Annotated in this window: 56 protein-coding genes (1 of these 56 running past the window's edge); 43 read left to right on the top strand and 13 right to left on the bottom strand. The window is 39.8% G+C overall.

Going from position 1 to position 57,671, the window contains the following annotated elements; translation table 11 throughout:
* Together AB8M93_RS14035 and AB8M93_RS14030 are read right to left on the bottom strand one after the other, a co-directional pair.
* Positions 1–26, bottom strand: partial view of a threonine aldolase family protein gene (locus tag AB8M93_RS14035; protein ID WP_373058753.1) — the beginning only. 1,003 nt of this gene lie to the left of the window's left edge; 26 of the gene's 1,029 nt are visible here — the first part of the coding sequence; it begins with the start codon at positions 24–26; its stop codon lies beyond the left edge, outside the window.
* Between the two features lie 85 nt (positions 27–111).
* Positions 112–2,508 carry a zinc-dependent metalloprotease gene (locus tag AB8M93_RS14030; RefSeq protein WP_373058751.1) on the bottom strand — a complete coding sequence of 799 codons (2,397 nt, stop codon included), beginning with the start codon at positions 2,506–2,508 and terminating at the stop codon, positions 112–114.
* 182 nt (positions 2,509–2,690) lie between these two features.
* Here AB8M93_RS14030 and AB8M93_RS14025 point away from each other — a divergent pair, with 182 nt between their 5' ends.
* From AB8M93_RS14025 to AB8M93_RS13995, 7 genes are all read left to right on the top strand, one after another.
* A complete protein-coding gene (locus AB8M93_RS14025) occupies positions 2,691–4,157 on the top strand; it encodes a circularly permuted type 2 ATP-grasp protein (RefSeq protein ID WP_373058749.1) in 1,467 nt (488 codons plus the stop codon).
* Positions 4,158–4,164: 7 nt separating this feature from the next.
* Positions 4,165–5,109 (top strand): alpha-E domain-containing protein, encoded by a 945-nt coding sequence (locus AB8M93_RS14020; RefSeq protein ID WP_373058747.1) that lies wholly within the window; start codon positions 4,165–4,167, stop codon positions 5,107–5,109.
* A 45-nt stretch (positions 5,110–5,154) separates the two neighbouring features.
* Positions 5,155–6,015 carry a transglutaminase-like domain-containing protein gene (locus tag AB8M93_RS14015; protein WP_373058745.1) on the top strand — a complete coding sequence of 287 codons (861 nt, stop codon included), beginning with the start codon at positions 5,155–5,157 and terminating at the stop codon, positions 6,013–6,015.
* A gap of 80 nt (positions 6,016–6,095) precedes the next feature.
* On the top strand, positions 6,096–7,193 hold the full coding sequence (gene prfB, locus AB8M93_RS14010; RefSeq protein WP_373058743.1) for a peptide chain release factor 2: 1,098 nt from the start codon (positions 6,096–6,098) through the stop codon (positions 7,191–7,193).
* Positions 7,194–7,261: 68 nt separating this feature from the next.
* The gene (arsC, locus tag AB8M93_RS14005; protein ID WP_373058741.1) at positions 7,262–7,603 is read left to right on the top strand and encodes an arsenate reductase (glutaredoxin); all 342 of its coding nucleotides are present in this window, start codon (positions 7,262–7,264) and stop codon (positions 7,601–7,603) included.
* 29 nt (positions 7,604–7,632) lie between these two features.
* A complete protein-coding gene (locus AB8M93_RS14000; protein ID WP_373058739.1) occupies positions 7,633–8,001 on the top strand; it encodes a hypothetical protein in 369 nt (122 codons plus the stop codon).
* Positions 8,002–8,115: 114 nt separating this feature from the next.
* Positions 8,116–10,695, top strand: coding sequence for a TonB-dependent receptor (locus tag AB8M93_RS13995; protein WP_373058737.1), 2,580 nt, complete (start codon positions 8,116–8,118; stop codon positions 10,693–10,695).
* Positions 10,696–10,750: 55 nt separating this feature from the next.
* Here AB8M93_RS13995 and AB8M93_RS13990 read toward each other — a convergent pair whose 3' ends face one another.
* Positions 10,751–10,921, bottom strand: a complete 171-nt coding sequence (locus AB8M93_RS13990) for a hypothetical protein (protein ID WP_373058735.1) — start codon at positions 10,919–10,921, stop codon at positions 10,751–10,753.
* Between the two features lie 202 nt (positions 10,922–11,123).
* Here AB8M93_RS13990 and fumC point away from each other — a divergent pair, with 202 nt between their 5' ends.
* Entirely contained in the window at positions 11,124–12,521 is a 1,398-nt protein-coding gene (fumC, locus tag AB8M93_RS13985) for a class II fumarate hydratase (RefSeq protein WP_373058733.1), read from the top strand.
* A gap of 80 nt (positions 12,522–12,601) precedes the next feature.
* Here the strand turns inward: fumC and AB8M93_RS13980 are convergent, their stop codons facing one another.
* A complete protein-coding gene (locus tag AB8M93_RS13980; protein WP_373058731.1) occupies positions 12,602–15,802 on the bottom strand; it encodes a cytochrome c biogenesis protein CcsA in 3,201 nt (1,066 codons plus the stop codon).
* A 127-nt stretch (positions 15,803–15,929) separates the two neighbouring features.
* On the opposite strand from AB8M93_RS13980, the gene AB8M93_RS13975 reads away from it, so the two are divergent.
* From AB8M93_RS13975 to AB8M93_RS13935, 9 genes are all read left to right on the top strand, one after another.
* The gene (locus tag AB8M93_RS13975) at positions 15,930–16,688 is read left to right on the top strand and encodes a Rossmann-like and DUF2520 domain-containing protein (RefSeq protein WP_373058729.1); all 759 of its coding nucleotides are present in this window, start codon (positions 15,930–15,932) and stop codon (positions 16,686–16,688) included.
* Positions 16,672–17,184 carry a KdsC family phosphatase gene (locus AB8M93_RS13970; RefSeq protein ID WP_373058727.1) on the top strand — a complete coding sequence of 171 codons (513 nt, stop codon included), beginning with the start codon at positions 16,672–16,674 and terminating at the stop codon, positions 17,182–17,184. Before AB8M93_RS13975 ends, AB8M93_RS13970 begins: the two co-directional genes overlap by 17 nt.
* Positions 17,181–17,507, top strand: coding sequence for a DMT family transporter (locus AB8M93_RS13965; RefSeq protein WP_373058902.1), 327 nt, complete (start codon positions 17,181–17,183; stop codon positions 17,505–17,507). Before AB8M93_RS13970 ends, AB8M93_RS13965 begins: the two co-directional genes overlap by 4 nt.
* 4 nt (positions 17,508–17,511) lie before the next feature.
* Positions 17,512–18,423: a geranylgeranylglycerol-phosphate geranylgeranyltransferase gene (locus AB8M93_RS13960; protein WP_373058725.1), complete on the top strand. Its 912-nt coding sequence runs from the start codon at positions 17,512–17,514 to the stop codon at positions 18,421–18,423.
* Positions 18,424–18,428: 5 nt separating this feature from the next.
* A complete protein-coding gene (locus AB8M93_RS13955) occupies positions 18,429–19,016 on the top strand; it encodes a Maf family nucleotide pyrophosphatase (RefSeq protein WP_373058723.1) in 588 nt (195 codons plus the stop codon).
* A 59-nt stretch (positions 19,017–19,075) separates the two neighbouring features.
* Entirely contained in the window at positions 19,076–19,615 is a 540-nt protein-coding gene (locus AB8M93_RS13950; RefSeq protein WP_373058721.1) for a mechanosensitive ion channel domain-containing protein, read from the top strand.
* Between the two features lie 78 nt (positions 19,616–19,693).
* The gene (locus tag AB8M93_RS13945) at positions 19,694–22,183 is read left to right on the top strand and encodes a PIG-L family deacetylase (protein ID WP_373058719.1); all 2,490 of its coding nucleotides are present in this window, start codon (positions 19,694–19,696) and stop codon (positions 22,181–22,183) included.
* Positions 22,184–22,291: 108 nt separating this feature from the next.
* A complete protein-coding gene (locus AB8M93_RS13940; protein WP_373058717.1) occupies positions 22,292–23,989 on the top strand; it encodes a sodium:solute symporter family protein in 1,698 nt (565 codons plus the stop codon).
* Positions 23,986–24,960 (top strand): Gfo/Idh/MocA family protein, encoded by a 975-nt coding sequence (locus tag AB8M93_RS13935; RefSeq protein WP_373058715.1) that lies wholly within the window; start codon positions 23,986–23,988, stop codon positions 24,958–24,960. The genes AB8M93_RS13940 and AB8M93_RS13935 overlap by 4 nt, the downstream gene beginning before the upstream one ends.
* 94 nt (positions 24,961–25,054) lie before the next feature.
* Here AB8M93_RS13935 and AB8M93_RS13930 read toward each other — a convergent pair whose 3' ends face one another.
* A complete protein-coding gene (locus AB8M93_RS13930; protein ID WP_373058713.1) occupies positions 25,055–25,354 on the bottom strand; it encodes a hypothetical protein in 300 nt (99 codons plus the stop codon).
* A gap of 217 nt (positions 25,355–25,571) precedes the next feature.
* Positions 25,572–26,417, bottom strand: coding sequence for a DUF2911 domain-containing protein (locus tag AB8M93_RS13925; RefSeq protein WP_373058711.1), 846 nt, complete (start codon positions 26,415–26,417; stop codon positions 25,572–25,574).
* A gap of 165 nt (positions 26,418–26,582) precedes the next feature.
* Between AB8M93_RS13925 and AB8M93_RS13920 the strand changes: the two genes are divergently transcribed.
* The 3 genes from AB8M93_RS13920 to AB8M93_RS13910 are packed head-to-tail and all read left to right on the top strand — an operon-like array spanning position 26,583 to position 29,124.
* Entirely contained in the window at positions 26,583–27,062 is a 480-nt protein-coding gene (locus tag AB8M93_RS13920; RefSeq protein WP_373058709.1) for an SRPBCC family protein, read from the top strand.
* A gap of 55 nt (positions 27,063–27,117) precedes the next feature.
* Positions 27,118–27,816, top strand: a complete 699-nt coding sequence (locus tag AB8M93_RS13915; RefSeq protein WP_373058707.1) for an SDR family NAD(P)-dependent oxidoreductase — start codon at positions 27,118–27,120, stop codon at positions 27,814–27,816.
* Positions 27,817–29,124 (top strand): cryptochrome/photolyase family protein, encoded by a 1,308-nt coding sequence (locus AB8M93_RS13910; RefSeq protein ID WP_373058705.1) that lies wholly within the window; start codon positions 27,817–27,819, stop codon positions 29,122–29,124. It abuts the gene before it with no gap.
* On the opposite strand, the gene kdsB is transcribed toward AB8M93_RS13910, so the two are convergent.
* Entirely contained in the window at positions 29,121–29,840 is a 720-nt protein-coding gene (kdsB, locus tag AB8M93_RS13905; protein WP_373058900.1) for a 3-deoxy-manno-octulosonate cytidylyltransferase, read from the bottom strand. The genes AB8M93_RS13910 and kdsB overlap by 4 nt on opposite strands.
* A gap of 146 nt (positions 29,841–29,986) precedes the next feature.
* On the bottom strand, positions 29,987–30,472 hold the full coding sequence (locus AB8M93_RS13900; protein ID WP_373058703.1) for a GNAT family N-acetyltransferase: 486 nt from the start codon (positions 30,470–30,472) through the stop codon (positions 29,987–29,989).
* 28 nt (positions 30,473–30,500) lie between these two features.
* Between AB8M93_RS13900 and ribD the strand changes: the two genes are divergently transcribed.
* From ribD to AB8M93_RS13880, 4 genes are read left to right on the top strand one after another with little or no spacing between them, the layout of a single operon-like run.
* The gene (gene ribD / locus AB8M93_RS13895) at positions 30,501–31,556 is read left to right on the top strand and encodes a bifunctional diaminohydroxyphosphoribosylaminopyrimidine deaminase/5-amino-6-(5-phosphoribosylamino)uracil reductase RibD (protein ID WP_373058701.1); all 1,056 of its coding nucleotides are present in this window, start codon (positions 30,501–30,503) and stop codon (positions 31,554–31,556) included.
* Positions 31,549–32,157, top strand: a complete 609-nt coding sequence (locus tag AB8M93_RS13890) for an HAD family hydrolase (protein ID WP_373058699.1) — start codon at positions 31,549–31,551, stop codon at positions 32,155–32,157. Before ribD ends, AB8M93_RS13890 begins: the two co-directional genes overlap by 8 nt.
* The gene (locus AB8M93_RS13885) at positions 32,154–33,020 is read left to right on the top strand and encodes an EamA/RhaT family transporter (RefSeq protein ID WP_373058697.1); all 867 of its coding nucleotides are present in this window, start codon (positions 32,154–32,156) and stop codon (positions 33,018–33,020) included. Before AB8M93_RS13890 ends, AB8M93_RS13885 begins: the two co-directional genes overlap by 4 nt.
* 51 nt (positions 33,021–33,071) lie before the next feature.
* A complete protein-coding gene (locus AB8M93_RS13880) occupies positions 33,072–33,680 on the top strand; it encodes an IMPACT family protein (protein ID WP_373058695.1) in 609 nt (202 codons plus the stop codon).
* Here AB8M93_RS13880 and AB8M93_RS13875 read toward each other — a convergent pair.
* Entirely contained in the window at positions 33,677–34,075 is a 399-nt protein-coding gene (locus tag AB8M93_RS13875) for an acyl-CoA thioesterase (protein ID WP_373058693.1), read from the bottom strand. The two genes, AB8M93_RS13880 and AB8M93_RS13875, sit on opposite strands and share 4 nt — an antisense overlap.
* A 207-nt stretch (positions 34,076–34,282) precedes the next feature.
* On the opposite strand from AB8M93_RS13875, the gene dnaA reads away from it, so the two are divergent.
* From dnaA to AB8M93_RS13860, 3 genes are all read left to right on the top strand, one after another.
* The gene (dnaA, locus tag AB8M93_RS13870; protein ID WP_373058691.1) at positions 34,283–35,710 is read left to right on the top strand and encodes a chromosomal replication initiator protein DnaA; all 1,428 of its coding nucleotides are present in this window, start codon (positions 34,283–34,285) and stop codon (positions 35,708–35,710) included.
* Positions 35,711–35,805: 95 nt separating this feature from the next.
* Positions 35,806–36,267 carry a low molecular weight protein-tyrosine-phosphatase gene (locus AB8M93_RS13865; RefSeq protein WP_373058689.1) on the top strand — a complete coding sequence of 154 codons (462 nt, stop codon included), beginning with the start codon at positions 35,806–35,808 and terminating at the stop codon, positions 36,265–36,267.
* A 4-nt stretch (positions 36,268–36,271) separates the two neighbouring features.
* Positions 36,272–37,003, top strand: coding sequence for an SAM-dependent methyltransferase (locus AB8M93_RS13860; protein ID WP_373058687.1), 732 nt, complete (start codon positions 36,272–36,274; stop codon positions 37,001–37,003).
* On the opposite strand, the gene AB8M93_RS13855 is transcribed toward AB8M93_RS13860, so the two are convergent.
* From AB8M93_RS13855 to dapF, 4 genes are all read right to left on the bottom strand, one after another.
* On the bottom strand, positions 37,000–37,668 hold the full coding sequence (locus AB8M93_RS13855; protein ID WP_373058685.1) for a peptidoglycan-binding protein LysM: 669 nt from the start codon (positions 37,666–37,668) through the stop codon (positions 37,000–37,002). The genes AB8M93_RS13860 and AB8M93_RS13855 overlap by 4 nt on opposite strands.
* Positions 37,669–37,879: 211 nt before the next feature.
* Positions 37,880–38,923, bottom strand: coding sequence for an endolytic transglycosylase MltG (gene mltG / locus AB8M93_RS13850; RefSeq protein ID WP_373058683.1), 1,044 nt, complete (start codon positions 38,921–38,923; stop codon positions 37,880–37,882).
* Positions 38,913–39,446: a GNAT family N-acetyltransferase gene (locus AB8M93_RS13845; protein WP_373058681.1), complete on the bottom strand. Its 534-nt coding sequence runs from the start codon at positions 39,444–39,446 to the stop codon at positions 38,913–38,915. The genes mltG and AB8M93_RS13845 overlap by 11 nt, the downstream gene beginning before the upstream one ends.
* Complete coding sequence (gene dapF, locus AB8M93_RS13840) at positions 39,440–40,231, bottom strand: diaminopimelate epimerase (RefSeq protein WP_373058679.1); 792 nt, start codon at positions 40,229–40,231, stop codon at positions 39,440–39,442. The genes AB8M93_RS13845 and dapF overlap by 7 nt, the downstream gene beginning before the upstream one ends.
* Positions 40,232–40,365: 134 nt before the next feature.
* On the opposite strand from dapF, the gene AB8M93_RS13835 reads away from it, so the two are divergent.
* The 16 genes from AB8M93_RS13835 to AB8M93_RS13760 all read left to right on the top strand — a co-directional run bounded on the left by AB8M93_RS13835 (position 40,366) and on the right by AB8M93_RS13760 (position 57,562).
* The gene (locus tag AB8M93_RS13835; RefSeq protein ID WP_373058677.1) at positions 40,366–41,772 is read left to right on the top strand and encodes a S1C family serine protease; all 1,407 of its coding nucleotides are present in this window, start codon (positions 40,366–40,368) and stop codon (positions 41,770–41,772) included.
* 141 nt (positions 41,773–41,913) lie between these two features.
* Positions 41,914–42,810, top strand: a complete 897-nt coding sequence (locus tag AB8M93_RS13830) for a DUF748 domain-containing protein (protein ID WP_373058675.1) — start codon at positions 41,914–41,916, stop codon at positions 42,808–42,810.
* A gap of 59 nt (positions 42,811–42,869) precedes the next feature.
* Positions 42,870–43,010 (top strand): hypothetical protein, encoded by a 141-nt coding sequence (locus tag AB8M93_RS13825; protein WP_373058673.1) that lies wholly within the window; start codon positions 42,870–42,872, stop codon positions 43,008–43,010.
* Between the two features lie 131 nt (positions 43,011–43,141).
* Positions 43,142–43,729: a hypothetical protein gene (locus AB8M93_RS13820; RefSeq protein WP_373058671.1), complete on the top strand. Its 588-nt coding sequence runs from the start codon at positions 43,142–43,144 to the stop codon at positions 43,727–43,729.
* Positions 43,730–43,777: 48 nt separating this feature from the next.
* The gene (trmD, locus tag AB8M93_RS13815) at positions 43,778–44,458 is read left to right on the top strand and encodes a tRNA (guanosine(37)-N1)-methyltransferase TrmD (RefSeq protein WP_373058669.1); all 681 of its coding nucleotides are present in this window, start codon (positions 43,778–43,780) and stop codon (positions 44,456–44,458) included.
* A gap of 118 nt (positions 44,459–44,576) precedes the next feature.
* Positions 44,577–44,927 (top strand): 50S ribosomal protein L19, encoded by a 351-nt coding sequence (rplS, locus tag AB8M93_RS13810; protein ID WP_373058667.1) that lies wholly within the window; start codon positions 44,577–44,579, stop codon positions 44,925–44,927.
* Between the two features lie 195 nt (positions 44,928–45,122).
* On the top strand, positions 45,123–46,523 hold the full coding sequence (locus AB8M93_RS13805; protein ID WP_373058665.1) for a S8 family peptidase: 1,401 nt from the start codon (positions 45,123–45,125) through the stop codon (positions 46,521–46,523).
* Positions 46,524–47,134: 611 nt separating this feature from the next.
* Entirely contained in the window at positions 47,135–49,354 is a 2,220-nt protein-coding gene (locus AB8M93_RS13800; RefSeq protein WP_373058663.1) for an NADP-dependent isocitrate dehydrogenase, read from the top strand.
* Between the two features lie 109 nt (positions 49,355–49,463).
* Complete coding sequence (locus tag AB8M93_RS13795) at positions 49,464–50,384, top strand: glycosyltransferase family 2 protein (RefSeq protein ID WP_373058661.1); 921 nt, start codon at positions 49,464–49,466, stop codon at positions 50,382–50,384.
* Positions 50,381–51,322 (top strand): glycosyltransferase family 2 protein, encoded by a 942-nt coding sequence (locus AB8M93_RS13790; RefSeq protein WP_373058659.1) that lies wholly within the window; start codon positions 50,381–50,383, stop codon positions 51,320–51,322. Before AB8M93_RS13795 ends, AB8M93_RS13790 begins: the two co-directional genes overlap by 4 nt.
* Positions 51,323–51,517: 195 nt before the next feature.
* The gene (locus AB8M93_RS13785; RefSeq protein WP_373058657.1) at positions 51,518–52,744 is read left to right on the top strand and encodes a multidrug effflux MFS transporter; all 1,227 of its coding nucleotides are present in this window, start codon (positions 51,518–51,520) and stop codon (positions 52,742–52,744) included.
* Between the two features lie 63 nt (positions 52,745–52,807).
* Positions 52,808–55,183 carry a TonB-dependent receptor gene (locus AB8M93_RS13780; protein WP_373058655.1) on the top strand — a complete coding sequence of 792 codons (2,376 nt, stop codon included), beginning with the start codon at positions 52,808–52,810 and terminating at the stop codon, positions 55,181–55,183.
* Positions 55,184–55,996: a DUF4249 family protein gene (locus AB8M93_RS13775; protein WP_373058653.1), complete on the top strand. Its 813-nt coding sequence runs from the start codon at positions 55,184–55,186 to the stop codon at positions 55,994–55,996.
* A 14-nt stretch (positions 55,997–56,010) separates the two neighbouring features.
* Positions 56,011–56,229, top strand: a complete 219-nt coding sequence (locus AB8M93_RS13770; protein WP_373058651.1) for a DUF6095 family protein — start codon at positions 56,011–56,013, stop codon at positions 56,227–56,229.
* Positions 56,230–56,446: 217 nt separating this feature from the next.
* Positions 56,447–56,809, top strand: coding sequence for an ISAon1 family transposase N-terminal region protein (locus AB8M93_RS13765; protein WP_373058649.1), 363 nt, complete (start codon positions 56,447–56,449; stop codon positions 56,807–56,809).
* 315 nt (positions 56,810–57,124) lie between these two features.
* Positions 57,125–57,562, top strand: a complete 438-nt coding sequence (locus AB8M93_RS13760; protein ID WP_373058647.1) for a transposase — start codon at positions 57,125–57,127, stop codon at positions 57,560–57,562.
* Positions 57,563–57,671 lie beyond the last annotated feature (109 nt).

The raw sequence follows: 57,671 nt of genomic DNA, 5'->3' as shown, positions 1-57,671 counted from the left end.
TCGCTTCTTAAATCTATTTCTTTCATTTTAATCTTTAATCCTGTACTAATTAGTTAACTCTCTATTTTATATTTAATTATTTAATCCCCCTTGCTTTTATACTGAAACAAATTAGTCCAGGGTAAAACTACCAATAGGGGAACCATCAGGAATTTCAGGAGCATTGGGGATCACTTTAAATTCTGAAGGATCCTCCTGAAACTCCTTTATCTCCAAAAGCATCTGCCTGTATATTGGTTCATCTTGTTTTCTTAGCCAATGACGTACCTCATCAATCTGGGCATTTGCAATGGCTTTAACCTGTGGAGTGGCGTCTTTATGTACTGCAAGATTCATAAGATGCTGAAGTACATTATAGCCTACAGTATTCTGAACTTCCTGCAAATAGGGATCTTTTTGGGAAGTTTTGATTGTTTGGGAAATAAGCCGGTTAATCACTTCCTCCAGCCCCAGGTTGTTTTTATCCAAAGATTTTTGCTGAACAAGCCTGGCAGCCCTCTCCGGGTGCAGTAAAAGTCTAAGGGTCATATCGCTTGCTGTGGCCGGCGCAGCCAAAGCATCAAAAGAAACCCCGGTATTACCTTTAAAAGATTCCCTGGTGCGGGGATAACCAAAAGCCCGTGGCGGGAAAAGCATTAACTTGTCCCGGGGTATTGCCAGTTCTTTTGCATCAAGGGTTTGCAACACCGCTTGCAGGGCTTTTTGTTGTTTTCCAGAAGGGGCCATTTTCACCACAGTTTCAGCGCCACCTTTAACAGCATAATTATATTCGAGCCCTCCAATATTTTTTACAGCAGCTTCGGTTTGATACCGATGAAAAAAATACAGCGGAACAAAAACATCTTCCAGTACCGAATAAGCTTCATTCGTCCTTATGTTGTCTTTAGAAAAATTCTGAATCGCTTTTCTTCTAATTTTCAGGACCTCTTCCAGTTCTTCTGCAGCATTTGCGCCATTGTCCCATAAATGGGCATTAATGTGCGCACCGCCGGCTGCCCTGGCATCACTGTCGGTAATAAACTGAAGTCCTTCCGCGGTGGCTTCAGAAATAACATTATTCAGGTATTCCCTTTGCGACTGGCCTTCAGGAATCGCTCCATAACTATATTCTACCATTACTTTATCCCACTCTCCTATTCCCGTATCATAGGCATTGCTTAGCGATATCTTCCCATTTTCCAGTTCAAACTGCGGGTGTGGGTAGTCCATCACCGAAGCCCTGTCACTTACACTGGCTGCGAAATTATGAGCGAAGCCAAGGGTATGCCCTACCTCATGGGCGGCAAGCTGCCGTATCCTTGCCAGAGCCATTGTCATCATTTCCTGATGATTTTCATCATTTCCAGCAAAAGGCTGGTTTAACAGGGCCTGGGCAATCATAAAATCCTGCCTTATCCGTAAGCTCCCCAGGCTTACATGGCCTTTTATAATTTCTCCGGTACGTGGATCTACCACGCTGGCACCATAACTCCAGCCACGGGTAGAACGGTGCACCCACTGGATCACGTTATATCTAACATCCAGGGGATCTGCATCTTCCGGCAGCATCTTTACCTGGAATGCATTTTTATAGCCTATAGCACTAAAAGCCTGGTCCCACCAGGAAGCTCCTTCCAGCAATGCCGACCTTACAGGCTCTGGCGTGCCCGGGTCCAGGTAATAGACTATGGGTTGCTCGGCTTCACTTATCGCCGCTCCAGGATTTTTCTTCTGCAGGCGGTGCCTTATGGCAAAACGTTTTTCCAAGGGCTCAAAAACGGGGGAAGCGTAATCGTAATAAGAGATGGAAATTGCCCCGCTCCGGGGATCAAAAATTCTTTTCTCATAATTATCGTCCGGCAATTTAACAAAGCTATGATGCTGTACAAGGCTTATATTTTCAGGGTCCGGTACCACACTTCTTATGGTGCTTCCTTCCGGCTCCCCTTCAAAAGTAAGCAGTGCCTCAAATTCTGCATTTTCAGGAAAAGCCTTGGTGCCGGGAAGAGACAAGGCACTTTTTTCTTTATTCAGTTTATAGCTTCCGTAGTGGCCGCGTTTTAATTTTTGAACCACGCCATGGGCATCCCGCATTAAAAAAGGAGTAAAATCTATTACATAGCTGCTGTCCTTTTTTTCTTTAATCTCAAACCCGAAAAGTACAGATTTGGCAAAGGCTTCTTCTACGCTCTGCTTTTCCTGAAGATTATCTGTTATAGCCCTGTATTTATAGTTAGGCTGAACAAGAAGGAGCTTATTTCCGGCTTTCCTGAATTTCACAATTATGCCATCCCCCAGCTGGCCGCGGTCCAGGCCTATATCGTTAGAACCTACCCCGCTTCTTATAAAATGGGTATATAAAAATTCTGAATCTAAATTTTTTACTTCAAGGTATAATTCATCCTCTTCTTTATTATAATGAAAATTGAAAAAGCCGTTGTAAGATTTAAGGGAGTCTTTTTCATCTAAAAACTGGGAGTTGGAGAGTTGGGTTACCAGCAAAAACAGGCAGCAGAAGATTTTTTTCATGAACAATTTAATTGGAGGTTAAAGTTATAAAATTTACGCAGCCGGAAAAGCCATTTGGCCTTATGAAATTCAGCAAAATTGAACGTGATTTTTTTTAAATTTTCAATTATTCAAAGTATTAATATGAAATCAGCAGCTTCTAATTTCCTGAAAAGTTGTAATTTATAAGAAAAGATAAGGCAATGAATACTTACGATAATCAACCTACATTTTCTTCTTATAAAAATGATCCCAGATTTTTTGATGAGATTTTTGATGAAAACAACCAGGTAAAAGAGGTATATAAAACTCTTCTCAACCTTTACAGCGAACACTCGGCACAGGATTTTGCACTCTTAAATAATAAAGCTAAAGCTTCCTTCTTTAATCAGGGAATTACTTTCCAGGTGTATGGGGAACACGAAACAAAAGAAAAGATCTTTCCCTTTGACCTTTTCCCCAGGATTATTGCTCCGGAAGAATGGGAGCATATAGAGAAAGGAGTATTGCAGCGCAGCCGCGCCTTAAATCATTTTCTATGGGACGTTTACCACGACAAGAACATAATAAAAGACGGAATTGTGCCTCTTGAACTTATAAATTCTTCAGTTAATTACCTGGACCAGATGATAGACCTCGATCCTCCGGGGGGAATTTACAACCATATCTCCGGAACAGATCTTATAAAACATTCAGACGGGGAATATTATGTCCTGGAAGATAATATCCGCTGCCCTTCCGGGGTAAGTTATGTAATATGCAACCGTACAGCCTTGAAGAGGGCACTATTTGGGGTTTTTAATCATTATCAAACCCACACGGTTACAGATTATGCCCAAAATTTACTGGAGATCATAGAATCTGTTAAACCGCATGGTGTAGACAATCCAAATTGTGTGGTAATCACTCCCGGGATATACAATTCTGCTTATTATGAGCATTCCTACCTTGCCAAGGCAATGGGGGTGGAACTGGTAGAGGGCCGCGATCTTTTTGTGGAAAATGATTTTGTTTACATGAAAACCATTAGGGGCCCGGAAAAAGTGGATGTAATTTACAGAAGGGTGGACGATTTATTCCTGGACCCGCTGGAATTTAAACCTGATTCCACACTTGGTGTTCCCGGATTGTTAGCAGCTTACCGGCAGGGAAATGTTTGTATAGTTAATGCCCCCGGTACTGGAGTGGCAGATGACAAGGCTGTTTATACCTATATGCCTCAGATTATAAAATATTATCTTGATGAAGAGCCCATTCTAAAAAATGTACATACCTATCACTGCAGCCGTCCCGAGGAATTAAAGTATGTTCTGGGAAATGTTGAAAAATTGGTTATTAAACCGGTGGATGAATCTGGAGGATATGGAATTTCCATTGGGAATAAATTAACTAAAGAGGAGATTGAAAAGGTAAAAACCACCGTAAAGGCCAATCCGCGTAAGTATATTGCTCAACCTATAATGTCCCTTTCAACCCATGCAACTTATATAGAAGATAATGAAACTTTCGAGCCAAGGCATGTAGATCTCCGAACATTTACCCTCCTTGGGCAGGAAAAGGATTTTGTCTTAAAAGGCGGCCTTACGAGGGTGGCTTTAAAAAAAGGAAATTTGGTTGTTAATTCTTCTCAGGGAGGTGGTTCAAAAGACACCTGGGTTTTAAAAAAGTAAACTATTTATGCTAGCAAGAGTAGCCAACAATTTATTCTGGATGGGCCGTTATATAGAACGTACAGAACATGTAGCCAGATATCTTAATGTAAATTATTTTTCATCCCTGGATGCGCCAAATGAACTTTCCCAATCCCGGCAATTTGTTTTAAAATCTATGCTGTATATGGCAGATGATGCCGTAAAATCTTCTAAAGAATTAAATGAAGAAGAGGTTCTTTATGATATTGGCCTTAATCCCGACAAGGATTTTTCTATTATCAATTATGTAAAATCTGCCAGGGAAAATGCCAACAGCGCCAGGGATTTAATTTCTACAGAATTATATGAAGCTTTAAACCGCTTTTATCATTATGTGCTTAATTATGATAAAAATACCTTTGTAAAAAGCGGGTTATATGATTTTACGGTTCATGTGGCCGAGTCTACCGCGGTACTGCGGGGGAAAATAAGAGGAACCCTTTTGCATGATGATGTTTATGCCATTATTATGTTAGGGATTAATCTGGAAAGGGCCATGCAGATCATTCGCATTATTAATGCCAAATATAATGATGCCCTTATTGCAAAAGGAAGCTATGGAGAAGCCATTAAGAAAAGTTATGAATGGATCACCCTGTTAAAATGCACAGAATCCTACGATATGATGCGCCGGCATTATAAAAAAACGCCCGATAGCAACAACACCCTGGAATTTTTAATTTTAAACCCCAGCTGTCCCCGCTCTATCATGAACTGCCTTAATGAATTAAGCCGGCATATGGAAGAGCTTATACAGGAAAAACGTGCCCACAAAGATTCTGTGGCTTTCCTTGTAGGTAAGGTAAAAGCTGAATATGAATACAAGCATATTGAAGAAATAGAAGGAGATTTCCAAACATTTATTGAACGCATCCAGGATTCTCTTGTTCAAATAGGTCAAAAAATGGAAAAGGAATATTTTAACTATTAGCTATGCTACAGATGATTAAATTTGCAGGAATTAAATTTGCCTACAGTGGAATATACTATAAAATACAAAGCACATAATACCTACGAAGCATCCACTAACGGTGCTTTGTGGCAGTTTCTTATTACTCCTGAAGACAATGAGCACCAGAGCCTGGAACATTCTATATTTAAAAATTCCCTGCAGGTTCCCGTAGAAAACAGCATTAATGGATATGGCTTTAAAACCTTCAGGGTCAATTCTAAAAATGTAATAAGTGAAATAGAGTTTGAAGCAGAATTCAGGATCTGGAAAAAAGAAATCAATCCGTTTGATGGAATTACCTCCGCAGACCCCGCAAAGGATTTTCAGCTTTTAGAGGAACTTAGCTTCCGGGTGGAACATGAGCAATATCTTAGAAGTACAGCGCTTACAGCTTTACCGGAACAGTTGGAATCTGTCTTGAATTTTGACCATTCGCAGAGTATTTTTGAAAATCTTCAAAAGCTAAATAACTGGATATTTGATAGTTTTCAGTTTAAGGCAGATGTGACCGATGTAGATACCAATCTAAGCCAGGTTATCAAAAATAAAAAGGGAGTATGCCAGGATTTTACGCACCTGTTTTGTGCCATGGCAAGAAAAAATAAAATCCCTACCAGATATGTATCCGGTTACCTGCACCAGGGAAACGGGTACTTTGGAGATAGCCAGATGCATGCCTGGGCAGAAAGTTACATTCCCGGCAAAGGATGGACCGGGTTTGATCCCACCAATAACCTGCTGGCTGTTGAAAACCACATAAAGGTAGCCCATGGGAAAGATTATACCGACTGCCCTCCTATTAAAGGTATCGTTTTTACCTCTGGGGCAAATGAAACCATTTACACTGTGGAAGTAACCTCACAACAGCAACAGCAACAGCAGTAACAGGAATTTCAACAATAATTTCTTGTTAAGGATCCCCCCTAAATTAAAAAAGTATTATAATTTCGGGTAAAATTGAATAAATGGTTACTACCGATCAGGTAAAAGATATAAAAGAAAGGATTTCTGCACTGCATACCCATCTTGATATTGAGCAGAAACAAATTGAAATCCAGAATGAGGAAGAAAAAACCTTTGATCCCGATTTCTGGAACGATCCCAAAGAAGCCGAGGCGGTAATGCGGGTGCTTAGAGGGAAGAAAAAATGGGTGCAGGAATACGGGCAGGCAAAGAATCTTCTGGAAGAACTTCAGGTTTTAATAGAATTTCATGAAGAAGGAGACGCTTCCGAAGAAGAGGTTCAAAAACAATATGAAAAAATAATGAACCTGCTGGAAGGCATTGAATTTAGAAATATGCTTTCTGAAGAAGGGGACGATCTTAGTGCGGTGCTCCAAATTACAGCAGGCGCCGGCGGAACAGAGAGTTGTGACTGGGCACAAATGCTAATGCGCATGTACCTGATGTGGGCAGAAAAACAGGGCTATAAAATTAAAGAACTTAACTACCAGGCCGGTGATGTGGCAGGAATAAAAACAGTGACCCTTGAGATTGAAGGAGAATTTGCTTTTGGATGGCTAAAAGGGGAAAATGGGGTTCACCGTTTGGTTAGAATTTCCCCATTTGACAGTAATGCGAAAAGGCATACTTCTTTTGCATCTGTTTATGTATATCCTTTAGCTGATGAAAGTATTGAAATAGAAATTAATCCTTCTGAAATTTCCTGGGAAACCATGCGTTCCTCTGGTGCGGGAGGACAAAATGTAAATAAAGTAGAAACCGCAGTAAGATTACGCCATGCGCCTACCGGGATAGTTGTAGAGAATTCTGAAACCCGTTCCCAGCTGGAAAACAAAAACAAGGCCATGCAACTGTTAAAGAGCCAGTTATACGAGATTGAGCTGCAAAAACAACAGGCACAGCGAAGGGAGATTGAAGATTCCAAAATGAAAATTGAATGGGGGTCGCAAATAAGAAATTATGTAATGCATCCTTATAAACTGGTGAAAGATGTGAGAACCGGTGAGGAAACTGGGAATGTAGATGATGTAATGGACGGAGAACTGGACAATTTCCTTAAGGCTTATTTAATGATGATGGGGCAACGGAATGATGATTGATAATACTTTGGAGATATTTTATTATTAAAATTAATTGTTTATTTTAAGAACAGTAAAGCTAGAAGGAAATGATCACCATATATCATAACACACGTTGTAGAAAATCCAGGGAAGGACTGGAAATGGTTAAAAATTCCGGGCAGGATTACCGTGTAAGAGAATATTTGAAAGTACCTTTAACAGAAGAAGAAATTTCGGCATTAATTGAGAAATTGAATATTTCTCCAATTCAATTAGTGAGGAAAAATGAAAAAATCTGGAAAGAGAATTATAAAGATAAAGATCTTAGCGACCGGGAACTCATAGCTATTATGGCAAAAAACCCCAGGTTAATACAAAGACCGGTGGTAGAAAACCAAGAAAAAGCGGTTATAGGAAGGCCGCCTTCAACTATTGAAGAAATACTGTGAAAACAAAAAAATCACAAAAAAGGGAGAGAATGAAACTAGAACAAAGGTTAGGACTAATAGGTTTGGCAGGAGCGCTTGTAGCAGGCTTCGTCTATACCAATATCTATATACATAAAAAAAACAGGCAGGAAATAAAGGAAATTGCAGAAGAACTTGCATATACCTGGAAATCTAAATTAAACCTGAAACTGGACCAGGTACATAAACTGGAAGACCTGATTATTGAATATACCATCAAAAAAAATGAAATCATCAATTCTTCACTGAATCATGATTCCCAGATCACAAAGTTAAAATCTATTCAAAAATCGGAAGATGCTGCGCTTAAAAAACTATTTAATGAAGAACAATATAAAGAGTATGTTGCTATAAACAGGCAAATCACCCAGAAATCTTAATTTTTCAGAAGGGATTGGGCGGTGGCTTTCGGAAGAGATGGCTCTTTAACGCAATCTTAACCTTTTTCAATTAAACCATCCAGGTTTTGCGGGGTCAAAAGAGAAAATCTGTCTATGACCACCAAAAATTTCCGTGGAGTAAGTTGCACCCTTATTCTTCTTTTTAGTTTCATTTTTAATGCAAACGCTCAAAACCCCGATGCGGAATATGTGATTTCGGGAAAGGTAATTGATAACGACCTTGAAGTTCCCCTGGAATATGCCACTATTTCGGTTACCAATGTTAATAATCCTCAGGATGTCACCGGGGGAGTTACCGATGTAGACGGTAATTTTTCAATAGAAGTACCCCAGGGCACATATAATATTTTGGTGGAATTTATTTCCTATGAGCCTAAAAATTTTAATAACCGTACCATTAATACTGATGTTAACTTAGGAACTATTCCTTTGGGAGTGAGTTCTTCCAGCCTGGATGAGGTAGTGGTGAGAGCGGAAACCACCCAGGTAGATGTAAGGTTGGACAAGAAGATATACAATATTGGAAAAGACCTCACTACCGCAGGAGGTACCGTGAGCGATGCCCTTAATAATGTACCCTCCATTTCTGTAGATGTGGAAGGCGGTATAAGCTTACGGGGTAATGAAAACGTAAAAATTCTTATTAACGGCAAACCTTCAGCCATGGCAGGTTTTGGAGGGACCGATGTACTGGCACAGCTTCCGGCAGAGGCTATTGAACGTGTAGAAGTGATCACTTCTCCTTCAGCAAGATATGATGCTGAGGGAACCGCCGGGATTATAAACATTATCCTTCGGAAACAGGAAACCCTTGGATTTAATGGTTCCCTTACCTTAAATACCGGCTATCCCGAAACCGCAGGTGTTTCAGCAAACCTTAACTACAGGACAGAAAATTATAACCTTTTTACCACCACAGGTTACAGATACTCAGAATCTCCTGGAAATGGCTTTTTTGATACACGTTATTTTAATGAACAACTGGATGCTTATATTGATAGTGTTCCATATAACCGAAACATAGAGAACCGCGATTATGACAGGATAAACAGAGGCTTTAACACCAACGTGGGTATGGAATATTATATTAATGACATGTCCTCCATCACCGGTGCGATTTTCTACAGATATGGGAATGATGATGACCTTACCACCAACACCAGTGAATATTACTTAAACAATGCTCCACAGCTGGGTACTTCAAGGTTTGAAAGGGAAACTGAAGATGATGACAGTTATCAGTTTTCGCTGAATTACATCAATAAGTTTGATAATGAAGGCCACCAGTTAACTGCAGACTTTCAGTATGAAATAGACAAGGAAACACAAGCTTCCTATATTCGGGAGCCTGTTACCTTTAACAATACTACAGATGATGATATTTCTATTCCGCGGGAACAAACTTCTACCATAGAAGACCAAAAAGAATATTTATTTCAGGCAGATTATGTTAGGCCAATTGGAGAAGATTCCCAATTTGAAGCCGGTTACCGTGGAAACTTTGAGAATGAAGTGACAGATTATGAACTTTATCAGGAAAATGCCAATGGAGAACTCCTGTTAAACGAAAATCAGACCAATGTTTTTGATTATACTGAAAATGTAAACGCCCTATATGCACAGTACGGTTCCAAGTTTGGTGATTTTAGCTTTTTACTGGGTTTACGTGCGGAGAACACGCAATTAAAAGGGAGAATAGATTCTGAATTAGAAGAAGCTGAATTACAGGAGATTTTTCGCTTTCCAATTAATACCGATTTCGACAACAATTACTTTGGCCTGTTTCCAACCGTAAACCTTATTTACGAATTGGGAGAAGAAGAAAATATTACCGTTGGATATAATAGAAGGATCAACAGGCCGCGTGGCTGGTATATAAATCCTTTCCCTTCCAGAAGTAGTAGAAACAATGTATTTCAGGGAAACCCCAATCTGCAACCGGCCTTTTCCAATGCTTTTGATGTTGGTTATTTAAAAAGATGGGAAAAATTAACCCTTACCTCTTCGGTTTATTACCAAAGGGAAACCGATGCTTTTACCAGGGTGCAGGAAAATGTGGAAATAAGCATTGCCAATCCAAATTATGTGGAAGGCGAAAGTGATCCTTCAGACCGTTATGTTGATCAGCTTGTAATTCGCAGTATCCCTATCAATCTCGCCACCAATGACCGTATGGGGGCAGAAATTGGTTTTCTTTATAATCCTGCCGATTGGTTAAGGCTTAATGGTAGTTTTAATTACTTTCAGTTTAATCTGGATGGAGAATTTAACGGCACCGATTACAGCCAGAAAAACACCAGTTATTTTGGAAGGTTCAGTTCTAAAGTGAGCCTGCCCTGGAAAATAGACTGGCAAACCAATGCCTTTTACCGCGGGCCTTCAGATGAAGTACAGGGAACCCAGGATGGGATTCTTTCTATAGATCTCGCATTAAGTAAAGAAATACTTAATGAGAATGCCACTATTTCTTTAAACGTACGGGATTTGCTGAATTCCAGAAAAAGAAGCTCCTACACCCTAACGGACAATTACGAACAGGATAGTGAATTCCAGTGGAGGCAAAGGCAGATAAATGTTTCTTTTATCTATAGGTTTAATCAGCAAAAAAGACAGCAGCAGCGTCGTGAAGAAGGAGAAAATGGTGGAGATGGAGAGATGGATGGGGAATTCTAGAAAAAGTAAAAGCATAAAAAAAGGGACAAAGATATGTCCCTTTTTTTATGCTGTTTTATTTCGCTTCTTCTGCTTTTTTCTTTGCCTTTCTCTCCTTAAGCAGTTCTGTTATGGAACCACCAAGCCAGTAAGGAACTATGGCTACCAGGAAAAACATTAACCAAAAGCCCATGGTTAAAATCACAAGAAAAAGTAAAAACCCAAGATACTGATCAAATTCGAACATAATTCCTTAAATTTTGAATCTCGTCAAATATATAAACTCTGCCGGCTTATCACAATTAAATTCTAAAATTTCTATTACAGAAGTTTCGAAAACCTATATTCTAAAATGGTTTTAGCAGGATAAGTAACTGAAATTAAATCCTTTTTTTAAGCTAAAGAAGCGGCTAAAATGTAAATTTGTAGAGCAAATAATTTTTAACATTATGGATTACAGAATAGAGAAAGACACCATGGGGGAAGTTAAAGTTCCTTCAGATAAACTTTGGGGAGCTCAGACAGAGCGTTCGAGAAATAATTTTAAAATAGGCCCTCCTGCAAGCATGCCGTTGGAAATAATTTATGGCTTCGCTTATCTTAAAAAGGCCGCGGCCTATACCAATTGTGAGCTTGGGGTTCTTCCTGTTGAAAAAAGGGATTTGATAGCAAAGGTTTGTGACGAAATTCTTGCGGGAAATCATGACGATCAATTCCCGCTGGTTATCTGGCAAACCGGGAGCGGCACCCAAAGTAACATGAATGTGAATGAAGTTATTGCCAACCGTGCCCATCAGATAGCCGGAAAAACAATTGGGGAAGGCGAAAAAACTTTACAGCCTAATGATGATGTAAATAAATCCCAGTCTTCTAACGATACTTTCCCAACCGGGATGCACATTGCAGCCTATCATAAAATTTCAAAAATTACCCTTCCGGGAATTAAAAGATTGAGAGAAGCACTAAAGAAAAAATCTGAAGAATTTAAGGAAGTGGTAAAAATTGGGCGTACTCATTTTATGGATGCCACTCCCCTAACCCTGGGTCAGGAATTTAGTGGTTATGTAGCCCAGCTGGACCATGGGATAAATGCACTGGAAAGCACATTGCCTCATTTAGCTGAATTAGCCCTTGGAGGAACCGCTGTGGGAACAGGATTAAACACTCCAAAAGGCTATTCCAAACGTGTGGCAGAGTTTATCGCGAAATTCACTGAACTCCCTTTTGTTTCTGCAGGAAATAAATTTGAAGCCTTGGCCGCCCATGACGCCCTTGTAGAAACCCACGGCGCATTAAAACAGCTGGCTGTCTCCCTTAATAAAATTGGAAATGATATCAGGATGCTTGCTTCGGGACCCCGTAGTGGAATTGGAGAAATTATTATCCCTGCCAATGAGCCCGGTTCTTCTATTATGCCAGGTAAGGTGAACCCCACGCAGTGTGAAGCCTTAACAATGGTATGTGCCCAGGTAATTGGCAATGATGTAAGCATAAGCGTAGGAGGTATGCAGGGCCAGTTTGAACTTAATGTCTTTAAACCGGTAATGGCCGCTAATCTTTTACAAAGCGCCCAGCTTCTTGGCGATGCCTGCAAATCTTTTGAAGAGCATTGTGTAACTGGAATAGAACCTAATCATGAAAGGATACAGGAATTACTTAATAATTCCCTGATGCTTGTTACTGCCTTAAATACTAAAATTGGATATTACAAAGCGGCAGAAATTGCTAATACCGCCCATAAAAATGGAACCACTTTAAAAGAAGAAGCCGTGAACCTTGGTTATCTTTCCGCTGAAGAGTTTGATGACTGGGTACAACCTAAGGATATGGTTGGAAATTTGAAGTAATTCAACGCTCAACATTATTAAAACTAAAAAACCTGCCGGCCGGCAGGTTTTTTTTATTTCATGAACTGTTTAAAAAGTCATCAAATTACTTCGCTTTCTTTTTTAATTTCTTTTTTTGCTTTTTCGGCATAATGCTTCTTATATTTCCAGTAAGAAACCGCTCCAAGTATAGCTACGCCGGCTGCAGTATAGTAAATAAAGTTAGGAGTAATTACTTTATCCCCACTGGCATAGGAATGTAATCCACTCAAATAGAAGTTTACCCCAAAATAGGTCATCATTATTGAAGAATAACCCACAACAGACATAAAATTGAAGGTCCACTTGCCTCTAAGCCCCGGCACCAGCCGCATATGTATTATAAAGGCATAAATCATAATACTAATTAATGCCCAGGTTTCCTTAGGATCCCAGCCCCAGTATCGCCCCCAGCTTTCATTGGCCCACTGCCCTCCTAAAAAGTTACCAATGGTAAGCATTACCAGGCCTACCGTAAGAGCTAGTTCATTAATGATGGTAATTTCTTTTATATTAAGGTCCATCTTCTTTTTATTGGAAGAATTGGTTAAAATCATCAATAATAAAGAAACTACACCTAAAATCATTCCCAGCGTTAAAGGCCCGTAACTTCCCACAATTACCGAAACATGTATCATAATCCAGTACGAATCCAGCACGGGTACTAAATTGGCTATTGCAGGATCTGTCCAGTTCCAGTGGGCTATCATTAAAATCATAGAGGCCACAAAAGCCGTGGAAGCAATGGTAAGGTTACTTTTCCTTCCAAAAGCAAGGCCAAAGAACATGGTAGCCCAGGCCACATAGATCATAGATTCATAGGCATTACTCCAGGGCGCGTGGCCAGAGATATACCACCTGGCGGCCAGGCCTGCGGTATGCAAAACAAACAATATCGCAATGGAAATAATACATAAAGTAACCAGGCCACGCATTATTTTATTATCCTTAAAAATCTGCAAGATTACAAAAATGAGCATCAGCAAACCTGCGAGCATATACATCCAGAAAAGATTCCTGAAAATATCGTATTTGTTATAAGTGATTTCCGCTTCAATTTTTTCTTCGGAAGGCATTACCTCGGCTCCAAACTTTTGCTGAAAACTTTTAATGCTTCCAAGGTATTTATCTGCAGTGGTATAGTCTCCGGTTTCGCGGGCATCTTTAAGCGCGTTCATATAAAGCGGCAAAATTTGCCTCACGTAAACGGAATCCATGCCTTTAAAAGCCGCGTCCTGTACTTCAGGATAAGAAACCCATTTGTTGTTCTCGTCTCCCGGGATAGGAAATATTTTTAAGATATCTCCCTGTAGCGCCTGGTATAAAAGGTTTACTTTTTTGTCTGTTTTTATAAAATCCTTTTGAAACTGGTCCGGAACAGCTGCCTGGTATGCGCCCTCCAGATAAGGAGCTAACTTGTAATTCCCGGCATTGTCAAAAAAGTCGGTTAAAGACAATAATTTTTTACCTTCCTCCACCCCAAGGATTTGATGCAGGCTGTCGTTATGTTTTTCAACATAAATAAGCGGGATATTATACCAAACCATGGGATTTTCAGTCATGGAAAGCAACACCTGGTCTGAAGTCATCCCGTTATAGGTATCGGTTTTGCTTAGCTTCCGCAGTAATTCTGAAGAATAAGTGTTGGCGGGTTTCATTCTTCCGCCATCATCCTGTATTACCATTCTGCCAAAATTTTCAGCATGTTCTTCTTTTACGGCATTGGCAGAAATTATGGAATCCATTTGCCGCTGCACATTTTCCATATTGGTATGTACATGCTCTCCTTCAGGAGTTTGGGCCATAGATCCAAATGAAAACATAAGGAGTGCAGCCAGGCCGGCAAGTTGTTTCTTCTTCAGCTTTATCTTATCCAGCCTTTGCTTTAGCTGGCCAAAACGGGAACCTTTATCAAACAGGATCCACATCAAACCAAAATAAAGCAGGAAATAACCCGTATAGGTAATCCAGGTACCCCAACGGTCATGATTTACAGAAAGTATGGTCCCTTTTTCATCGGGATCAAAACTGGATTGGAAAAAGCGGTAGCCGCGATGGTCCAGGATATGGTTCATATAAATTTCATAAGGCACATCCTCCTGCCCTTCTTCCACAATTTCCACATCACTCTGGAAAGACTTATAGCTGTTCTGTGTTCCGGGATATTTTTCAGCAATAAAATCATTAAGCTGCAGGGCAAATGGCAATTCTTTCTCAATAGAACCGTAATTAAGGTAAATTTCCAGTCCGGCAAGATTAACCTGTTCCGGCTCTGTTGGAATACCTTTACCTCCAAGCAGCGTTACGGTTTCAGAATTTCCCTGGGAGCTTACCTGCACAATTACACCATCTGGCTGGTCTTTATTTTTTTGTTTTGTGGGCACCACATCATACTCTCCTCTCACCACCGGCTCGGGAATTACAAACTGTAAGGTCCCGATATTATACAGAGAGCGCAGCATTAGCGTCTGAGTGGAATCCTGCACCAGTAGTCCCTGTTTTTGGTCTGCCATTCGCATGTAATCTCCCGCAAATGGCGAATCTATGGTGTATTCTTCGTCTTCATTAAGCGTGATATTAATAGCGCCTTCAGTAGGATTATTAAGTGTAAAGAGCGTATTGTGAATATTGCTCACCTCTCCTTCTTTTAAAAAGTGGTCATGCCGCTCTCCCCCACCGGCTTCTACAATTTTTAGATAGCGCTCCCCATCTTCTGAAGGAACCAGGGTTTCTTCGGCACTATCTATAAAATTGAGCACCTTAAAAGTTACGGGCTGGCCATTATAATCGGTATTCAATTCATAATCATTCTCAGTTTCGGGGGCCAGTAAAACCTCATCCTGTAAAACCCTTCTTCGCGGTTCCCCATTTATTTCCCCATCGATAAAAAAGGTGAAATAGGTTTCCTGGGTTAGAAACTTGTTGGTGGTCTCCCCTTCTCTTATGGGCATAATGCCTTCAAAACTTATATAGCGGGTAATAAATGCTCCAATAAGGATGAAAATAAAAGCCAGGTGCAGCACAAGCGTTGACCATTTTTCTTTTTTAAACAACTGGTAACGTGGAATATTCCCTATAAAGTTTACCAGTAAAAACAACATAATGCCTTCAAACCACCAGGTATTATATATAAGCACCCTTGCGGTTTCAATACTGTACCAGGTTTCTATAAATGTTCCCATTGCCATGGCAATGGCAAAAACGAGGAATAAAACTGCCATTATACGGGTAGAAAAAACGACAGAAGCTATTTTATTCTGCATGAAGAAATATCCTTTAAATCGGCTGCAAATTTAAGGATTTTTAACGGTTTTGTAAGACTTCCCTCCCCGCAATCTCCTCTTTCAAATGTTAATTTTACCACAGCGATTTTTTTGGTAATTTTAGCGCATGACAGAATTGGTTATTTTAGGCGCGGGAAATTTAGCTTTTCATCTCTTTCGGGCTTTCCGGGATTCTCCTGAAACCAGGGTAATACAGGTTTATAATCACCGGCCGGAAAAATTAAAAGACTTTGCTGAAATCCCCACGACTTCAACGCTTTCTGAAATAAAAGATGCACATCTATACATTTTCGCGCTTAAAGACGATGCTATTGCGGAAACAGCCTTGAAGCTGAAGGATTCAGGAGGTTTGTACGTGCACACCTCGGGAGGAGTTGAGATGGAAGTGTTGTCAAAATTTGAAAATTTCGGGGTATTTTATCCGCTTCAGACGTTTTCAAAAAAGCGCGAGGTCTATTTTAAGAATATCCCGCTTTGCCTGGAGGCAAATTCCGCAGAAAACCTTCAGAAATTAAAAAAAACAGGAAGCGCTATTTCTAGAAATATATATGATATAAATTCAGAACAACGCAAAGCTCTTCATGTTTCGGCCGTTTTTGTTAACAATTTCACCAACCATTTTTATCAAATTGGAGCCGAAATTTGTAAAAAACATGAGGTCCCTTTCGATATCTTGCGCCCCTTAATTAAAGAAACCGCAGCGAAAATAGAAGAATTATCGCCTGTAGAAGCACAATCGGGGCCAGCTTTGCGTAATGACCAAAAGACCATACATTCGCACCTGGAATTATTAGATAAGCACCAAACCAGGATTTATAAAATGCTAACCCAATCTATACAGGATTTACATGGAAAAAAACTATAAAGAATATTTAAACCACATCAATACTTTTGTCTTTGACGTAGATGGCGTACTTACTAATGGTTCTGTGCAGGTGAGCACTTCAGGTGAACTTTTACGAACCATGAATATAAAAGACGGTTATGCCTTAAAAAAGGCTAAAGATGCCGGATATACTGTATGCATTATTTCTGGCGGAAAAAATGAAGGGGTAAGATTACGGCTGCGGGATTTGGGGATAAATGATATTTATCTTGGAATTGCAGACAAGGTGGAGCAGATGGATGAGTTTTTTGATATTTATGAAATCAAGCCGGAAGAAGTACTCTATATGGGCGATGATATTCCGGATTACTACCCCATGAAGCTGGTTGGAATGCCATGTTGCCCGCAGGATGCGGTAGCTGAAGTGAAAGAGATTTCCAGATATGTTTCCCACCGGAAAGGTGGAAAAGGTTGTGTACGGGACGTGATTGAACAGGTAATGAAAGTCCAGGGAAAATGGATGGAAAAGGAATAAGCTGGATCTTGTTGGTGGTAGCAGGCTTTTGTGAAGTGGGCTTCGCATTTTGCCTGGGAAAAGCCAAATTCAGCACAGGAAATACGGCTGGTTTTTGGTTATTGGGATTTTTACTCTTCCTGGCAGTAAGCATGATCCTGCTTTACAGGGCAACCCAGGTCCTACCCATTGGCACCGCCTATGCCATCTGGACCGGGATTGGTGCTGCCGGAACTGCTCTACTGGGAATCCTTGTCTTTAAAGAACCTGCACACTTCTGGCGGATTTTCTTCCTGAGCACTTTAATTATTTCCATTGTGGGCTTAAAATTTGTTTCTAACTAAACCTATGCACAAGTACTTAAGATTAATACGGTACAAGAACCTGCTTTTTATTGCGGCTACCCAGTTTCTAATTAAGTACGGGCTTTTTGAAGCCTTTGGGGCTGCTATTACGCTCAATTTTTTTGGCTGCTTTCTACTTGCGCTGGCCACAGTTTGCCTGGCCGCCGGCGGCTATATTATTAACGATGTGCACGATGTGGAGACTGATCTTATTAACCGCGGGGAAAAAACAATTATAGGCGCGGGGGTTTCAGAAAAAACAGGCTATACCCTTTTCATGATCCTTAATGTTGTTGGTGTAGGAATTGGCTTCTACCTCTCTAATATAGTAGGCTGGCCTGCATTTTCCGGGCTTTGGATTTTTGCTTCTGCCATTCTTTATTTTTATGCAACTTACCTGAAACGCATGGCCCTTATTGGAAATATAATCGTTAGCTGCACCATTGCCGGTGTGGTGATAATAGTTGGGCTTTATGATGTCTTGCCTGCTATAAACAACCAAAACCAGCCACTGCAGCTATTGCTTTTTTCTATCCTTACAGATTATGCCATCTTTGCCTTTTTAATCAACTTGTTAAGGGAAATGGTAAAAGACCAGGAAGATATAAAGGGAGATTACAATGCCGGAATGCAAACGCTGCCAATACTTTTAGGAACTTCCCGAACAAATAAAGTGATTTTTACCGTGGCTTTAGTTCCGCTGGTGGCGATTTTCTATTATACCTACACCTATTTATTCCAAAACACCATCGCTACCATTTATGCCCTTGTATTAATTTTTGCCCCGCTCTTATTTGTAATGATCAAAATTTGGGATGCTGAAAAAAAGAAAAGATATACCCGTTTAAGCTTTATTCTTAAAATGATCCTTTTCTTCGGATTGATATCGGTAGGGCTTTATAAATATATACTCTAGATATTATGCTGAAAATTTTTCTAAAGAACAAAGAAGTTATCCTGGCTTCAGGTTCGCCGCGAAGACAACGATTTTTTAAAGAAATGGAGATTCCTTATACGGTAGATGTGCGGCCGGTAGAAGAAGTTTTTCCGGATCATTTAAAAGAGGAAGAAATAACCAACTTCCTCGCGCAGCTTAAAGCCAAAGCCTTTGAAGATTTAAAACCAAACCAGATCCTTATTACCAGTGACACTATAGTATCTAATGACGGTCTTCCAATGGGGAAACCGGCCGATGCAGAAGAAGCGGTTAAAATGATTACCTCCCTCTCGGGTAAAGCTCATAAAGTAGTCACCTCTGTATGTTTTACCACCACGCAAAAGCAGGAAACCTTCAATAGCATTACAAAAGTCAGGTTTAAAAAACTCACTTCAAAAGAAATTGAATTTTACGTAAAAAACTATAAACCTTTTGACAAAGCCGGGGGGTATGCTATACAGGAATGGATCGGGCTTATTGGTGTTACAGGGATTGAAGGCAGCTATGCAAATGTGGTGGGCCTTCCCACACACCTGGTATATGAAAAGCTTATGGAGTTTGTGAAATCGTGAATTTGGCATTTGCCGCTTTGCTATAGTTTCTATATTTGCCGAAAATCTGAAACTTTAACATGACCGGTATTTTAAACAGCATTCGTATTGAAGTTATTTACAGTATAGCTATATTCCTATTGGTGCTTATTTTCCAGTTTATCCTTAAAACCACCGCTAAGAGAGTTGGCCAAAGGGCTGAAATTCATATTACCCGCACCAGGCTTATGTTTAAATACATCAATATCCTGATGTTTATCATTGCCATTTTACTGCTTTCAATAGCATGGGGCATAGGCTGGAGACAATTTGCCGTTATTTTTTCTTCGGTATTTGCTATTATTGGTGTTGCCCTTTTCGCTATTTGGTCCATCTTAAGTAATATCACTTCAGGCATCATCATGTTTTTTTCTTTCCCCTATAAGATTGGCGATAAAATTAAAATTCATGATAAAGACCTGCCTATTGAGGCTATTATAGAAGACATTAAGGCTTTTCACCTTCATTTAAGGACCATGGAAGGCGAATTAATTACTTACCCAAACAATTTAATGTTGCAAAAAGCGGTTTCCCTTATAGAAAAAAATGCCAGGCTGGATGAGGGTAAGGATGCTCTTTAAAAGTTAAAGCTTAACAATTATCCTAGAAGAGACTGCAAAGTTTTTATATTTGATTTTACCTATAAAATCATACGGGAAATGCATAAATTTCTAACCCTCCTACTTCTTTTAATTTTTAACGTAGTACAGGCCCAGGGTCCAAAAAAATTAACGGCTTCAGAAATTTATCATGAAATAGAGAAGCTAAATTTTCTGGGTTCTGTATTATATATTGGAGCACACCCCGATGATGAAAATACCCGGTTGATTTCCTATTTTTCGAATGAAGTAAACGCGAGAACCGCCTATCTTTCCCTTACCCGGGGAGACGGCGGCCAAAACCTTATAGGTCCGCAACTACGGGAAGAACTGGGAGTGATAAGAACGCAGGAATTACTGGCTGCCCGCAGGATAGATGGCGGACAGCAGTTTTTTACCCGTGCAAATGACTTTGGGTATTCTAAAAATCCTGAAGAAACTTTACAAATATGGGACGAAGAGGAAGTGCTGAGTGATGTAGTTTGGAATATCCGCAAATTCCAGCCAGATGTGATCATTAACCGGTTTGACCATCGTACGCCCGGCACCACTCATGGCCACCACACTTCCTCAGCCATGTTGAGCGTAAAAGCGTTTGACCTGGCAAACGATAAAACAGCGTTTCCTGGACAACTAAAATTCACAAATACTTTTCAGCCTGAACGCTTATTCTTCAACACTTCTCCCTGGTTCTACGGAAGCCAGGAAGCCTTTGAAGAAGCCAGCAAGGAGAAATTTTTAAAGTTTGATACGGGAGTTTACTTTCCGCTTAAAGGCCTTTCCAATCCTGAAATTGCCTCTCTTAGCAGGAGCCAGCATCGTTCCCAGGGATTTGGCAGCACAGGAAGCCGCGGTTCCCAGATGGAATACCTGGAACTTCTTAAAGGCGATATGCCTACTGCAAAACATGACATTTTCGCGGGAATTGATACCTCCTGGAACCGTGTAGAAGGTGGGGCTGAAATTGGCGAAATTCTAAATACTGTTCAGAAAGATTACAATTTCACTAACCCGGCAGCCAGTCTTCCGCAGCTGGTAAATGCGTACAAGCTTATTCAGCAACTTAAAAATGAGCATTGGCGGGATATAAAGTCGGCACAAATAAAAGAAATCATCGCTGCCGCGGCAGGATTGTACCTGGAAGCCGTTGCACAGGTTCCTGAGGCCACCGCTTCAGAAAAGGTACAGGTAAATTTTGAAGCCATAAACCGCAGTAACTATAATATGCTTCTGGAAAACGTAGAATTGTCTCCCAATAATTCTTCGCTTCAGCCCAATGTGGTGCTTAGGAATAACGAGGGCTGGAATGCTAGTTTAAACCTCAATATTCCTGAAGATAGCAAGATTACTTCGCCGTACTGGTTAAATGAAGAAGGAAGCGTGGGAATGTACAAAGTTAGTGACCAGCAATTAATTGGCCTTCCGGAAACTCCTCATTATACAAAAGCTACTTTCAGCATAAATTTTAACGGGGTGAAAATTCCCTTTTCTAAAGAAGTGGTTTATAAATATAATGATAATGTATATGGCGAATCTTATAGGTCTTTTGAAATTGTCCCGCCGGTATCGGTAGCTTTTGATGAGCAGGTGATGATTTTTGACAATGCCGAAGCACGGCCGGTTTCAGTAAAACTTTCTTCAGGGAAAGACAGTATTTCCGGGCAGCTTTCTTTAGCTTCCGCAGAAAACTGGAAGATTGAGCCTGCTTCTGCAAACTTTAATATTCCGCAGAAAGGTGGCTCGGCAGTGATTAATTTCAGCATTACTCCGCCTGCAGAAGAAAGTGAAACAGCCATTGTTCCCGAAGCTGTAATTAACGGAAAAACCTATTCCAAAAATGTAGTGCATATAGATTATGAACATATTCCTTACCAAACACTTGTTTTGCCTTCAAAACTAAAAGTAGCGAAACTCAACATTAAAACCAAAGGGCAAAACATTGGTTATATTGAAGGTGCGGGAGATGTGGTGCCGGAAAGCCTGGAACAAATTGGCTACCAGGTTTCCAAAATTGCACCGGAACAAATTTCCGCTGCTTTACTGAAGAATTTTGATGCCGTGGTGATGGGAATCAGAGCCTATAACGTTCAGGATGAATTGGCTTACAAGCAAAATATTTTGTTGGATTATGTGGAAAACGGAGGTACTTTAATCGTGCAGTACAATACGAACCGTGGGATAGTTACCGACAACATAGCTCCTTACGATTTACAATTATCGCGGGACAGGGTTACCGATGAATTTGCAGAGGTGCGGTTCCTGGCGCCGGAAAATCCACTGCTCAACTCTCCCAATAAAATTACCAAAGCCGATTTTGAAAACTGGGTGCAGGAGCGCGGACTTTACTTTCCAGAGAGCTGGAGCGATAATTTTACTGCTGTACTCTCCATGAATGACAAAGATGAAGTGCCCCTGGACGGCAGCCTTCTTGTGGCCCCTTATGGCAAAGGCTATTATATCTATACGGCAATTAGTTTCTTCCGGCAATTTCCAGCCGGCGTTCCCGGAGCTTATAAACTTTTTGCTAATATGATTTCTATTGGGAAATAATGGAAAAGCCTGAAAAGTACACCTGGAAAAAAAGCTACACTTTAATGCTCCTTGCCAATTTGGTTTACATTGTCCTGTTTTACATACTTATGAAATTTTTCGCCTGATATGGAATTAACAGACTGGGGCGTACTTATTCTTACCATCACTTTTATAGTGTGGTATGGCATCTATAAATCACGCGGCAGTAAAAATGTTCAGGACTATATAAAAGGCGGGGGCGATTCCAGGTGGTGGACCATCGGGCTATCGGTAATGGCCACACAGGCAAGTGCAATTACCTTTTTATCTACCCCGGGACAGGCTTTTCATGACGGGATGGGCTTTGTTCAATTTTATTTTGGATTGCCCATAGCCATGGTTATTATCTGTATGGTATTTATTCCCATATACCACCGGCTTAATGTTTATACGGCTTATGAATATCTGGAGTCCAGGTTTGACCGCAAAACAAGAACCCTAACCGCCATCCTTTTTTTAATCCAACGGGGGCTCGCTGCGGGGCTTACTATTTTTGCACCTGCCATTATTCTATCTGCCGTCCTGGAATGGAACCTCACCGGGCTGTGCCTCTTGATAGGGGCTCTGGTTATTATCTACACGGTTACCGGAGGCACAAAGGCGGTAAGCGTAACCCATAAACAGCAGATGGCCGTGATCTTAACGGGAATGATCTCTACCTTTTTTATTATCCTGCACTATTTACCTGAAAATATAGGATTTCAATCTGCCATGGAAATTGCCGGGAACAGCGGGAAAATGGACATCCTGGATTTTTCTTTTGATTTTGAAAACCGGTACACCATCTGGAGTGGGTTCCTCGGGGGGACTTTTCTTGCCCTTTCCTATTTTGGAACAGATCAAAGCCAGGTACAGCGTTATTTAACAGGGAAATCTGTACGGGAAAGTCAGTTAGGAATGATTTTTAACGGCCTGTTTAAAGTGCCGCTGCAATTTTTTATTCTGCTGGTGGGGGTAATGGTCTTTGTGTTTTACCAGTTTAATGCTACCCCGCTGAATTTTAACCCGGCGGCCACAGAAACGGTATTGAATTCGGAGTATTCAGAGCAGTACCAGGATCTTATGATGGAACACAAACAACTGGAACAGCAGAAGCATACCCTCACTCAAAATTATGCTGAAGCCGGTATGGAAATTTCCGAAGCTCAAAAAGCCCAATTTCATGAAAAGCTGAATAAATTTAATTCCGAAGAAAGCAATCTAAGGGAGAAAGCAAAGGTATTTATAGACGCGGCAGATAAAGATGCAGAAAGCAATGATAAGGATTATGTTTTTATTCATTTTATCCTGAATAACCTGCCCCGCGGGGTTGTAGGCCTGCTGCTGGCGGTAATTTTATGCGCGGCAATGTCTTCCACCGCTTCAGAATTAAATGCCCTCGCCTCTACCACCACTATAGACCTTTACAAACGCAGCAGAAAAACTGATAAAACTGAAGAACATTTTGTAAAAGCCACTAAATGGTTTACCCTGCTATGGGGAATAATCGCCATTGGTTTTGCCACCGTAGCAGATCTTTTTGATAACCTCATTCAGCTTGTCAATATTATAGGTTCCATTTTCTACGGAAATGTGCTTGGGATTTTCCTGTTGGCATTTTTTGTTAAGCGGGTGCATAGCAATGCTACTTTTATCGCGGCTTTTATAACCCAAATAATTATAATTGGAATATTTATAATGGATATTGTTCCGTATTTATGGCTTAATCTATTAGGTTGCGCAATGGTAATGCTACTGGCTTTACTTATTGAACAATTTACCAAAAACCGAAAAGTTACCACATGAAAAAGCAAACAGTAAACTGGGCGATTATTGGCCCTGGAAGAATCGCTAAGAAATTTGCCACCGGTTTAAAAGAAGTACCCGGCGCTAATCTCTATGCGGTGGCCAGCCGTTCCATGGAAAGAGCAGAAAATTTTGCCAGGGAATATGAAGCAGATAAAGCTTACGGCAGTTATGAAGAACTGGTGAAAGACGAAAATGTGGAGGTTGTTTATATTGCCACTCCGCATGTATTTCATTATGACAACACTTTGTTGTGCCTCAATCATAAAAAAGCGGTTTTATGTGAAAAACCCTTCGCCATGGATACCGAACAGGTTCGAGAAATGATTGCCCTGGCCCGGGAGAAAAATGTTTTTCTTATGGAAGCCATGTGGACGCAGTTTTTGCCTCATTTTCAGTTTGTAATGAAATTAATAGAAACTGGAAAATATGGCAAGCTGAAGCATTTAAAAGCGGACTTCGGTTTCCATTCCCCTTTTAATGAAAGCCACCGGCTTTACAACAAGTCCCTTGGTGGGGGCAGCTTACTGGATATAGGAATTTATCCTGTTTTTACTGCCTTAAGTGCCCTTGGGGTTCCGGAAGAAATTTCGGCTAAGGCAAAACTGGCTCCTACAGGAGTTGACGAGGAATGTGAAATGATTCTCACTTACAACAATGGCGTTGAAGCTGAACTGCACAGCACAGTAGGGAGGGTAACACCCACTACTGCTACTTTCCTCTTTGAGAAAGCTGTGGTAACCATGAACAGCCGTTTCCATGAGCCTACCAACATTACAATTTCTACTGAAGAAGGAGAAAAGACAAAAGATTTTGGGGTAAGCACCAATGGTTACAATTTTGAAGCAGCTCATGTACAGGAAATGCTCTGGAAAGGAAGAACCGAAAGTGACCAGATGACCTTTGATAAAAGCCTTCAGTTAATTGGCCTGCTGGATGAAGTAAGAAGAAAAATAGATTTGGTGTATTAAATTGATTAATTGAAAGTAATTGTAGGTTCAAAAGGCTCCTCATACTCAATATTAATCACTCCCTGGCTTATAATTACTTCCTGATCGCCGTTGCTTAGCTTCCTGAAAAAGTAGCTGAAAAACAGGTTCTTGTATTGGTAAGGACGGTACTTTCCAGTTCGCCATTTATAAAATCCCCGTTGAATGCTACTGCATTTATATATTGATGGTAATTAAAGCGCTCTATAATATTTTTCCCGGTTTTTTGATAAGGTAGAACAATAGAAACTCCCTGTTCCCGGTAAGGATCATTATTTCTCCGGTCTAAATTTAACTGCAATCTATAGCCATTTTCCCTTAAATCTATTCCTTTTCCTAGCACTTCAAATTCCTGGTTTTCACCATTAATCGTCATGCTAATATTGTTGCCTCACACACTTCTGTATTGTCATCATCATTTGAACAACCTGTAATGAGCAGCAGGACAATTAGCTGCAGGAATAATTGAATAGGTTTTTTCTAAATTGAAATATGACATTGTTAATTAAGCGGAAGAACCCAAAAAGAAAGCCTTCGCCTTCTTCCGAAGAAAAAGGCTTTTCCTGTAATTTATGAAAAGGGTGCAGCAAAACTTACATTGCTCCCCATTCCTGCAGGGAATCTTTATTCATTTTCACGTAATCTTTATTCCCGGCTTTTTCGGCGGCTGCCAGGGATTTTTTAGCGGTGGCTATGGCATCTTCTTTTTTCCCCATTTCAGCTTCAATAAGTGACTTTCTTCTTAAAATCCAGAAGGCATCTCCATTAGCTTCCGCAGCCTTTTGTATCCAGGAGTAAGCCTGTTCCATATCCTTTTTCTGATCGTGATAATAACTTGCGGCTGCAAAATAATCATTAGGACCTGGTTGTGCACTCATAATCTTGTCTATACTTGCCATCGCCTTTTCATCTGTGGGTACTACAAAAGGAAGGCTTGCCACGGTATTTGCCCAGATAAAATTCAGCACGGCCCCTTCGTTATGCAGTTCATCAATCATAATGGTAAAAGTTTCCATGTCAAAAGGCAATTGTTGCACCTGCGCAGTGGCTTTAAGAGCAACATTATTTTCATCCCATTCCTGAGGCATACCCCAGTTGTCTGTAGTTTTATAGAATATTACTTCCCACTCCCCTTTTTTGGGAACGGTATAAATGGAATATTCTCCTTTTGGCAATTTTTCACCATTAATCATCACCTCATCGCTAAAAGAAATGGTGGTATTCTCATTGGCACCGGTGCGCCATTTTTCATTATATGGCACCAGGTTTCCAAAAATTTCACGGCCTCGCATATTTGGTCGGGAATATTTTATGCTCACATCGGTAAGGCCTACCTTCTGCTCTATTTTAGCCGAAGGACTTGGCTGCGGAGTCTCAATTTGTGCTGATGCTCCCATGCTGATGGCGCATAACATTAGAATGAAGTGTAGTTTTTTCATAATTTGATTATTTGTGTTAGTAAAATCAAATATAAGAAGAAGAACCTTAGAGCATTATAAAATATTTGCTTCCGAAGTGATATTTCAGGAATTATGTATTGTTTAACTAAAATGGTTTCATTTTAAACAAAATTGATTTTAATTTTGTCACGCAATTTTATCCTGATGAAAATTTACACCTTACAAAGTTTCCAAAAGCTTCCCATTTCTATAGACAAAGCCTGGAATTTTCTTTCTGATCCAAAGAATTTAAAAATTATTACTCCAGATTATATGAGCTTTGATATTCTTTCCGGGGCAGACAGGCCTATGTTTGAAGGTCAGATTATTCAATACATCGTTACTCCTGTGGCGGGCATTAAAACCAAATGGGTAACCGAAATAACACATGTAAAGGACCGGGAATATTTTGTAGATGAACAACGCTTTGGACCTTATGCTCTCTGGCATCATAAACATTTTATCAGGGAAATTGAAGGGGGTGTGGAAATGGAAGATATTGTAGATTATAAGTTGCCCATGGGTTTTTTGGGCACCCTGGCACATCCTTTTCTTGTAAAGCCTAAACTAAAAGAAATTTTTGATTACCGGAAGAAGAAACTCGTGGAGCTTTTTGGGGAGTTTGAGCCGGCTCATGTTTCTTAAACCAGTACCAAGGAAAAAATACAGCATCCAGATTAAAAAAATAAATTAGTATCTTATGAAAAAGGAAATATTGTTAATTGGGGGGTCTTCGGGCATCGGTTTTAAAATTGCCGAAAAACTGAGTGCAACACATAATGTAACCATTGCCTCACGAAACCCTGGAAAACTGGGGGAATTGGATGTAAAACACCTGGAGTTTGATGTTCAGAAGGATGAGTTAGCAAAACTGGATTTGCCGGAAAAACTGGATGGGCTGGTTTATTGTCCCGGTAGTATTAACCTTAAACCTTTTAAGATGCTACGGCTTGACGATTTTAAGCAGGAAATGGATTTGAATTTTTTCGGGCTTATAAAAGTAGTACAGGCCGCCATGCCTAAATTAAGAAATGCTGAAAATGCAAGCATCATATTTTTTAGTACCGTTGCCGTTAAAGTGGGCATGCCTTTCCATACCAGCGTGGCTGCCGCAAAAGGCGCAATTGAAGGTTTTGCCAAATCCCTGGCTGCAGAGTATGCTCCTGGAATTAGAGTGAATGTTATTGCTCCTTCGCTTACTAACACTCCTCTAGCAGAAAAACTGCTGAACAACGACAAAAAGAAAGAAAAAATGAAGGACCGCCATCCCCTTAAACGCATTGGAGAAGCTTCAGATATCGCAAATCTGGCTCAATTTTTATTAAGCGATGACAGCAGCTGGATTACCGGGCAGGTAATGGGAATTGACGGCGGACTTTCAACTTTAAACCTTTCCTGAATGAGTGAAAAAGTAACTATTTTCTGGTTCCGAAGAGACTTACGGCTTGATGATAATGTTGGTTTTCTTGAAGCTCTTAAGAGCGGAAACCCTGTGCTCCCTGTTTTTATTTTTGATACTGAAATTCTGGAAAGCCTTGCTAAAGATGATGCCCGCGTCACTTTTATCTACGAAACCTTACAGAATATGAGGAAGGAGCTGCAGGATAAACATGACAGTTCCATAGCCATGTTTCACGGCAAACCTTCAACGGTTTTCAGGAATCTAATTAAAGATTATAAAGTTGAAAAAGTCTTCACTAACCACGATTATGAACCTTATGCAAAAGAAAGGGATGAAGAAATAGGCCAAATATTAGATAAAAGGAACATCAAATTTCAAACTTTTAAAGACCAGGTGATTTTTGAAAGGGACGAAATAACCAAACAGGACGGTGGCCCTTATGTGGTTTACACACCGTACATGAAAAGCTGGAAGCAGAAATTCAGGAACATGGACCTGAAGATCCATTATACAAGCCAGGATATGGACAACCTTATTCAAAATTCCAGTTTACCAAATTTAAGCCTGAGCGACATTGGTTTTAAAGCGTCTTCCCTTAAAGTTCCCCAGTATGATGTAACTCCAACGCTTATAAGCGACTATGAGAAAACAAGAAATTTCCCTGGCAAAGACGGCACTTCCAGGTTAGGGCCACACCTTAGGTTTGGCACGGTGAGCGTTCGGAAAATGGTAAAGAAAGCCAATGCTGAAAAAAATAAGACCTTCCTGGAAGAATTGATCTGGAGAGAATTTTTTATGCAGGTTTTAGATTACAATCCGCAAACTGTTACCGATGCTTTTAAAGAAAAGTACGACCGCATTAACTGGCGCAACAATAAAAAAGAATTTCAACTTTGGAAAGAAGGAAAAACCGGGTTTCCACTTGTAGATGCCGGGATGCGGCAGCTTAATGAGATTGGCTTTATGCACAACAGGGTGAGGATGCTGGTGGGCAGTTTTTTATGCAAGCACCTGCTTATAGACTGGCGCTGGGGAGAAGCCTATTTTGCTGAAAAGCTTCTGGATTACGAAATGTCTTCCAACGTGGGCAACTGGCAATGGGTGGCCGGAAGCGGGGTGGATGCCGTTCCTTATTTCAGGATTTTTAATCCCACCACTCAAATTGACAAATTTGACAAGGATAAAGAATACATAAAAAAATGGGTGAAAGAATACGGAACGAAAGATTACCCTGAACCAATGGTAGATCATAAAGAAGCCCGCGAACGAGCACTACAAGTGTATAAAGAAGCCGTGAGTGACTAAGATTCTTCCATTAGTTTTCTTGCTTTTTCAAGATCTTCAGGCGTGTCGATTCCTATAGTGTGCATGTTGGTTTCCACCATTTTTATTTTTTTTCCATATTCCAAAAACCGGATAGCCTCAATTCTTTCGGTGGCTTCCAGGGGCAACATTGGCAAATTATGAAAATCGAGTAAAGCCTGTTTTCTAAAAGCATAAATACCTATATGCTTAAAATACGTCATAGGCGCATCATTGTCCCGCGGATAAGGAATTGGAAACCTTGAAAAATACATGGCAAAATTATCCTTATCGGTTATTACCTTTACGTTATTGGGATTTGTAATTTCATCGCTCTCGTGAAGTGCCACCATAAGTGACGCGAGATCAACAAGTTTATCTTCATCCTCCCTAAACACCAGTAGTAACTTTGCCAGGCTGTCCCTGTCTATAAAAGGTTCGTCACCCTGGACATTTACCACCACATCTACGTTAAGATTTTCTACGGCCTCAGCTAAACGGTCGCTGCCACAATCGTGCTCTTTTTTGCTCCTTATGGTTTTCCCTCCAAAGCCAGCTACCTCATCTTCAATTTTGTCACTATCGGTCACTACATAAACTTCATCAAATAGATCGGTTTCCCTGGCGGCTTCATAAGTTCTTCTAATTACTGTTTTACCGTTTAGGTCCTGTAGTAATTTTCCCGGAAAGCGACTGGCTTCATATCGTGCGGGAATCATTGCAATTACTTTGAGTGAGGTGTGTTCCAAAATATTTATTTTTTATAGTCGTCCAAAATTAGCCAATTTTAAAAGGCTGCCATGTTTAGGTTAAGTTAATTTAGTTTAGAATGCTTCCAGATCTATAGAGATATATCCAGAAGATGTTATAGTTCTTTTATCATCCAGACCGTACAATTATAGTGCCCTGTATCCCCTAGAGGTTTTTCGAGGGATTCAAAACCAGTCTTTCTATACAACTTTTGGGCATCCTGCATATATGGTAAAGTTTCGATATAACATTTTTCAAAACCTTCAGCTTTGGCAAATTTCAGGCAGGTATCCATCATTTGTGTTCCCAGACCTTTGCCACGTGCCTCTGGCAGGAAATACATTTTTTGCAATTCGCACACTTCTTCCTCAAAGCCATTTAAAGGAGCTATTCCGGCGCAACCGATTATTTTTTCTTCATTTTCCACCACAAAATATTCCATCCGAGGGAAGTCATAAGTGGCATACATATCGTCCAGGGCTTTATCTTCGTATGCTGTACCTACCTTTGGAACACCCATTTCTACTAAAACACTTCTTACCACCTCAGCAATCTGCTGATTATCTTTTGGTTGGATTTTGCGGATTTTGTAACTACTCATTCTTGTTAATTAATCTTATTTTTGGGAAGTGAAGATACACGAAAAATATATAAAAAGATGCATTGGCCTTGCCCGAAACGGCTTTGGAAATACTTATCCAAATCCAATGGTAGGCAGCGTGGTTGTTCATAATAATAAAATTATTGGTGAGGGATGGCACCAGAAAGCAGGGTTGCCACATGCCGAGGTAAATGCCATAAATTCTGTTAAAGATCAATCCCTATTACAGGAATCAACAATATACGTAAGCCTGGAGCCTTGCAGCCATTACGGAAAAACACCTCCATGCAGCGACCTGATTATTGCAAAAGGTATTAAAAAAGTGGTGATAGGCACTGTAGATCCCTTTGCTGAAGTTGCCGGGAGAGGCATAAAAAAGCTGATGGATGCCGGTTGTGAAGTCGCTGTTGGTATTGAAGAACAGGAATGCCGGGAACTTAACAAGCGCTTTTTCACATTTCACCAAAAGCAGCGGCCTTATATTATACTGAAATGGGCGCAAACAGCAGACGGGTTTATTGCGCCATCTGCTAAAAATGAGCGGGAACCAGTTTGGATCTCCAACTCCAGGAGCAAACAGCTTGTTCATAAATGGCGTGCAGAAGAACAGGCCATTTTGGCAGGTACTAACACTGTTGTTGCCGATAACCCAAAGCTGAACACCAGGCTTTGGTCCGGCACAAATCCCACAAGGATTATACTTGACAGGAATTTGCGCATTCCGCAGAAATCGGCAGTGCTGGACGGCAGCATCAAAACGGTTATTTTGACGGACTCTCTTAATGCTGAAGCTGCCAAAGAAAATCCTACAGAAAACCTGATTTTTGAGCCTGTGAACTTTGAAGAAAACCTGGCTGCAGCAATTTGCAAAGTGCTTTATAAACACGACCTGCAGTCGGTAATAATAGAAGGCGGGGCGAAAACGCTTCAAACATTTATTGATGACGGGCTTTGGGATGAAGCCCGAATTTTTACCGGAAAAACAGTATTCAAGTCTGGAATTCCTGCGCCGCAACTTACCGGAAATTTAAAAGAAGAAACTTGCAAAACAGGCGATAACCTGAAAATATACATTAATGATTAAAACCATAATTTTTGATTTTGGAGATGTTTTTATAAACCTGGACAAAGCCGCTACGCCAAGGGAGTTTAAAAATTGCCAGGTTTCGGAATTAACAGAGACACTCCTGGAGAAAAACTTTCAGTATGAAAAAGGGCTTATTTCTTCAGAAGAATTTGTTGATGCGTATTGTTCAGAATATAAGCATTTGGAACAAGAACAGGTGCTGAATTCTTGGAACGCCATTTTAGTGGATTTACCACGTTACCGTTTCGAATTCCTTAAAAAGCTTTCCGCAGAAAAAAATTATAAACTAATCCTGTTAAGCAATACCAACGAAATTCATATTAATTGGGTAAAAGAAAATGTGCCGTTTTTTGAAGAATTTAAGCAATGTTTTGATGCCTTCTATTTGTCCCACGAGATCAATTTTAGAAAACCAGATGCCGAGATTTACAAATTTGTGCTTGAAAAACACCAGCTCAGGCCGGAAGAATGCCTTTTTGTAGATGACACCAGAGAAAATACCGATGCCGCCGAAGCTTTGGGAATACATACCTGGAATATCGAGCCCACCCGGGAAGATGTAATTGATCTTTTTACCGCAAAAAAGGATTTATTTTGATATACCTCCTGCTGAGCATTCTTTCTTCCAGTGTTATTTTTGTGGTCTTCAAACTTTACCACAAATTTGGAGTGAATACGCTGCAGGCCATTATCGTGAATTATTATATCGCCTGCACGGTAGGTTTTTTTGGTTACATCGATAATTTTAATATTTCCAGGATTCCTTCAGAAGGATGGTTTCCCGGGACTCTTATTCTGGGGGCGTTATTTATAAGCGTTTTTTACCTGGCTGCCCTCACCACCCAAAAAAGTGGACTCTCTGTGGTATCTGTAGCCACCAAAATGTCTGTCGCCATTCCTGTATTCGCGGGTATTTTCCTGTATAACGAAAGCACCGGCGTTTTAAAACTTCTGGGCATTCTAATGGCCCTGGCTGCGGTTTACCTTACCTCCATAAAAACAAAGGAAGGCATTCAAATTCAAAAGAAGAACCTCATTTTCCCTTTACTCGTTTTTCTGGGCAGCGGGATTATAGATACCACTATTAATTTTCTCGAAAATTCCTACGTTGCTGAAGCAGATGTAGGCCTTTTTTCTTCAACCATTTTTGCCATTGCAGGAAGCATTGGAAGCCTAATACTGCTTTTCCAGGCCATTGGAGGAAAATTAAAAATAAAGTGGAAGAATATTCTTGGCGGTATTGCATTAGGCATTCCCAATTACTTTTCTATATATTTTCTGGTGATGGCTTTGCGCAGCCCCGGGTTTGAGAATTCGGCGATATTTACCATGAACCACGTAGGGATTGTCACCATTTCTACCCTGTTGGGAATCACATTTTTTCACGAGCGGCTTCTGCGGAAAAACTGGATTGGGATATTTCTGGCCATTATCAGCATTATCCTTGTAGCGCAAAGTTAAGCTGAAGAAAAAGCAGCAATTTTTAACGCTTTCAGCATTAATCTTAACCCAATGAAAGACACTTATAAAAGCATAACATCAGCTTCTGAAGAAGTGCTGTTTAAAGATAAGAATTCGAAATTTTACGGCTATGCCTTCCCGGTAAAAACCGAAGAGGAGATTAATCTCCACCTTGAAGAATTACGCAACAGGCACCACAAGGCGCGGCATTGGTGTTATGCCTGGCAGCTGGGCAAGGAGGATTTTCAATACAGGGCAAATGATGACGGCGAACCTTCAAATTCTGCCGGAATGCCTATTTACGGGCAGATACAGTCTTTTGAGGTAACCAACATCCTTATTGTGGTGGTGCGCTATTTTGGCGGAGTAAAACTTGGAGTTGGCGGACTAATAAATGCATATAAAACCACGGCACAAATGGCCCTTGAAGCTTCTGAAATAATTACCAGGAGTATAGACAGGGTTTTTGTGGTGAAATTTGGTTATCCTGAAATGAATAATGTGATGCGGGTAATTAAAGAAAATAATTTAAATGTGATTGATCAGAAACTCGAAATAGATTGTAAGATTTTTCTTTCTGTAAGGAAAAATTATGCAGAAGAAATTTTTGAAAAATTCAATTCTATTTATAAAGTTGAGATACAGGAACTGGAAATTTAAAAGCCCAGTTTCTCAAGAATAAGAGCAGGACATCGTACCGGCTTTTTACTTTTTGAATCCATAAAAACCAGTACCGTATACGCCGTGGTTAACAATTCTCCCTGCTCATTAAAAATAGAATATTCAAAGCTAATTCTCACGCCAGGTTTTTCCTTTAACCTGGTTTCAATTTTTAAATGCTCATCAAAAGTTGCAGACCTTAAAAATTTGCAATTAAGCTCATATACGGGCAGCATAATTCCGTTAGCCTCCATTTTTTTATAGGAGATTCCTAAAGTATCAAGCCAGTCAATACGGGCTATTTCAAGGTATTGCGCATAATTTCCGTGATGCACAACCCCCATTTGATCTGTCTCGGCATATCGAACTTTAACATGGCTTGTATGGCTTTTCATACGCTAATAAATAGTATAATTGAATGAGGTTTTGTACTTTCAAAGTCGGATTTAAGTATGCGTAAAATTTTCTTAAAATTCAACATCAATTCCGTTTTTTTTTCAGATAATTTGTTCACATATTTGTTCCGCCTTAGTACGGAAAGCATTTCCTTTCCCTACACAAATTTGAACTTTCTACTAACCTATTAATAAGTCGAAATAAGCATGTCGGAAACTGCGCAATCAGTTTGGAATAGCTGTCTAGCTTTTATTAAGGATAACATTACCCCCCAGGCCTATAAAACCTGGTTTGAACCTATTCAGGCAGTAAAACTTACCGATTGTGCACTGAGCATTCAGGTACCTTCCAAATTTTTCTATGAATGGCTGGAAGAGCATTATGTGAAGCTGCTAAAAGTTTCTCTAACGCGCGAACTGGGAGAAAAAGCAAAACTGGTATACGTGATTAAAATGGAAAATACCTATGGCAATAAGCTACCGTTTACCGAAAAAATTCCCAGCAGCCAGCGCAGCAATGTTACTTCGCAGGAAGTAGATGTTCCTATTAAAAATAAAAATCCGGAGCTTAAAAATCCTTTTATTATTCCGGGGATCCGCAATGTAAAAATTGAGTCCCAGCTTAACCCAAGCTATAGTTTTGATAATTTTCTTGAAGGGGATTCCAACAGGCTTGCACGTTCTGCAGGAATGGCCGTGGCCAACAAGCCCGGCGGAACATCATTTAATCCATTACTCATATTTGGAGGGGTTGGTTTAGGAAAAACCCATCTGGCTCATGCCATAGGAGTAGAAATAAAAGATAAATATCCCGAGAAAACCGTTTTATATATTTCCGCAGAAAAATTTACACAACAGTATATTGAATCCGTTAAGAAAAATAACCGGAACGATTTTATCCATTTTTACCAGATCATAGATGTGCTGATTGTAGATGATATCCAGTTACTTTCTGGCAAAGCAGGGACCCAGGATGTGTTTTTTCATATTTTTAATCACCTGCACCAAAACGGAAAACAGGTAATTCTTACAAGTGATAAGGCTCCTGTGGACATGCAGGATATCGAGCAACGGCTACTTTCCCGGTTTAAGTGGGGGCTTTCCGCAGAATTGCAACACCCCGATTTTGAAACCAGGGTTTCCATTATCAAAAATAAACTTTACAGGGACGGCGTGGAGATGCCGGAGGATATCGTGGAGTTTTTGGCCAACAATATCAAAACAAATATAAGGGAACTGGAAGGAGCGATAATTTCCTTAATTGCCCACTCCTCCTTCAACAAAAAAGACATTACCCTGGAACTCGCCAAAAAGATTGTTGACAATTATGTTAAGAATACCAAGCGCGAAGTTTCTATTGATTACATACAAAAGGTGGTGAGCGATTATTTCCAGATGGATGTAGATACTCTGCAATCTAAAACCAGGAAACGCCATATTGTGCAGGCGAGGCAGCTGGCCATGTTTTTTGCCAAAAAATTTACCAAAGCTTCTCTTGCCAGCATTGGCTCACAAATTGGAAGCAGGGATCACGCCACAGTTTTACATGCCTGTAAAACGGTAGATAATCTCGCTGCTACAGACAAGCAGTTCAAAAAATTTGTAGAAGATCTAAACAAGAAGCTCACCATTTAGCTTGTGTATAAAGGATAGGTAAGAAATCTTTTTGATCTTGAAAACAATATGTAATTCTCTTAAACAAAATTTTTAAAGAGCTAAAATACCTTTAAATGAAGACCAAAATTTTAATGGTTTGCCTTGGAAATATTTGCCGGTCTCCTCTTGCCGAAGGAATTCTGAAATCCAAAACAGATCCTGCAAAGGTTTATATCGATTCTTCAGGAACAGGTGGCTATCATGTTGGCTGTGCCCCGGATGATCGTTCTATTGCCGTGGCCAAAAGATATGGCCTTGACATTTCAGAACAAAAATGCAGGAAATTTGATGTGTCAGATTTTGAAGAATTCGATCATATTTTTGTAATGGATAATTACAATTATCGTGATATCCTTTCCCTTACTGAAAATAAAGACGACCAACAAAAAGTCCATTTAATCCTGAATGAAATTTTTCCCGGTGAAAATGTAGATGTTCCCGATCCTTATCATGGCGGGGAACAGGGCTTTGAAAATGTTTATCAAATGCTGGAAGAGGCATGTGAAAAAATAGCGCAACGCCTGGACCTTAAATAAAACTATGGCGGGATCTTCATTTAACTATTCAGGAAAACTTTATATGATTCCCACCACCCTGGGAAACTCCAATCCCCTTGAGGTGCTTCCGGCACACCTCATAAAGATTATTGAAGAAACAGATGAATACATTGTTGAAAATGAAAAAACGGCACGGCGCGCAATAAAAAAACTGGTTCCGGAAAAACCACAGCAAAGCCTAAAAATTCATTTGCTGAATAAATTTACTGAAGCCGCCGATCTTCCTACCTTTCTTAATTCCTGTAAAGAAGGCAAAAATATTGGATTAATGAGCGAAGCCGGCTGCCCGGGTGTAGCCGATCCCGGCGCCGAAATTGTGAAACTGGCCCACCAGGAAAATATACAGGTGGTGCCGCTGGTGGGGCCTTCTTCAATTTTACTTGCACTTATGGGAAGCGGGATGAATGGCCAGGGGTTCTGTTTTCACGGCTACTTGCCCATAGATAAAAAGGAGCGAAAACATGAATTAAAAGCCCTGGAAAGAATTTCCGCAGAAAAAAAACAGGCGCAGATTTTTATAGAAACCCCTTACCGAAACAACAAGTTGCTGGAAGATATGCAGCAAAGCCTGCATCCCGGCACCAGACTTTGCATTGCCTGCGACCTTACCCTGGAAACGGAGTATATCCTTACCCGTACTATTCAGGAATGGTCTCAAACAAAAGTGGACCTCCATAAGAGGCCCACAATTTTTATACTTCAGAAAGATTTTTAAGCATTTGGCAATACAGCCTTTGCCCTTTTCTCCGGCTGAATGAACGAAGTATCATATCCGCCAAATTTTTGCATATAGTGTTTAATACTGGTTCCAAAGGCATCGCTAAAAGCCTGTGCGCCCCAGCTTCTCAAATATTTTTTTACGCTACCCGGTCCCGCAAGATGCGCAGCTGCCAAAATACCAGATTCCGTTACCTCCACTCCGTTTATGGTCTTGCCTTCAAAACGCTTAATATCGCGCTTCAGGATCCATTTGTTGCGGGAGGCATTTGCGTAAAACGCAGCTTCCTGTAAGGCAGGTGAATTCAGGAATTCCTGGAAATTGTGAATACCAATAAGGGCAAGTGTTCCTTTACCAAACTGATATTTTCCCATATAACCATATTCGTTTACCGTTTTATAGTTTCCCCGGGATTCTTTAAACCCCACAGCCTCTTTAAAACCAAGATAAGATTTTCCCAGTTTTGGAAGGTTGCTTACGTGAACCTCTTTAATAATGTCTTCTTCTAACAGTGGTTCTACCGTATAATCAAGTTCAAGGTTTGCTGTGGAAAAACTTTCCAAGTCAATCTTTGCAGCATTTTTTGTAGAAAAACTGAAAAACATCGTTCCGGCCATTGCCGGTAAAATTGAGAATTTTGCAATTTTCTTTCTTTTTTGCATCACATTTTGTTTCTGAAGAGTTAACGGTTTTCTTCCACATTGGGTTAAAATCCCCTCTTCAATTTTGCGGCGCAAAGATACGATTATTTTTAATAATTTGATACACAGGCTGTTAATTAAAATGCAAAGATTTTGAAAGCTTAACAGAAGTATAAGATTCAGGGCTCCAAAGACTTATAGTTGCGTTAAAAGAAACCCCGGAAAATCCCTCTTATCTCCTTATTCCCTGCTTGTTGATCCAGCGTACATATTCCTGCTTGTTCCGGTTATGTTGAGACAGATTTTTGGCAAATTTGTGATAGCCGAAATTATCCACATCTGCCACAAAATAAAAATAATCGTGGTCCTGATAATTAAGCACGGCATCTATAGAAGAAATATCGGGCATGGTAATGGGCCCCGGGGGAAGTTCTTTATATAAATAGGTATTGTAAGGAGAATCCAGGGCAAGGTCTTTATAGAGCACCCTCTTAATAATGGTATCAAAATTCCCGGTGTTCTTTTTAATGGCATAAATTACTGTGGGATCGGCATCCAGTTTCCAGCCATTTTTATAGCGGTTCATGTAAACGCCGGCAACTTTTGGCCTTTCATCCACTTTGGCCGTCTCCTTTTGCACTATAGAAGCCAACACGTTTACTTTATTTGGGCTAAGTCCAATTTTTTCAGCTTTTTGCAGGCGTTCTTCGGTCCAGAATCTATTATATTCCCTTAGCATCCTTTCCCGAAATTCTTCTGCGGAAGTGTTCCAGTAAAATTCATATTTATTAGGAATATACATGGAAAGCGCATCCTCTTCAGCAAAATTATTTTCAGCTAGAAAAGTACTATCCCGGAAGGATTGAAGGAGGCTTATGCTATCGGCTTCAATCTGGTCTGCAATCCTGCCGGCAAGGTTTTCCAGCCGTTCCTGGTTGTTAAAGCTAATATTTATGGGATTATTACTGCTTCTTAAAATGTTCACAATTTCATTACTGTTCATGTTTTTTTGCAGTATGTAACGGCCGGGACGAATATTATTTTTATAGCCTTTCTTTTGTGCAACAATATCAAAAGAATTTACATCCTTAATTAAAGGCTGAAGAGAATCTAAAAGGGTTTGGTAATTGGCTCCGGTGGGAACATACACCACCGCCTGGTTTTTGGAAAAAGCAGTATTTGGGCCAAATATACTCTGATAAATATGATAGCTGAAGTATCCCAACGCAACAATCCCTATTAGAGCCACGGCTGCGAGTATTTTTTTAATGTACATCGTTGTTTATAAGTTGATATAAAATTTCGTCTTTAAAAGATCCGTTCAAAAAATTCCATTCTTTTTTAATTCCTGCTTTTCTGAAGTCCTGGCCTTCAAATAATTTTATACTTGCCAAATTTCCTTCAGTAACATTGGCATAAACCTGATGTAAAGCCAGGTGTTTAAAACAGTAATTACAAATAAGGCTAAGGCTCTCTGCTCCATAACCTTTTCTACGTTCACCAGTTTCTGAAATCAGGATTCCCAAAGCGGCGCGGCGATCCCTGGGCTCCAGGTCAAAAATATCGATAAGGCCAATATTTTTATCCTCATTGTTGCAAATTACGAGCCGTAATTGTTTGTAGTCGTAGATATCCCGGTGCGCGTTTTCCAGGTATTTTTTTATCATAAACCTGGAGTATGGCACACGGGTGGCACTTACTTCCCAGAAATCCTCTGTATTTTCCAGTTCATGCACAAAATCCAGGTCTTCCGGTTCGAGTGCCCTCAAATATACTTTTTCGCCCTTGAGCGTTAACATAAAATTTCTCCTTTAAAGACCAGTTCTGCCGGTCCTGTTAACCAGATGTCTTCATAAGATTGTTCCCCTTTTTTACTGAAAGAAACAGAAAGTTCACCTCCCGGCACCTTCAGCTTAATTTTGTCTCCATTTGCCCTTCCGGAAGAATTTGCCGCTATGGCCACCGCGGTAACACCGGTCCCGCAGGAAAGGGTTTCATCCTCTACCCCACGCTCGTAGGTGCGCACCAAGAAAGTATTTTCCCCTTTAGCTTCCACAAAATTAACATTGGTGCCGCCATTGGGAAGATAAGTATCTGAATTTCTAATAGCCGCTCCTTCTTCTTTTACATCAATATCTTTTACATTTTCAGTAAAAATAATATGGTGGGGAGATCCGGTATTTAAGAATGAAATATTTCCTTTCTGATCAATTTCACTTACATCCTGCATTTGTAGGCTTACCAATTCGTTTTCTATAACAGCTTTATGAGGCCCGTCTACGGCTGTAAATGTGGCTTTATCTTCCACAATTCCCAGAGCTTTGGCAAAGGCCACGAGACAGCGGCCACCATTGCCACACATACTGCTCTCGTTTCCATCGGCATTAAAATAAACCATTTTAAAGTCGTCTTCTTCAATCTCAGGATTTTCGAGCAATATCAAACCGTCTGCTCCTATGCCAAATTTACGGTCACAAAGCTTCTTTATCATTTTGGTATCGTTTTTGGATAATAAATTCTTGCGGTTATCTATCATCACAAAATCGTTGCCAGTGCCCTGGTACTTAAAAAAAGAGATCTTCATAGCTCATATTTTAGAGGGCAACAAATATACAATAAAGCTTAAGATTTGTGAGGTGTTAAATAGCCGTTAAAGTAATAGACTCACATAATAATGGAAGATCACTTAAAGTTTAATTATAAAATAATTATTTGAATATGAAAAAACTAGCAAGTTTACTCATTGTTGCTTTTTTGGGAGGCGTACTTTCCCTTGGCGGGTATAAGCTGTTTTTAGAAGATGAGTCCGGGGCTTCTATTCCCGGCATTTCTTCTTCATCTCATGAGAACACTTCTGTTATTCCCGCAAATTATACTAACCCCGTTTATGGCACTAATGCCGATTTTACCGAAGCTGCAGAAAAAACGGTTCATGCCGTGGTGCATGTGAAAAATGTAGCGGTTTTTAACGGTCCACGTAATCCTTTTGAATATTACTACGGAAACCGCCAGGGCGGTAAAGCCGTACAGGGTGCGGGTTCAGGAGTTATTATCACGCCAGATGGCTATATTGTTACCAATAATCACGTAATTGAAGGAGCCAGCGAACTGGAAGTTACCCTAAACAACAACCAAACCTACACTGCTGATGTGGTAGGCAGCGATAAAAAATCTGATATCGCCCTGCTAAAAATAGATGCAGAGGATCTTGATTACATTCCATTTGGGAATTCAGACAATGTAAAACTTGGAGAATGGGTATTGGCAGTAGGAAACCCTTTTAACCTGAAATCTACAGTTACTGCAGGGATTGTAAGTGCTAAAGCAAGAGACCTTAACACTACAGATGCCATGCCACAGTCTTTTATACAAACAGATGCCGCCATTAATCCCGGTAATAGCGGTGGTGCCCTTGTGAATATCAACGGGGAATTAATCGGGATTAACACCGCCATTACTTCACAAACAGGGAGTTATGTAGGCTACGCATTTGCCGTCCCCTCTAATAACGCCAGGAAGATTGTGGAAGACATTATGGAATTTGGAGATGTGCAGCAGGGAATCCTTGGAATAAGAGGTGGCAGCATTACTCCTGCCGCTGTTGAAGAATATGGATTAGGTACAAGCCAGGGAGTTTATGTTGCCAGCGTAAGCCCCGGAAGTGGTGCTGAAAATGCCGGCCTCAAAGAGCATGATGTTATTAAACAAATTGATAATATAAAAATTAATAAGTTCTCTGATCTTACAGGCTATATTAATTCCAAACGTCCTGATGACGTGGTAAAAGTAATTTACTTAAGAGATGGGGACGAGCGTGAAGTAGACGTGAAATTAACCAAGTATGAAGCCTACCAGATTACTCCCATAGGCATTGAAGTTGCAAATGCTTCCAAAAAGGAGTTACATGCCTTCAATACAGATTACGGAGTGAAAATAAATCGTATATTAAGGAATGATCTTCCTGCCGATGAATTTACGGGGGCCATTATTACTCAAATTAATAATGAAAAAGTTTCTAATATCCGGGATGTGGAAAGAGTTGTGGAAAGCAAAAGTACTTCAGATCCAATTGTAGTAACCTTTATAGATAAGAAAGGTGAAAAACAAAGAGTGGTTTGGAGATAATTACAGAATATTCGCTTTTAAAAAGCTCTCTTACAGGGAGCTTTTTTTATGCCCGGAGTTTCCTGATGCCAATTTCATTTTGGCTATTTGTTAACTTGAATATAAGAGCGAAAATTCCACTTTTGCTATAAACTTTTGAAGATGAGCAAGTCAGGGAAACAAAGTAAATTTCGTAGGAAACGTTATATAATACCTGCTGTTATTGTAATTCTCCTCATCGTTGCACGCATTATGCTTCCTTATATTCTCAAAAGATCTGTAAACAGGACTTTAAACAATATCCCGGGCTACGAGGGGCATGTGGAAGATATAGATGTAGCCCTGTGGCGGGGCGCTTATGTGATAGAAGGGCTGCTCCTTCAAAAGAAAGCTGCCAAAAATCAGCAACCATTACTCAATTTTCCTGAAAGCGATATTTCTATTGAATGGAAATCTCTCCTTAACGGGAAGATTGTAAGTGAAATAGAGATGCACAATCCGGAGTTCAATTATATTTTTGAAGTTCAGCAAAAAGAAAATACAGAAGGAGAAGCCGATGCTAAAGCCTGGACAGATGCTTTAAAGGAACTTGTTCCTATAAGCATTAACCACTTGAGCATTAATAATGGAAAGGCCAATTTTGTGCAATTATCTGCAGATCCTGAAATTAACATGTTTCTTAAACAGATAAATCTGCAGGCAACAAATTTAAGCAATGTGGTAAACAAAGAAGAAACGCTTCCTTCCAACCTGCGTGCTACAGCCGTTTCTTTTGGGAATGGTGACGTTTTATTGGAGGGAAATCTAAATCTGCTAAAGAAAATTCCTGATATGGATATGGAATTCTCCCTTAAAGATGCAGATGTGCGGGCATTAAACAACCTTACTAATCAATATGCGGGAGTAGATTTTGAAGCAGGTACTTTTGAACTTTATAGTGAAGTGGCCATTGCCGATGCCTATCTTAAAGGTTATATTAAACCTATTTTATTAACACCAAATTACTTGGAAAGGAAGATGACGGAGGCTTTTTCAAAAAATTATGGGAAGGATTTGTAGGAGTCTTTAAATTTATCCTGAAGAACCAGGGCACAGATACTCTGGCCACAAAAGTACCCTTGGAAGGAGACCTGAGCAAAGTTAAAACCGGAATTATTCCTACTATACTCAATATTTTTAAAAATGCCTGGATAGACGCCTTTAAAGGAAATGTTGATGAAAATATTAATTTTGAAGATGCCGCACGTGCAAAAGATTAAAAACTGAAGCTTACTTACTATTGCATTATCCCTTTTTTTGATGAAATTTGCAGCCAAAAATTCTGGCACCCGGCAATAACTTTTTTGAGAAGGCGTTGTGTGATAAACCAGAAAATGAAACTAAGATTAGGATGAACAAAACAATTTTTACTTTACTGTGTTTCGCTGCGTTTTTCACGCAGGCAAATGCCCAGGACAGTTTGGCGGCAAATCAACACCCGGTACGATCTGAATTTGATGAGCTTATTGAAACCTCTAACGATTACCAGGGATATAAGGTAATAGATTACGACCGCATTATCGAATTGAGGAATACCACTTCAGCTTATATTGAAAACCTGAAAAATGAAATTACGACCCAGACAAATACTATGGATCGTCAAAATCAGGAGATTGAAGAGCTTAAAGAAAAACTTTCAGATACGCAGGCAGACCTGGAAAGGGTTAATAATGAAAAGGATGCTATTAACTTTCTGGGAATACCCTTCAGCAAAGGTTCCTATAAAGCGATCATGTGGGGACTGGTGGGATTGCTGGTGCTGGCATTACTATTCTTTATTTATAGATACAGAAGTTCTAATGCCACCACAAAGGAAGCACGTAAAAGGTTAGATGAAACCGAGAAAGAATTTGATGCTTATCGCGCAAAATCGCTCGAAAAAGAACAAAGGCTGGGAAGGCAGTTGCAGGACGAGCGAAATAAATCTGCAAATTCGTAACAATAACTTCAGGCAAACATCATCTTTGTATTCTGGAAATTTCGAAATATGCGAATAGATATTATCACTGTAGTCCCCGACCTTCTTAAGAGTCCGTTTGAAGCTTCTATTCTTAAACGTGCCATTGAAAAAGGACATGTAGAGATCCATCTTCATAATTTAAGGGATTATGTGACAGACAATTATAAGCAAATTGACGATTACCAGTTTGGCGGGGGTGCTGGAATGGTAATGATGGTGGAACCCATAGATAAATGTATCTCTCATCTTAAATCTGAACGCTCATATGATGAAGTGATTTATATGACACCAGACGGGGAGCGCTTGCAACAAAAACTTGCCAACAGAATATCCCTGTATGAAAATATAATTATCCTTTGTGGCCATTATAAAGGAGTGGATCAAAGGGTAAGAGATCATTTTGTTACCAAAGAAATCTCAATAGGAGATTATGTATTATCTGGAGGGGAACTTGGTGCGGCGGTTTTATGTGACGCTGTTATAAGACTTATTCCGGGAGTTTTGGGGAATGAAACTTCTGCCTTAACAGATTCTTTTCAGGACAATTTGCTTGCACCACCCGTCTATACCCGCCCGGCAGAGTATAATGGATGGGAGGTGCCTGAAATTCTGACTTCAGGTAATTTCCCGAAAATTGAGGAATGGCGTGAGGAACAGGCCTTTTTGCGTACCCAAAAACTGCGCCCAGACTTACTGGATGAAGATTAAAAATAACACCCTCCCTGCTTGTTTTTAAATATTATATTTTTAATTTTGCACTCATTCTAAAATAACCTCTGGCGAGAATCGTGAATGTTGTTTCAGATTTTATTTTAAACCAATAACTATGGAATCGTTAATTAAATACGTCCAGGACGAATTCGTTACCAAAAAAGATCTTCCCGAATTTTCAGCAGGAGACACTATTACCGTTTATTACGAAATTAAAGAAGGACAGAAAACCCGTACCCAGTTCTTCAGAGGGGTGGTAATTCAGAAAAGGGGAACCGGTGCCTCTCAAACCTTTACCATTAGAAAAATGAGTGGAACTGTAGGTGTGGAACGTATTTTCCCTTTAAACCTTCCTGCTATCCAAAAGATAGAAGTGAACAAACGAGGTAAGGTAAGAAGAGCAAGGATTTACTACTTCAGAGGTCTTACGGGTAAGAAAGCACGTATTAAAGAAGCGAAGAGATAAGTTTTTTCTCATAAAATTTCTTATAAAGCTCCCATTATGGGGGCTTTTTTTTTGTATAAAATATAGTTTTTTTTATCATTGAATTATATTCAGTATTATCTAAATAAAATTGAATTTTATGTGTTAAAAAAGTTTTATAAGTAAATTATTTTATTACTTTTCTCGAAATTAATATAAACAACATAAATTTAGATTATGAAAAGAAAATTAAAAGGATTACAGATAGCCCTTGTTATCTGTATTTTGGGGCTTCTTGTGATTTCTTGTGAATCTGAACCTGTAGAAACAGAATTGAATAATGATGTTTCACAATTACCTGAAGCTCCTTTCAAAAATTACATGGTGATTTCTGAAAGCGGTGAGATTACTAAAAGTTTTGAAGATGAATTAAAAAAAGGAGGAACAAAAATCGTCTATACTATTCCGCAAATTGGAATAGCTGTAGTAAATTCAGGAGATGTAGATTTTGTTAAGAATACCTTGAAGAAAAAAGGAGTGGTTTCAGTTGTTCCCGATTATGAAATAAAGTGGATCCCTTCAAACATAGGCGTGGAAGCAAATCCACCAAGTATAGGAGATACTGAATTCTATTATTTTAACGATTATCTATGGGGACTTGATGCCATAGATGCGCCTGAAGCATGGAATGCTGGTTTTACCGGGGAAGGAGCCAGTGTTTTTGTATTGGATTCTGGAATAGATGCAGAGCATGTTGAGATTGCACCTAACCTGAATACTGCACTATCTAAATCTTTTGTTCCGGGAGAAAACTGGAATATTAGGCCAGGCCAGTATTTTAATCATGGAACACATGTGGCAGGAACTATTGCCGCGGCAAGAAACGGGGTGGGATTAATTGGAGTTGCACCAGACGCAGAACTGGTAGCAGTTAAAGTCCTTTCTGAATATTCCGGGTCCGGAGCATTTAGTGGGATAAATGCAGGGATTATTTATGCTGCAGAGGAAGGTGCAGATGTTATTAATATGAGCCTTGGGGCTTCTTTATATAAAAATGGAAAATTAGTAGATGCCGATGGAAATGCTTACCGTGTTTCTCCAAAAGATATTCAGGAAATTATCCATGCCCAGCAAAGAGCTATTGATTATGCATATAAAAGCGGAACAACGGTTGTTGCTTCAGCAGGAAATGATGCCCATGATGCCGATGGAGATGGTTCCTGGATTAACCTCCCCGGAGGCTTAAACAAAGTGATTACAGTTTCAGCAACCGCTCCTGAAGGTTACGACTACCTAGCCGAATATACCGATTATGATGTACCTGCCAGTTATACAAACTATGGAAGATCTTTAATAGATATTGCAGCACCGGGAGGAGACGGGGATGTTTCTTTATACGACATGATCCTTAGCGCCGGAAGCGGAAATACTCTTTATTGGAGTTCTGGAACAAGCATGGCTGCGCCTCACGTTTCCGGTGTTGCTGCCCTTGTAATTGGAGGTAACGGAGGAGAAATGGACCCTCAGCAGGTTACCCAGCAAATTTACCATACCGCAGATGATATCGTAAGTAACGGAAAAAGTGTTTATTATGGACATGGAAGGGTTAATGCCTACAGGGCCGTAACCGAGAAATAATTTTTCATTAGAAATATTTAAAACCGGGAATATCCCGGTTTTTTATGAACATTTGTGAACAACCCATGTTTGTAACATGTTGAAAACAAAATAGTTAAAAAAACCATAAAAGCTTTTAAAACAAATGGGATTTTAGGTAAATTTATTGTAGAAAATTAATTTCTAAAGACTGATAAAAGGATTTCTGCAGAAATTGTTTTTTATTTTATGTAGAGAAGACAATCTTTACATACGGTTTTTATCTTCTATATAACGTTCGTTTTTTGCAATTGCAAAAATAGTTTGAAAGTTAAAAACCATTTTTGAAATATTCTATTTACACTAATAAGAATATTTCATTGAAATAATGCACACTTAAGCAGCCTTGCTTTTCAGGAACAATAATTCCGGTGGTAACGCATTATTTCTGTAGAAGCCATTTCATTTTAGATATTAAGATGAAATGGCTTTTTTTTATTCCTCTGCCATCCCTTCGCTGACATTAAAAAATCAGGCTTTTAAAACCTTTCAACTATGATAAAAGTATGAAAAATGCTATATTGCGGAGGTTTCAACGCCTTGGGGAAATCCAGGGCGTTTATTGAATATATTGCAATCAAAAAAAATAAAACATGACACAAAAATCACGGATTGTCTATACAAAAACTGATGAGGCTCCGGCACTAGCCACCTATTCTTTCTTACCTATAGTGCAAACTTTTACGAAAACTGCCAATATTGATCTGGAAACAAAAGATATTTCTCTTGCAGGAAGAATTCTTGCGCAGTTTCCCGGTTATCTCAACGAAGAACAAAAAGTTAGTGATGCTCTTGCTGAACTTGGGGAACTGGCAAAGAAACCTGAAGCCAATATCATAAAGCTCCCAAATATTAGTGCATCCATTCCTCAGCTAAAAGCGGCAATTAAAGAATTACAGGAAAAAGGCTTTGCTATTCCCGACTATCCGGACGAAGCTGCTTCAGATAAGGAAAAAGAAATAAAGGCAAAATATGATAAAGTTAAAGGGAGTGCGGTAAATCCGGTTCTACGCGAAGGAAACTCTGACAGGAGGGCTCCAAAAGCAGTAAAGAATTTTGCACGTAAAAACCCTCATAGCATGGGAGAGTGGAGCAGCGACTCTAAAACTCATGTGGCTACAATGGATTCCGGAGATTTCAGGCATACTGAAAAATCGGTTACTGTTTCTAAAGAAGGAGATGTGAGCATTGTATTTACTTCTGCTTCAGGAGAAAAAACAGTTCTAAAAAAAGATATCCATCTTTTAACCGGCGAAATTATTGATGCCGCAGTGATGAACAAAAAAGCACTTGTTGAATTTCTTCAGGAGCAGGTAAAAGATGCCAGGGAGAAAAATGTGCTGTTTTCGCTTCACATGAAGGCTACCATGATGAAGGTATCAGATCCTATCATTTTTGGACATGCGGTAAAAGTCTTCTTCCGTGACGTATTTAATAAATACGGAGAAGAGCTAAAACAGGCCGGAGCTAATCCTAATAGTGGTCTTGGTGATATTTTAGGTGCATTAGAAAAAGTACCTGAAAAAAAGGCAAAAGAGATTGACGAAGCTATTAAAGCCGATTTAAAAGAAGGGCCGGACCTGGCCATGGTAAACTCAGATAACGGGATTACCAACCTTCATGTCCCCAGTGATGTGATTATTGATGCTTCTATGCCGGCAATGATTAGAACATCTGGCCAGATGTGGAATGCTGAAGGAAAACAGCAGGATACCAAGGCAGTCATTCCTGATAGCAGTTATGCAGGAGTATATCAGGCTACTATCGATTTCTGTAAGAAAAACGGAGCTTTTGATCCTGCCAGCATGGGAACCGTTCCCAATGTTGGACTCATGGCTCAAAAGGCCGAGGAATATGGATCTCATGATAAAACATTTGAAATTCCCGCAGATGGAACCGTACAGGTAATCAATAACGCCGGAGAAGTATTATTAGAACACGCCGTGGAAGAAGGGGATATCTGGAGAATGTGCCAGGTTAAAGATGCCCCGGTAAGAGACTGGATTAAACTGGCGGTGGGCCGTGCACGTGCCACCGGAAATCCAACAGTATTCTGGCTGGATAACGAAAGGGCCCATGACGCCCAGCTTATCGAGAAAGTTCAGAAATATTTACCGGAGCACGATACTGAAGGCTTGGATATTAAAATAATGTCTCCCGTTGAAGCTACAGAATATACGCTTAGAAGGGTAAAAGATGGAAAAGACACCATCTCGGTTACCGGAAATGTTCTAAGGGATTATCTTACAGATTTATTTCCAATCCTTGAACTTGGTACAAGCGCAAAAATGCTTTCTATTGTTCCACTTATGAATGGCGGAGGGTTATTTGAAACCGGTGCAGGAGGCTCTGCCCCTAAACACGTGCAGCAATTTGTGCAGGAAGGCCACCTCAGGTGGGATTCGCTTGGAGAATTTTTAGCGCTTTCTGTTTCGCTGGAACATGCCGGCCAAAAGTACGATAATCCAAAGGCCATCATCTTATCTGAAGCTTTAGATGAGGCTACAGATAAATTTCTGGACAACAGAAAATCTCCTTCACGAAAGGTGAATGAACTGGATAACAGGGGAAGTCACTTCTATCTAGCCCTATACTGGGCACAGGCATTGGCAAAACAGGAAAAGGATGCGGAAATGAAGGACTACTTTAGCGCCATTGCGAAAGCAATGGAAGCAAAAGAAGAACAAATTCTTCAGGAATTAATCGAGGTTCAGGGTTCTCCCGTAGATATTGGAGGATATTATGAACCTGATGAAGAAAAAGTTTCCAGGGCAATGAGGCCTAGTGAAACCCTTAATTCAATTTTAAGATAAACTTTTCTGAAATATATTCGAGAGGCCGGAGAAATTCCGGCCTTTTTTGTTATAAAAACTTTCTTTTCCAGGATACATAGTATCTTTAAATTTTGAAATCCGGATTTTTATGAAGCCCGAAATATCTGTTATTATTCCCACCTACAACCGTGCCCATACGCTTCCGGAAACCCTACAATCTGTCCTGGATCAAAGCTTTGTAAACTGGGAATGCCTCATTGTTGATGATGGATCCAGTGATGATACCAGAAGTGCAATTTCTTCATTTCTTCTAAAGGATAAAAGATTTGTTTTTATTGAAAGACCTGCAGACAAAGAAAAAGGGGCTGCCGCCTGCAGGAATATTGGACTGGAAGCGGCTAAAGGGAAATATATCCAGTTCCTGGATTCTGATGATTTAATCGCCGCAAATAAACTCCAATCCCAGTTAGAGGCTTTAAAAAAAATTTCTGCACAAAGTATTGCGACCTGCAAATGGGGACGAATGAAGCCCCGCTGGAATGTTCCTCAAATCTATAAAAGTCTTCCTTCTTATAATTCCACTGCAAGACCGGAGAAATTGCTTACTACTTTTGGAAAACGTTTTACTTATTTCCCTCTTCACGTTTACCTTATTCCACTAAATTTAATTAGAAAAGCAGGAGTCTGGAATGAAACGCTTAGTGTTAATGATGATGGGGAGTTTATATGCCGCATAATCCTAAATGCCTCGGAGATCACTTTTGTACAAAACACGTATGTCATTTATAAACAGGGTGCAGGTAATCGTCTAAATGGTGCTTTAACTACTGAAGGCATTAAAAGTTACATTGAAGCATGGCAATTAATTGAAGAAAATATTTTTCAAAATACGGGTATTGAAAATCATATTTTAGTGAGACAGGCAAAACATTCCTTTTTCGAAAGGATAAAAACAGAATTTCCAGAGGTTGTTTTAAAATACAAAGATTTTTTTGCTTCAAAAATGACACGGAAGGAATATGTGTATTTAAAGGTTCGAAATAGGATAATTAATGAATTTTCTACATGAGCCCGGAAGTATCTGTAATTATCCCCACCTTTAACAGGGCTCATATTCTGCAGGAGACCCTGGATTCCGTTCTTCAGCAAACTTTTAAGAACTGGGAATGTATAATTGTAGATGATGGATCTACAGATCATACTACATCCCTTTTGAAAAAATATCTCAAAGATAAAAGATTTCAATATCTTCACAGGCCCTCCTCGTTAACAAAAGGAGCATGTACCTGCCGGAATATTGGCATTGCCAATGCGAGGGGCAGTTACTTGCAATTTTTAGATTCTGATGATCTGTTGGCTCCTAATAAACTGGAAATACAATTACAGGAGCTAAAGCAACAAATTCCCGGAAAAATTGCCACTTGTAAATGGGGTGGCATAAAACCAATGTGGAAAACACCCAGGGTCTATGATGGAATGCCTTCTTACCAGACAATAAATAATGTACTTGCACTTTTCACTATTTTTGCAACCCGCTTCACTTATCTTCCGGTTCATTCCTATCTTGTACCTAAAAGTGTTGTAAAAAAGGCAGGTGATTGGAAAGTTAATCTGAAGATAAATCAGGATGGGGAATTTTTTACCCGTGTCTTATTAAACAGTACAGGCACTGTTTTTTGTGAAAAAACCTTTGTACTGTATCGCACCGGTAGCGGAAACAGGACCAGCAACCTTAGAAACACCAGGGAAGGTGTAAAAAGCTATACTGAAAGTTGGGATATGATCAACAAAGTTATTGCTGAAAAGGCCGGTATAACAGATCATATTTTTGTTAAATTGGCCAAAGCAGATTTATATTACAACCTTAAAACAAATCATCCGGAATGGATGAAAGAAAACAAGGCATTCCTGGCTGGCCGCACTCCTTTACTTATTTACAATTTTCTAAGACTGCTTTCCAGAATCCAGGATAGGATACAGGTAAAACAAGTACCAGTAACAGGATAACAGGATTTTTATTGTAAGACTTTTAAAGTTTCAACAGAAGACAATTTTGTAAAATCCATAGAAATATGGGTACTTAATTATCCTTCTCTAAAATAAATACATACAAAACAAATCAATTTCCTATTTCGGTATTAAGTTTAAGTTAAAGGAACTCTGCGCCTTTATTACACTTCGGTTTTTGACGAAATTTGCAGGATGACAGACGAGAAAAAAGGAAGAAATAAAAAACGGGAAGCTATAATTCTCTTTGTTCTGGGTACCTTAATAGCTTTAGGTCCTTTCTCCATAGATGCTTATCTCCCGGGTTTCCAGAAAATTGCAGAAGATTTTAATATTTCCATTGCGCAGGTAGGGCTTACCCTTACCAGCTACTTTATTGGAATTTCATTGGGACAGCTCGCCTACGGCCCCATTATGGACAAATTTGGAAGGAAGAAACCGCTGCTCACGGGACTTCTTATTTATTTTCTGGCAGCACTTTGCTGCTACTATTCTCCAAATTTAACATGGCTTATTGGAAGCCGGTTTTTTCTGGCCGTAGGAGCATCGGCAGGTATGGTGGCCGCAAAAGCAGTAGTCAGGGATATTTTCCCGGTTAATGAAGTTGCAGGTGCCATTTCAATATTAATGCTTATAATGGGTGGAGCGCCTATAGTGGCACCTACTGTAGGGAGCTTTATTATTGAAGGCTTGGGCTGGAAAAGCATTTTTCTTTTCCTGGCCTCCTTTTCCCTTCTAATGCTCTTTAGCGTATCCCGTTTTTTACCGGAAAGTGTGGTCCCTGATAACAATGTGCAATTACGGCCCGGCATTGTTCTTAAAAAATATCTGGGAATTTTAACTCATGAAAAGTTCTGGAGTTTTTCTATGGCCGGAAGTTTTACTATTGGTGCCATGTTCGCCTACATCTCTGATGCTCCCAGGTTATTTATGGAAAATTTTGATCTATCCCAAAAACAATTTGGGATCCTTTTTGGGGTAAATGCGGCCGGCCTAATCCTTGGAAGTCAGGTAAACCGTCTTTTCCTGAAAAGATTCACCACTTTTCAAATCACTTTTTTCAACAGCATTATCCTGGTTATTCTGGCCTTTGTATTTCTTATTAATGGAATTGCAGGAGCAAATTTTTACCTTACAGTCGCCTTACTGTTTAGTATTCTGTTTCTGCTAGGCTTTCAAAACCCAAATACCACCGCACTTTCCTTGGAGCCTTTTGCAACAAAAGCTGGAAGAGCTTCAGCATTAATAGGAAGCCTTAAAATGGTATTGGGGGCAATGGCTTCTTTTGTGGTAAGCTTGTTTCATACTGCGGGATTAGTTCCGTTAGGCGTAATATTACTTTGTTGTTTGGGAAGTAGTTCCCTATTGCTCCTGCGCTTCTCCGGAAAAGAAAAAAGAAGGCTTGCCCTTGGAGAAGCCTAACTTCAACAATTTATAAACTGCTTTTTAGTTATAGCTTTGTAACGTATCTTTACCCAAAAATTTTTGGCCATCTACCGTTTACTTCTCAGTTGCTTCTTACTTTTTCCTATTCCTACGGTTAATGCTCAGGAGATTTTCACCTTGAGTGGAACAGTTTCAGATAAAGCCAGTAATGAAACGCTTATTGGGGTAAATGTTATTATTCCTGAAAGAAATACAGGAGTGGTTACTAATGAATACGGATTTTTTTCACTGAAGTTACCTGAAGGTTCTCACATGCTTCAAATTTCTTATTTAGGATATCAAACCAATTCCAGGCAGATAGAACTTCACCAGAATACAAGAATCAATATACAAATGCAGCAGTCTTCAGAAAATTTAGACGAAATTGTGATTACTGAAGATGTGGAGCAAACCGATATCCGCAGCCCTGAAATGAGCGTAAATAAGCTTTCCATAAATACTATTCAAAAATTACCGGCCGTTTTCGGGGAAGTAGATGTAGTGCGTTCTTTATTGTTACTCCCCGGGGTTTCCAATGCAGGCGAAGGCTCTTCAGGCTTTAATGTTCGTGGCGGCGCGGTAGACCAGAATTTAATCCTTCTAGACGAAGCTACTATTTTTAATTCCTCTCACTTGTTTGGCCTTTTTTCGATTTTTAATCCTGATGCCATAAAAGATTTGAAACTTTATAAAGGCGGAATTCCGGCAAAATTTGGAGGAAGGGTTTCCTCTGTTCTTGATATTTACCAGCGGGATGGCAATAGCCGGGAATTTAAAGCACAGGGTGGGATTGGCGTAATTTCTAGTAGGTTACTTGCAGAAGGTCCACTTATAAAAGATAAAAGCTCATTCCTGGTTGGTGGCAGGAGTTCTTACGCCCACCTGTTCCTAAAGCTCACAGATAATCCCAACTCTGCCTACTTTTACGATCTTAACACCAAACTTAACTACAAAGTAAACAACAACAATAAATTCCTTTTTTCAGGGTACTTTGGGAGAGATGTGTTTAATATAAATCAGAATTTTAGAAACAGCTATGGTAATGCTGTATTCAATTTGAGATGGAACCATGTGGTTTCTGAAAATCTTTTTAGTAACCTTTCCCTTATATACAGTGACTATTACTATGGCCTCACCCTGGATTTTGTAGAATTTAACTGGGACAGCGGGATTAAGAACTTCAATATCAAATACGACCTTAATCACTATATTCGTGATGGTTTTAAGTTGGAATATGGCCTGCAGAATACTTATTATCAGTTTCAGCCGGGAGAAATTTCTCCCACCACAGCAACTTCCGGTATTAACTATTATAAGCTGGATAACAAGTATGCCGTAGAAAGTGCCGCTTATATTTCTGCGGAACAGGAGCTAACGAAAACTGTTTCGGTAGAATATGGAGCGAGGTTAAGTGCCTTTTTAAGACTGGGACAGAAGAACATGAATTTTTATGAAAACGACCAGCCGGTAATTTATAATGAAGCACGGGATATTTACCAAGAAGCCACTCCTGTCGTTAAGCCAACCGCAAACCGGGACGAAGTAATCGCCTCCTTTTTTAACATAGAGCCCCGTTTTGCACTAGCCTATAATTTTGCTGAAAACCAATCTGTTAAAGTAAGTTATAATAGGATAAGCCAGTATTTGCATCTTATTTCCAATACCAGTTCCCCTACTCCAATTGATGTTTGGGCTCCCAGCGGGCCGTACCTTGAACCCCAACTTCTGGACCAGGTCGCGGTGGGGTATTTCCGCAGTATTGACAAAGAACATTACTCCCTGGAAATCGAAGTCTTTTATAAGAGGATAAAAAACAGGATAGATTATATAGACGGAGCCAATCTCATTGCAAACAATGCTATAGAAACAGTGATATTGAACGGCAGGGCGCGAGCTTATGGTTTGGAATTTTTACTTAAAAAACATAAAGGCAGATTAAACGGATGGCTTTCCTATACCCTTTCTCGCTCTCAGCAACAAACCCCTGGACGAACTGCCGCTGAAAGCGGAATTAATAATGGGGCATGGTATAATGCCAGCTTTGACAGGACTCATGATTTTAGCATCACTTCATCCTATACATTAAATGAGAAATGGGAATTAAACGCTAATTTTATTTTTCAGTCTGGACTGGCAACCACCTACCCGGTGGGGCAATACGAATATGCCAGCATGAGTGTTCCCATTTATGCTTCCCGTAACAGCAATCGGCTGCCGGCTTATCATCGTTTAGATGTAGCTGCCACCTATACCCCGCATTTAAAAAAGGATAAAAGGATAAAATCTTCCTGGAATTTTGGAATTTATAATTTATACAACCGCAAAAATGCCTATTCCATAACTTTCAGTGAAAATGTAGATGAACAAAGAAATGAAGCAACACGGCTTTCGCTTTTTGGAATAATCCCTTCCATTACCTATAATTTCCACTTTTAAATGAAAAAGATAATTATTATAGTAACAGCCTTTATCACAATAATGCTTAGCAGTAGTTGTGAGGATGTTGTAGAAATTAACCTGGATCAGAGCAAACCACGGCTGGTTGTAGAAGCTTCTATTGAATGGCTTAAAAACACCCAGGGGAATTTCCAATCTGTGAAATTAAGCACCACCAGTGATTATTATGAAGAAGAAGCCCCTGCCGTTACTACGGCCAGGGTACAGATTGTTGATTCGGAAGACCATGTTTTTGTATTTAACCATGTTAGCGACGGAATTTACCAAAACAGCTATTTTGAACCACAATTAAATATGAGATACCAGCTTCAAGTAGAATATAAGGATGAAGTATACACTGCCACAGAAATTTTTGTTCCAGTTGTAGATCTTGACTATGTAGAACAAACAGAAAATGGTGGATTCAACGGGGAACAAATAGAACTAAAAGCATATTATACCGACCCGGCGAATGAAACCAATTATTATCTTTTTACCTTTAAGGATGAAAAAGCTTCTTTTGAGATTTATGAAGATGAATTTACAGATGGTAACCAGATTTTCGGGTATTACTCTAATGAAGATATTGAGCCAGGAGATGAGATTTATATAGAACTTGCGGGTATCTCCCGCTCCTATTATCAATACCTTTTTTTACTACGCTCTCAAATAGGCACCAATGCCGGCGGCCCGTTTGAAACTAAACCAGCTACCGTTAAAGGTAATGTAGTTAACCAAACCAATAAAGAAAATTACGCCCTGGGATATTTCCGGCTTTCTCAAGTAGTCGAGACAAGTTATATTGTAAACTAGAACTGGAAAATACAATGCACACAAACAGGGAATTATTGGCTAAAGGCATAAAGTACTTACTTATTGCCATGCCGCTTATTGTGGCAGGACCATCAGTAGTCTTCAGCGCTTTTAACAATCAGGATCACCCGTTTTATATTCCAGTATTGGTAGGAGGAATTATTATTTTAATAGCAGCGATATTCTTTATTTTCAAGGGGATTACTACGATAATAAAAGCCCTCTTTGGATAATTATGGCGTGCCCTTCGGGCCGGGCTATCCGCGTTATCTGCCTTGCCTGCCGGCGCGGCAGGATAACCTGCTGCTATCCCTCACGCGGCTTTACGTTTTCAGAACATTTAAGCTTAGGAGAAGTTCAGGAATTTTAAATCAAGCCAATAATGAGGATCAAGAACAAAAGTTGTGGAGGAATTAAAAATGGAGTGCGATATTTGCGTAAAAACTAGAGGTGGATAACTATTTGGATTTACTTAAGCTTGTATTGCCGCCATTCCTTGTGGAGCATTTTGATTTAATTAAAAGCAGAAAAAAAAAAGAGGTACTTCATCTTTATTTTGAAGAACGTAATAACCCACCTCAAGAACATTCTACCCGGTTATTGGTCTCAAAAGGCTTTCATAAAGAAGTAACAATTCAGGATTTTCCTTTACGAGGTAACACAGTTTACCTTCATCTTAAACGTCGCCGATGGATAGATAAAGATACAAGTCAACTAGTTCAAAGAGACTGGAATTTAGTAGCACAAGGAACTCGTATAACCACCGGGTTCGCTGCTTTTTTAAAAGAAATTAGTCAATACGAAGGCGTCTAATGGCCATACCATCGGATCTTTCTTTGCTGTCAATGGAAAGAAGTTGCAGCGTCAGTATAAAAACCATCTCAGTGACTTTAAAGAATGGAAGGAAAAAAATCACGCCAGAGATTACTTAATCTTTCCTGAAAACATTGGCCCTTATCTTTCCCTCGATGAGACAGCTTTATCTCAGGGAGGACTCTACACCATTATCACCAACAAAAAAGCGAAACGAAAAAAGGGTGCTTTGGTTACTATTATTGGGAAGCTATTGATGGAGAGAATCAACAACGGTAGAAAACTAAGCAAACAGGAAAGAAATATATCCCTGAGTTGCTGTCAAATGATGATTCTCATATAAAACTACTTGCCAGAAGCAGATATCTACTCTACAAAGCCACCTCCAAATGGACAAAAAAGCAATCAAGGCGTGCAGAGATCCTCTTCAAAGAATATCCCGATATCCACAAAACTTACGCTTTAGTGAACAACCTAAGAAACATATTCAATCAAACAAAAGACAAAGGTGTAGCCTATAAAAAGCTCGCCCACTGGTATAGGGAAGTGGAAGAAACCGGTTTTAGAGCCTTCAATACTGTCGCTAACAGCATTAAACTTAACTATAGATCCATCTTGAACTACTTCAAAAATAGAAGTACGAATGCCTCTGCAGAATCATTTCATGCTAAAATCAAAGCTTTTAGAAGTCAGTTCAGAAGAGTGAAAAATGTCGAATTCTTCTTGTTCAGATTAACTAGAATTTTTGCCTAGTCCACAACATTTAGGAAAGATCTTGAATTTACTGTTTATTTCAACTGAAAAGTATACCACTATTTCATTTCAAAAGTATACCATTTTAAATTAATTAACAACGGTATCC

It is taken from the genome of Autumnicola aciditolerans (genome assembly GCF_041679265.1).
GTDB lineage: Bacteria > Bacteroidota > Bacteroidia > Flavobacteriales > Flavobacteriaceae > Autumnicola.
The sequence above is the reverse complement of the archived record's forward strand: the minus strand, read 5'-3'. Positions and strand labels throughout refer to the sequence as shown.

Bases quoted from the DNA above. Each gene is read 5' to 3' on its own strand.
- AB8M93_RS14025 (WP_373058749.1), top strand. From the start codon at position 2,691: ATGAATACTTACGATAATCAACCTACATTTTCTTCTTATAAAAATGAT.
- AB8M93_RS13845 (WP_373058681.1), bottom strand. From the start codon at position 39,446: ATGTTAACGCTCAAGGGCGAAAAAGTATATTTGAGGGCACTCGAACCG.
- AB8M93_RS13855 (WP_373058685.1), bottom strand. From the start codon at position 37,668: ATGCAAAAAAGAAAGAAAATTGCAAAATTCTCAATTTTACCGGCAATG.
- AB8M93_RS13990 (WP_373058735.1), bottom strand. From the start codon at position 10,921: ATGTTCGAATTTGATCAGTATCTTGGGTTTTTACTTTTTCTTGTGATT.
- AB8M93_RS13785 (WP_373058657.1), top strand. From the start codon at position 51,518: ATGACAGACGAGAAAAAAGGAAGAAATAAAAAACGGGAAGCTATAATT.
- AB8M93_RS13835 (WP_373058677.1), top strand. From the start codon at position 40,366: ATGAAAAAACTAGCAAGTTTACTCATTGTTGCTTTTTTGGGAGGCGTA.
- AB8M93_RS13970 (WP_373058727.1), top strand. From the start codon at position 16,672: ATGGAAAAAAACTATAAAGAATATTTAAACCACATCAATACTTTTGTC.
- AB8M93_RS13820 (WP_373058671.1), top strand. From the start codon at position 43,142: ATGAACAAAACAATTTTTACTTTACTGTGTTTCGCTGCGTTTTTCACG.
- AB8M93_RS13925 (WP_373058711.1), bottom strand. From the start codon at position 26,417: ATGAAAAAACTACACTTCATTCTAATGTTATGCGCCATCAGCATGGGA.
- AB8M93_RS13980 (WP_373058731.1), bottom strand. From the start codon at position 15,802: ATGCAGAATAAAATAGCTTCTGTCGTTTTTTCTACCCGTATAATGGCA.
- AB8M93_RS13920 (WP_373058709.1), top strand. From the start codon at position 26,583: ATGAAAATTTACACCTTACAAAGTTTCCAAAAGCTTCCCATTTCTATA.
- AB8M93_RS13950 (WP_373058721.1), top strand. From the start codon at position 19,076: ATGACCGGTATTTTAAACAGCATTCGTATTGAAGTTATTTACAGTATA.
- dnaA (WP_373058691.1), top strand. From the start codon at position 34,283: ATGTCGGAAACTGCGCAATCAGTTTGGAATAGCTGTCTAGCTTTTATT.
- rplS (WP_373058667.1), top strand. From the start codon at position 44,577: ATGGAATCGTTAATTAAATACGTCCAGGACGAATTCGTTACCAAAAAA.
- AB8M93_RS13830 (WP_373058675.1), top strand. From the start codon at position 41,914: ATGAGCAAGTCAGGGAAACAAAGTAAATTTCGTAGGAAACGTTATATA.
- AB8M93_RS13940 (WP_373058717.1), top strand. From the start codon at position 22,292: ATGGAATTAACAGACTGGGGCGTACTTATTCTTACCATCACTTTTATA.
- AB8M93_RS13955 (WP_373058723.1), top strand. From the start codon at position 18,429: ATGCTGAAAATTTTTCTAAAGAACAAAGAAGTTATCCTGGCTTCAGGT.
- AB8M93_RS14000 (WP_373058739.1), top strand. From the start codon at position 7,633: ATGAAACTAGAACAAAGGTTAGGACTAATAGGTTTGGCAGGAGCGCTT.
- AB8M93_RS13960 (WP_373058725.1), top strand. From the start codon at position 17,512: ATGCACAAGTACTTAAGATTAATACGGTACAAGAACCTGCTTTTTATT.
- AB8M93_RS13930 (WP_373058713.1), bottom strand. From the start codon at position 25,354: ATGACGATTAATGGTGAAAACCAGGAATTTGAAGTGCTAGGAAAAGGA.
- mltG (WP_373058683.1), bottom strand. From the start codon at position 38,923: ATGTACATTAAAAAAATACTCGCAGCCGTGGCTCTAATAGGGATTGTT.
- fumC (WP_373058733.1), top strand. From the start codon at position 11,124: ATGGATTACAGAATAGAGAAAGACACCATGGGGGAAGTTAAAGTTCCT.
- AB8M93_RS13865 (WP_373058689.1), top strand. From the start codon at position 35,806: ATGAAGACCAAAATTTTAATGGTTTGCCTTGGAAATATTTGCCGGTCT.
- kdsB (WP_373058900.1), bottom strand. From the start codon at position 29,840: ATGATTCCCGCACGATATGAAGCCAGTCGCTTTCCGGGAAAATTACTA.
- AB8M93_RS13770 (WP_373058651.1), top strand. From the start codon at position 56,011: ATGCACACAAACAGGGAATTATTGGCTAAAGGCATAAAGTACTTACTT.
- AB8M93_RS13915 (WP_373058707.1), top strand. From the start codon at position 27,118: ATGAAAAAGGAAATATTGTTAATTGGGGGGTCTTCGGGCATCGGTTTT.
- AB8M93_RS13860 (WP_373058687.1), top strand. From the start codon at position 36,272: ATGGCGGGATCTTCATTTAACTATTCAGGAAAACTTTATATGATTCCC.
- AB8M93_RS13880 (WP_373058695.1), top strand. From the start codon at position 33,072: ATGAAAGACACTTATAAAAGCATAACATCAGCTTCTGAAGAAGTGCTG.
- prfB (WP_373058743.1), top strand. From the start codon at position 6,096: ATGGTTACTACCGATCAGGTAAAAGATATAAAAGAAAGGATTTCTGCA.
- AB8M93_RS13910 (WP_373058705.1), top strand. From the start codon at position 27,817: ATGAGTGAAAAAGTAACTATTTTCTGGTTCCGAAGAGACTTACGGCTT.
- arsC (WP_373058741.1), top strand. From the start codon at position 7,262: ATGATCACCATATATCATAACACACGTTGTAGAAAATCCAGGGAAGGA.
- AB8M93_RS13875 (WP_373058693.1), bottom strand. From the start codon at position 34,075: ATGAAAAGCCATACAAGCCATGTTAAAGTTCGATATGCCGAGACAGAT.
- AB8M93_RS14020 (WP_373058747.1), top strand. From the start codon at position 4,165: ATGCTAGCAAGAGTAGCCAACAATTTATTCTGGATGGGCCGTTATATA.
- AB8M93_RS13800 (WP_373058663.1), top strand. From the start codon at position 47,135: ATGACACAAAAATCACGGATTGTCTATACAAAAACTGATGAGGCTCCG.
- trmD (WP_373058669.1), top strand. From the start codon at position 43,778: ATGCGAATAGATATTATCACTGTAGTCCCCGACCTTCTTAAGAGTCCG.
- AB8M93_RS13935 (WP_373058715.1), top strand. From the start codon at position 23,986: ATGAAAAAGCAAACAGTAAACTGGGCGATTATTGGCCCTGGAAGAATC.
- AB8M93_RS13945 (WP_373058719.1), top strand. From the start codon at position 19,694: ATGCATAAATTTCTAACCCTCCTACTTCTTTTAATTTTTAACGTAGTA.
- AB8M93_RS13790 (WP_373058659.1), top strand. From the start codon at position 50,381: ATGAGCCCGGAAGTATCTGTAATTATCCCCACCTTTAACAGGGCTCAT.
- AB8M93_RS13795 (WP_373058661.1), top strand. From the start codon at position 49,464: ATGAAGCCCGAAATATCTGTTATTATTCCCACCTACAACCGTGCCCAT.
- AB8M93_RS14030 (WP_373058751.1), bottom strand. From the start codon at position 2,508: ATGAAAAAAATCTTCTGCTGCCTGTTTTTGCTGGTAACCCAACTCTCC.
- AB8M93_RS13805 (WP_373058665.1), top strand. From the start codon at position 45,123: ATGAAAAGAAAATTAAAAGGATTACAGATAGCCCTTGTTATCTGTATT.
- AB8M93_RS13890 (WP_373058699.1), top strand. From the start codon at position 31,549: ATGATTAAAACCATAATTTTTGATTTTGGAGATGTTTTTATAAACCTG.
- AB8M93_RS13900 (WP_373058703.1), bottom strand. From the start codon at position 30,472: ATGAGTAGTTACAAAATCCGCAAAATCCAACCAAAAGATAATCAGCAG.
- AB8M93_RS13975 (WP_373058729.1), top strand. From the start codon at position 15,930: ATGACAGAATTGGTTATTTTAGGCGCGGGAAATTTAGCTTTTCATCTC.
- AB8M93_RS13995 (WP_373058737.1), top strand. From the start codon at position 8,116: ATGACCACCAAAAATTTCCGTGGAGTAAGTTGCACCCTTATTCTTCTT.
- dapF (WP_373058679.1), bottom strand. From the start codon at position 40,231: ATGAAGATCTCTTTTTTTAAGTACCAGGGCACTGGCAACGATTTTGTG.
- AB8M93_RS13775 (WP_373058653.1), top strand. From the start codon at position 55,184: ATGAAAAAGATAATTATTATAGTAACAGCCTTTATCACAATAATGCTT.